We start from the raw sequence: 57,024 nt of genomic DNA on the forward strand, positions 1-57,024 counted from the left end.
GTGCGCTGTGGAACGCCATCGCCTTCCAGGACCCGCTCGACATCATCGGCCAGGACGGTCGCACCGCCTACGGCACGACCCTGTTCGCCCTTGGGGAGAACGCGACCTTCGGCGGCAAGCACACCACGGGGTGCCATCAGGACTTCGCGCTGCGCCATCACCGCTTCTACCTCGATGACGAACTCATTGCCGACAGCGGCCGGATCCTGCCCGCCGATCTGCGATGACCCGTTGCGGAGCACCGGTCCATCGGCCGGTGCTCCGCGCGTCCGACACGCTTGAGGAACAGACGAAGAGAGTGGCCATGAGTTTCGCGTCCTGTGTTTCGTATTCCTGCCGGAGCGGCCGCGAGGAGGAGTTGCTGCGCGCGCTGGCGCAACTCGCCCACCACACGCGACGCGAACCGGGATGCCTCGAATACCGCCTTCACCGCGACCCGGAGAACGCGTCGCGGTTCTTCCTCTACGAGCGCTACGTCGATGAATCGGCGTACCGCCTTCATCAAGCCAGTGAGCATTTCGAAACATGGGCCAAGGGCATCATCCCCGGTCTCCTCGACGAGCGGCGCATCGAACGATACGTGACGGTCGACGATCTCGAAGCCCTGGCCCAGGCGCAATGACGTGAGTCCGATGGGGAACACCGACATGGACTGGCACCGTGAGTGCGGGGTGTTTGAGCTTGGCGATCAGGAGCTTCTGTCGCAGGCAACGCTTCGAAACGCCCGGGTTTCCTGGGCGACGCATGGCCGGCTCTCGCCGGCGAAGGACAACGTCATCCTCTACCCGACCAGCTATTCCGCCCAGCACCAGGATCTGGAATGGCTGATCGGTCCGGACGGCATTTTGGACCCGGAGCGATGGTTCATCGTCATTGCGGACGCCTTCGGCAACGGGCTGTCGTCCAGCCCGTCGAACACGCCCGATTTTCCGGAGCTGGTGACGACGTGGGACAATGTGCAGGCGCAACGCCGCCTGCTGCGCGAGCTGTTTGGCGTCGAGCGTCTCGCCTGCGTCTACGGTTGGTCGATGGGTGCGCAGCAGGCCTATCATTGGGCCGCCGCTTTCCCGGACGCCGTCGAGCGCATCGTGGTGAATTGCGGCAGCGCCCGCACCGCGGTCCACAATCGCGTCTTTCTGGCGGGCATGATGGCCACGTTGGAAGCTGCCCCGGAACACCTGGGACAGGGCCGCTTCTCCGCCACGCCGTCGGGCGCGTTGCGCGCTTTCGCCCGCATCTACGCGGGTTGGGCGCTCAGCCAGGACTTTTACCGCGCCGGCCTTCATCTCAGCGCGCTCGGCGCTCCGGATCTGGAGACCTTTCTGCGGTCGCAATGGGACGAACGGTTCGCGCGGCGCAACGCCGCCGACCTCTACTGCCAGCTCAAGACGTGGGAGGCGAGCGACATCAGCGCCAATCCTCGCTACCGCGGAGACCTGACCGCGGCGCTGAACGCCATCCAGGCCCGCGTGCTCCTGATGCCCAGCGAAACCGACCTGTATTTCCGGGTTGCTGACAATGAAGCGGAACTGCCGCACCTGCGCGCCGGCGTGCTTCGGCCAATCCCGAGCATCTGGGGCCACCGGGCCGGCAACCCGGCCCAGAATGCAGCCGACGCCGCGTTCATCCGCGACGCGGTGCACCGTTTCCTCGCCGCGTGATCGGGCCATTGCCACAGGCGGGGAAAGACGTCGCCCAGGTTCCGACCATGCACGCAACTGGAGGAGAAGACTATGATGATGGACACCTTCGTCGATGCCGAACAGTTTCGGGCGGCCATGCGCCGCACCGCGTCGTCCGTCGGGGTTCTCGCCACCGATGGCGCCTTCGGGCGCGCTGGCTTAACCGTTTCCTCGCTGTCCTCGCTGTCCGCGGAGCCGCCGTCCGTGCTGTGCTGTGTCCACAGGCAAAGCCGGGCGTTGGAGGTCCTGCTGGGGAATGGTGTGTTCACGGCGAACTTCCTGGCGACGGGCCAGTCCAAAGTGGCCGACGTCTTCGCCGGGTTCGTGGCAGAACACCGCGAGAACCGCTTTGCCGTGGGTGAATGGAAAACGCTGTTCACAGGGGCGCCGGCGCTGTCCGGTACGATCTGCAGCTTCGATTGCCGCGTCGCCGCGACATTCGAATTCGGCACGCACCGCATCATCGCGGGCGAGGTGATGGCGCTGGAAACCGGATCGGACAGCCCGCTCGTCTATTCCGACCGGGCTTACAAGCAGCTGGTCGCAGGATGAAGGCCTTCGCGGGGAAAGCGTCCGGAAAGACCCTTTGTCCCGCTCAAAGCGAAACGGAACCAAGGCCCCCCATGACCCTGTCCACTCTGCCAGCTTGCGAACTCGTCGAACGGCTCACCAGGGGCGGCGTGACCGCCACAGAGGTCGCGCAGTCATTCCTGGCGCGGATCGCGGAATGCGATTCCTCGATCGGGGCGTGGCAGCACCTCGATCCGGCGGAGGTCCTGGAGACCGCGCGCCGGCTGGACGCCGCGGATGTTCGTGGTCCGCTGCATGGCTTGCCGATCGCCGTGAAGGACATCATGGACACCCATGACATGCCCACGGCCTACGGCTCCGACCTGTACCGCCATCATCAGCCATCCTGGGACGCGGCCGTCGTGGCGCAGTTGCGCAGCCTCGGGGCGCTGGTGCTGGGCAAGACGGTCACCACCGAATTCGCGTATTTCAAGCCTGGAAAGACCGCCAACCCTTGGGATGTCCGCCGCACCCCGGGCGGCTCGTCCAGCGGAAGTGCCGCCGCCGTTGCCGCGGGAATGGCTCCGATCGGGCTTGGCTCGCAGACCGCGGCGTCGCTGATCCGACCCGCCTCGTACTGCGGCGTGGTCGGGTTCAAGCCCTCTTTCGGCCGCTACAGCCTGGCAGGAATCAAACCGCTCGCACATTCCTTGGATACACTGGGCTGGATGGCCCGGACGGTCGACGACATCGATCTGATCGGCAAAGCGCTTTCCGGCCGTGCCCTGACCGGCTTGCCGGCAACCGGAATCCAGGGCCTGCGCATCGGCCTTGTACGAACCTACGAATGGCCGTTGGCGGAGCCCTCGACCCGGAATGCACTGGAAACCGCGACCGAATTGTTCCGGAGAGGCGGCGCTACCGTCAGCACGGTCGATTTGCCGGAGCCTTTCGCGGCGATGGCGGACACACATGCCGGTGTGATGGCGTTCGAGGCGGCAAGAGCGCTGGCGTTCGAACACGCTTCCGCCTCTGATCAATTGAGCCCGCAATTGCGCGCCCTGTTGGACAAAGGACTTGCGATCGACGAATCGTCTTATTTCCGGTTGCAGGATGCGGCCGTCGCATGCCGCAACCTCTTGCGTGACCTCTTCTCAAGCTATGACGTCCTTCTTGCACCCAGTGCGCCCGGTGAGGCTCCCACAGGCCTCCAGGCAACCGGAGACCCGGCCTTCAGCCGGATGTGGGCCGTCCTGCATGTGCCCTGCCTGACTCTCCCCGGATTGACCGGCGAGGAGGGAATGCCGGTGGGAATCCAATTGATCGGATCCTATCAATGTGATGACCGGCTGCTCTGCATTGCAAAGGGATGCATGGATGCGCTCAATGGGGCTCTGTCGCAAAGTTTGCCTGTGGAACGGCATCGGCGTTGACCCCCTATCGGCGTCCGCCTGCCGCCACACCGGCCGACCAAGGCCGCGCCCATTCAGCGGCTAACGGTGAATGACCCTCTGCCGATGGAGGGTCATTCGAGCGCGCCGGTTCACAACCCGGCCAACCCGGCCTGTCGGCCACGAAGGGCGTGTCACCACCGGACAACCAAGGAACCAGCGCCGCTCATCCCCTTACGGCGCCGGCAGTGAGTCCTGCCACAAAATGCTTCTGCATCAGGAAGAACAAGGCAACCGGCGGCAACGCCGCAAACAGGGCGCCGGCCGAGATCAGGTTCCAGGCGGTAAGCCATTCGCCCTTGAGGCCGGCAAGGCCGAGCGTCAACGGCTTGGCCGCGTCACTTTGCACCAGGACGAGCGCCCAGAAGTAATCGTTCCAGACGAAGGTGAAGATCAGGACTGCCAAGCCGGCCAGGGCCGGGCGCAGCAGCGGCACGATGATTTTGCGCAGGATCTGGAACTCGCTTGCCCCTTCAAGCCGCGCCGCCTCGAACAGTTCGTTCGGCAGCGCCGCGATGAAGTTGCGCAGGAACAGCGTCGCGAACCCAATCTGAAAGGCCGTATGGAACAGGATCAAGCCCCACACCGTGTCGTACAGGCCAAGCTGGAGGACGAGGTCGCGGACGGGAATCATCAGAATCTGATAGGGCACGAAGTTGCCGCCGATGAACATGGCGAACAACAGCGTCCTTCCCGGCAGCGGGTACTTGGCGAGCGCCACGGCGGCCATGGTGCTGAGCACCAGCACCGCAATCACCGTCACACCGGTGATCACGACGCTGTTCAGGAAGAACACGCCCATCGGCGACGTCGCGAAGACCTCTCGATAATTCTCAAACAGCGCGAAATGGGACGGCAGGCGCCAGTAGTTCCCGGCAAGGAGATCAGCCTGGGGCCGGATCGCCGTCATCATGATGGCGATCAGCGGCGTCATCCACAGCAGCATCGCCGCGTAGAGCGACACGCGATAGCCGATGCGCACCGCGCGCGGCCGCTCCTGAATGGGGGCGGGGTACATGTCAGCCTCCCCTGGCTTCACGGCGGAGCGTGTGCCACAGGAACCACGCGATGTAGACACTCATGATCGCGAACAGCACGGTGGCGATGGCGGCGCCATAGCCTGCCCGGTAGCTGAAGATGGTCGCGTCATACATTTGATAGGCCAGCACAGTGGAACTCCCATAGGGGCCGCCCTGGGTCATCACCGCGATCATGTCGAAATTGCGCAGCGACATGATCACCGTGATGATCGAGGCGACGAAGGAGACGGAGCGGAGCTGCGGCAGGACGATGTGGCGGAGGAGGCTCCAGCCGGCGGCGCCATCCATCCGGCCGGCGGCGATCAATTCCTGGTCGAGTTGGGACAGGCCGGCGAGGAACAGGACAAGGCAGAAGGCGATCTGCGACCAGAGCGCCGCCGCGATGATGCCGAACGTGACGAAATGCTCGTCGGACAAAATCGCCAGCGGCTCCAACCCCAACCAGTTGAACAGGATGGCGAGCAGCCCGAAGGTGGGATCGTAGAACCAGGTGAACACGACACCGATGATCACGTGCGCCAGCACCAGCGGGATGAAGAAGATCGACTTCACCAGCCGCATTTCCGGCAGGGCCTGGTTCAGGAACAACGCGAGCGCCAGCCCGAACACCGGGGCCAGCAGAAACAGGACCAGCCAGATCACGTTGTTCTTCAGCGACGTGTAGAACTGCGGGTCGCTGAACAGCTCGGCATAGTTGGAAAGGCCGACCCAGGTCGCCGGACCGGTGCCATCCCAGTCATAGAAGCTGATCCAGATGCTCTGAACAATAGGTGTGATGATGAGGAGGCCGAAAAGGCCGACCGGCAAAACCAGCAGCAGCAGCGGCGTCAGCCACGCCTGGTTGTTCTGCCACACGCGCAATCCGCCCAGCCTGCGCGCTGGCGGAGGGGCGGCGGACAGCCGCCCCTCCCAGCCCTCGGTGCGCGGCGCGTTCATTTGAAAATCCGCTGGCGAGCGGCCTCGAGCCGGTCAAGAACGGCGTCGGAACGCTTGGGATTGGCCAGGAACTCCTGGAAGCCCTTCATGCCGACCTGCGCCATTTCCGGGTCGGTGTCCCGGTCATAGAATTGCGCCGATCCCTGCGCGTTCTTCGCCAGAGCCATTTGCGATTGGGCGAAGGCGTCGCCGCTGACGTCCACGTCGGTCCGCGCCGGCAGCACCGCCCCGCCCAAGGCAAAGGCCTTGAGGTTGTCGGGCTGCGCGAGGAAGGCCAGGAAGCTGCGGGCGAGCGGCTTGTTCTTCGCCCCGCTCGGGATGGTCACCCCATTGACCGAGATCTCCTCGGCCTTGGGTACCGACGGGTCGATCACCGGGAACGGAAAGAAGCCGATGTTGCCGTGGACCTCGGCCGGAAGCGATGTGAGGACATACGGCCCGAGCAGATACATGGCGGCCTTGCCCTGGGCGAGGAACGGAATGGCCTCCTGCCAGCCGTAGGACGACGCGTTGTCGAGGAAATAGCCCTTGCCGATCGGCTCACCCCATTTCGCGAAAACCGCCTTCACGCGCGGATCCGTGTAGGAGGCCTTGCCGTCCATCAGCTGCATGTGGAAATCAAGGCCATTCATGCGCATGTCGAGATAATCGAACCACAGCGCGTTGGCCCAGAGGTCGCGGGTTCCGATGGTGAAGGGAGTGACGCCGGCCGCCTTGATCTTAGCCGCGGCGGCCATCAGCTCGTCCCAAGTCGCCGGCGGTGCGACCCCGACTTTTTCGAACACCTGCTTGTTGTAGAAGAACCCCCATGTCGTGAAGTTCGTCGGCATCATGTACTGCTTGTCGCCTTCGGAGACGGCCGGCAGCCAGGGTTTCATCACGTCCGTCAGATTGTTCTCGGCAAAGAAGCCGCTCATGTCGTCGAACAGGCCGCGCTTGGTGAAGGTCTTCATGCGCGCGCCGGTGAACCAGAAGGCGACGTCGGGCGGGTTGGTGACGAGGAAATTGCGGATCGAGGTCTTGTAGGACTCCACGTCGCTGTAGTTGATCGTGACCTTGACCCCTGGATTCTTGGCCTCGAAATCCGCGGCGATTGTTCATCGCCGCCTTCTGGCCGGCGCCGCTGCGGTCGGAATTGATGACGAGCGCCTGCTCATCGGCAGCGTGGACCCCGGTGGGCAGCGTGACAGCCGCAGCCATGCCCAACAAGGCGACGGCAGCTCCAAGGGCGCGTCGGCTGATGCGCCGGCGTGAATTGGACTTGGTGGTGGCCGAACGGTCGATCATGCGTTTCTCCCCGTACCTTCTTGTGGTTGAATGGATGGTGGCGCGGGTGCGCCACGGCGTTCAGGCCAGCCGTCGGCCCGTCGCCGCGTCGAACAGGTGGACGCGGGCGGCATCGGGAAGGATGCGAATGGTCTCCCCCGGCTTCGGCAGCACGCGGTCGCGGAACACGCAGACGATTTCCTGCGAACCGCTGCGAACCACGATCTGGGTTTCGGAACCCGTGGGCTCCACCACCACGACCTCGACGGGGACGCCGGCGTCGGTCAGGCTGAAATGCTCAGGCCGGATGCCATAGACCACCGCGCGTTCGCTCGCCGGAGCTGCATCGCCGAGCGGCAGCCGGAGCCCGTCCTGGGTGATGAAGGTGCCGCCCTCAATCCGCCCGTTCAGGAAGTTCATGGCCGGTGATCCGATGAAACCGGCGACGAACACGTTGTCCGGCCGATCGTAGAGATCGAGCGGCGCGCCGATCTGTTCGATGGCGCCATCACGCATCACCACGATCTTGCTGGCCATGGTCATGGCTTCAATCTGGTCGTGCGTCACGTAGATCGTCGTGGTCTTCAGGCGCTGATGCAGTTCCTTGATTTCGGCGCGCATGGCGACGCGCAACTTGGCATCGAGATTCGACAGGGGCTCGTCGAAGAGAAAGACCTGCGGATCGCGCACGATGGCGCGGCCCATGGCCACGCGCTGGCGCTGACCGCCGGAGAGTTGGCGCGGGTAGCGGTCGAGCAGGGCGCCGAGGCCGAGGATCCGGGCGGCGTGGTCGACGCGCTGGGTGATCGCCTCTTTCGGCGCCTTCCGCAGGTTGAGGGAGAACGCCATGTTCTCCGCCACCGTCATGTGCGGGTAGAGAGCGTAGCTTTGGAACACCATGGCGATGTCGCGTTCCTTTGGCGGAACGTTGTTCACCACGCGCGGCCCGATGCTGATTTCGCCGGCAGATACGGTTTCAAGGCCGGCGATCATGCGCAGGAGCGTGGATTTTCCGCAGCCGGACGGACCGACGAGAATGACGAACTCTCCGTCCTCGATGTCCACCGAGACGCCGCGGAGAATGTGCGTCGCGCCGAAGCTTTTGTGCACGTTGGCGATGTTCACGGAAGTCATGTGCGCCTTGCTCGTAACTGCGTGAGATGGGCGAGCCGGCTCCGAGAACCGGCCCAACCTCTCGCAGGCGCGCCCCTCGGTCGTATCGCTTGGGCGAGGCCTTTGTGGCAGCGCCGGATTGTTTTGAAAACTAACATTGACGGGCCGGGCCGTCAATGCGATAGTTACTTATCAATAAGTAAGTTTTCCGACGCTGAACGAACAGGATGGCCGAATGACCGAAGGATTGATGCCGGCACAGGGCATTGCGGCTGGACGCAAGCTTGCGGCGGGTGAGTATGGGTTCGACGATGTCGATGCACAGGACTCGTACGAGACCGCGGGCGTCACCGTGACCGAAGCGCACGTCGTTGGTTTCGCAGGGCTTTCGGGCGATCTCTTCGACGTGCACATGGATGACCAATTCGCCCGGGAGGCCGGCTTCCCCGGCCGCATCGCGCATGGCCTGCTGGGGCTTGCCCTGGCCGACGGCCTCAAGACCCGCTGCAAGGTCCATCTCAAGGGGATCGCGACGCTGAGCTGGAACTGGTCTTTCCGTGCGCCGCTGATGATCGGCGACCGGATCCATGTGCGGATTACGATCAAGGCGAAGCGCGCCACCAAGCGGTCCGACCGCGGCATCGTCACGCTCGGCATGGAAGTGATCAACCAGGACGGTGTCGTTGTCCAGGATGGCGAATCGCTTCTCTTGATGCGGGCGGGAACGCCCGAAGTCACGGCTTGACCCGCAGCGCAACTTCGTTCATGCGAAGAACTGGAAACGCCTGGACTGGATAGACGAATGCCGCGAAAGCAGACCTCAGACACGTTATCGGCCGGGCGCTCCAGCATGCCGGACAGCATCAAGGCCATCGCGACCGAGTTGCTGATCGCCCACGGCTATCACGGGATGAACTTCCGGAGCATAGCGGAGCAGCTCGACATCACGACGACCAACATTCATTATCATTTTGGCAACAAACAGCGGCTCGTCGACGAAGTCGTCCAGGATTACGTGACGGATGCCACCGCCCGCCACCGGGCGATTTGGCTCGATGAGAAAACAACCCTGGCAGACAAGCTGCGCCGGGTGGTCGATTACAACTATGAACGCTACAAGCGGTTCAATCGCGGAAAGCACACGGGTCAGCCCTGGAGCTTGATCGGGCGGCTTCGGTTGGAAAGCAATGTTTTGAGCGACGTGGCCCGCGCCAGCCTCGCCTCTTTCACCATCTCCGTCCACGATGCCATCAGGCTCGCGGTCGAAATGGCCTGGCAGAAGGGCGAGCTGCGCCCCGACACGCCACGGGAGGATCTGGCCTTCCTGATCATCAACATCGTGAACAGCTCCTCGGTGTTCACGCAGGACGCCGGCAGCTTCGAGCGGCTGGAGTTGTTTTTCGAGGCCTTCGTCCGCGTCATGCTCTCTGCGTATGCGGCCGACCCCAGGCCTGCCGACCCGATTGCGGTCGGCGCGAAGCCAGCCAAGCTCGACGCCCTCAACGGCGCGGCGGACGCGCCCGTGGCGATGGCCGGAAGCGGAGAGCCCGCTTCCGAACCGGTCCCGACGCGGACCAGCCGGACGCGGCGGGCCAAAAAGGCCTGAGTTGGCTGCGCCGCCGCACCGGCGGCGGTTGCACGCCATGTCGCTCCAGCGCACGGGCGACACCCGATGAAAATCATGCTCTGAAATTGTCCGGTACGCTGATGAAGCTGTTGCGCCACCCCGGAATTTGACTTATCAGTAAGTAAGTTTGTGCCATTGACGCACCGAAAATCATGAAAAGGAAGGACCATGCGGGTCATTACAGCTGACGCTGCGGCGGCGCTCGTGCGCGATGGCGACACCGTTCTCATTGCTGGCTCCGGCGCTGGTCATGGAGTGCCGGAGTCCTTGATCGAAGCCGTGGAGCGCCGCTTCCTGTCCTCCGGACTGCCGAAGTCGATCACTTCCATCCATCCGGTCGGCATCGGGAACCGCGGCGAGCGGGGGGCATCCCGCTTCGCGCACGCAGGTCTTCTGAAGCGGATTGTCTGCGGCACCATCGTGGACGCGCCGCCGGTCGCCGCGATGGCGAGCCGCAATGAAATTGAAGCCTACACCCTGCCGCAAGGCGCCCTGTCCCAGCTTCTGCGCGAGATCGCGGCCGGCCGGCCCGGCCTGCTCACCCATGTCGGACTTCACACCTTCGTTGACCCCCGCATTTCGGGCGGCCGGCAGAGCGCCCGCTCGACGGAGGATCTCGTGGAGCTGGTCGAGCTGAAGGGGCGGGAGTGGCTGTTCTACAAGCCCTTCGGGATCGACGTGGCCTTCCTGCGCGGAACCACGGCGGACGAGGATGGCAATATCTCCATGGAGCATGAGGCGATCTTCGGCGACGCGCTGTCGATGGCCCAGGCGACGAAACGCAGCGGCGGCCTGGTCATCGTCCAGGTGAAGCGCCTCGCCCGCCGCGGCACGCTGCCGGGCAAGACCGTGAAGGTTCCGGGAATGCTGGTCGACGCGGTGGTGGTCGCGCCGGACCAGGCTCAGACCTACCAGACCGCCCACGACCCGGCCTTCGCCGGCGAGCTGCGCATCCCGCTCGACGCCTTTCCCAAGCTGCCGCTGGACGAGCGCAAGATCGTCGCCCGGCGCTGCGCCATGGAGCTGGAGGCGGGCGCCGTCTGCAACGTCGGGTCCGGGATCTGCACCGGCATTGGCCTGGTCGGCGCCGAGGAGGGCGTCCTCGATCACATCGTCCTGACCAACGAACAGGGCCTGATCGGCGGCGCCCCGGCCAGCGGTCTCGACGCCGGCGCTTCCCGCAACTACGCCGCCATGATCGATCAGCCCTACCAGTTCGACTTCTACGACGGCGGCGGTCTGGACATCGCGTTTCTGTCGGCGGTCGAGGTGGACGCCCAGGGCAGCGTGAACATCAGCCGCTTCGCCAACCGGGTGGTCGGAATCGGCGGCTTCGTCAACATCAGCCAGAACGCCAGGAAGATGGTGTTCGGCGGCACCTTCACCGCCGGCGGCCTCAAAATCGAGGCCGGGAACGGAACGCTGGCCATCCGCGAAGAGGGGCGGCACCACAAGTTCGTCAAGACGCTCGAGCAGATCTCCTACAGTGGCCCCTACGCGCGGGCGCGCGGGCAGGTGACCCTGTTCGTGACGGAGCGCGCGGTGTTTCAGACGACCGAACGCGGGCTGGAGCTGATCGAAATTGCGCCGGGCATCGACCTGGAGCGGGACGTTCTGGGCCAGATGGATTTCCGGCCGGCCATTTCGGATTCCCTGCGCGTCATGGACAGCCGTCTGTTCCGGCCGGAGCCCATGGGGCTTGCGGAAGGCTTTGCCGGGAAGAGTCGGCCGGTCCATCCGCGTCTCGCGTCCTGACCGACGCCGGCGAGCGGGGAGGGGAAAGCATCATGGGCCATCAAGCCACCATCACGGGCACGACCCGCCTTTTCGTCATCATTGGCGACCCGATTGAGCAGGTGCGCTCGCCGCAGGTCTTCAACCCGTTGCTGACCGGCGCCGGCCGGGACGCCGTGCTGGTGCCGGTCCATGTGCGCCCCGGCGGTCTCGCCGCGGTCATCCAGGGGTTCCGTGCGATGGACAACCTCGACGGCATTGTCGTCACCGTGCCCCACAAGATGGCCGTTGCCCACCTGATCGACGACATCGGACCGACCGGCCGGCTGGTCGGCGGGGTCAACGCGGTGAGGCGCGAGCCTGACGGGCGGCTGGTCGGCGATATGTTCGACGGGCAGGGCTTCCTGATCGGGCTGCGCCGTGCCGGGCACGACCCAAAAGGACGGCGCGCGTTGCTGGTCGGCGCTGGCGGGGCCGGCAGTGCGGTCGGCTTCGCTCTGGCCGGGGCCGGGGTGGAGCGCCTCACCATCGTCGATGTCGATGCGGCCAAGGCGGATGGATTGGCATCGGCCGTCGCCGCGGCCCATCCGCAGGTTCGCGTCGACCGCGGGCCTGCGGTGCCGGATGGCCACGATCTGGTGATCAACGCCACGCCGCTGGGCATGCGGCCCGACGATCCGCTGCCCCTGGATCCCGCGCGACTCACACCGGGAATCCTCGTGGCCGACATCATCATGAAGCCGGCGGTCACGCCGCTTCTGCACGCAGCGGCCGCGCAAGGCTGCATCGTTCACCCCGGTAAGGCCATGCTGGACAGCCAAGTGGAAGCCATCGCCGGCTTTTTCGGCATCCCCATGCCTTAGCCGCCGCCCGCTCCCAGCGTCATCGTCCGACACCGAGCCGCGTCGGGCGCACGAAAGTCGGCGGGTGTATTCGCGTCGACGCCTTGTGCCCCGCATTCAGTGTCGTTCAGCCCACACGAATTCTGGAGACATCCATGTCCCTGACGATCCGCCTGCCGCGCCCTGACCGCACACTGGAAGCCTACGAGGTCGCGCCCGCCCGCGGGTTTCCGGGCAGGATCACGGGGCCACTGAACCGTGTCGCCTTCGCCGCCGCGCATGTGGTCGCCGATCCACTGGCCGACAACGACCCCTGGCTGACTCCGGCCATCGATTGGGACCGCACCATCGCCTTCCGCGACCATCTCTGGGATCTCGGTTTCGGTGTTGCCGAGGCGATGGACACCGCGCAGCGCGGCATGGGCATGGACTGGCCGGCCTCGTTGGATCTCATCCGCCGCTCGCTGGATGCCGCCAAGCCGCGCGGCGGCTTGGTGTTCAGCGGAGCTGGCACCGACCACCTCGCCCTGGAGGACGTCCGCTCGGTCGATGATGTCATCCGAGCCTACGAGGAGCAGGTGTCGGCCGTGGAGGCGCTTGGCGGTCGCATCATCCTGATGGCGTCGCGTGCCCTGGCCCGCGTGGCCCGCTCCCCGGAGGACTACGTCCAGGTTTATTCCCGCATCCTGTCCCAGGTGCGCGAGCCGGTGATCATCCACTGGCTGGGCGATATGTTCGACCCGGCGCTGACCGGCTATTGGGGCACGCGCGACCTTGATGCGGCGATGGACACGGCGGTCTCCATCATCAACGATCACGCCGCCAAGGTGGACGGCGTGAAGATCTCTCTGCTCGACAAGGACAAGGAGATCGCCATCCGCGGCCGGCTGGACCCGGCCGTGCGTATGTACACGGGCGACGATTTCAACTATGCGGAGTTGATTGCCGGGGACGAGACGGGCTACTCGCACGCGCTGCTCGGCATTTTCGACGCCATCGCCCCGGCCGCGTCCGCTGCGTTGGCGGCCTTGGCGCAGGGCGACTCCGCGTCATTCCACGCCATCCTGAAGCCCACGGTGCCGCTGTCCCGCCACATCTTCCGGGCGCCGACCCGCTTCTACAAGACCGGCGTCGTGTTCATGGCCTATCTGAACGGCCACCAGGATCATTTTACGATGATCGCAGGGCAGGAGAGCGCCCGGTCCACCTTGCATCTGACGGAGATCTTCAAGCTCGCCGACAAGGCCGGTCTGCTGCGCGATCCGGAACGGGCGATGCGTCGCATGGCCGAGGTTCTGGCGGTGCGCGGGATCGAGGCGACATGATGCGGGATTTTGCGTCCGATTGCCGCTGGCCGTTTGAGACGGTCTCTGGATCTCCACGGTCAGCAGGCGACGACGTTCACCGCGAGGCCTCCGAGGCCGGTTTCCTTGTACTTCGAGCGCATATCCTCACCGGTCTGGCGCATGGTTTCGATCACCGCGTCCAACGGGACGAGGTGCGTGCCGTCGCCGCGCAGGGCGAGGCGGGCCGCGTTGATGGCCTTGACCGCCCCCATGGTGTTGCGTTCGATGCAGGGAACCTGCACGAGGCCGCGCACCGGGTCGCAGGTGAGGCCGAGATTGTGCTCCATGCCGATCTCCGCGGCGTTCTCCACCTGCTCCGGCGTGCCGCCGAGGACCGCCGCCAGGGCGCCGGCGGCCATGGAACAGGCGACGCCGACCTCGCCCTGGCAGCCCATCTCCGCGGCGGAGATGGAGGCTCGCGTTTTGTAAAGCGCGCCGATGCCCGCCGCGGTGAGTAGGAAGTCGCGGGCCTTTTCCGGCGAAGCCCCCTGGCAGAAGGTCTCGTAATACTTCAGCACGGCCGGGATGACGCCCGCCGCTCCGTTGGTCGGGGCGGTGACGATGCGGCCGCCCGCGGCGTTTTCCTCATTGACGGCCAGCGCGTAAAGACTGACCCAGTCCAGCCCGTGCAGCGGGTCGGCCGCCCGGTCAGGCGGTGCCGCGTTCAGGTCCCGGTGTAGGGCAGGGGCCCGGCGGCGCAGGTTGAGGCCCCCGGGCAGCATCCCTTCACGCCGGCATCCGCGCTCGATACTGTCCATCATCGCGCTGCGGACCGTATCGAGGAAGGCAAAGGTGTCCCGATCGTCGCGCAACGCCCGTTCGTTCGCCAGGATGACGCCGGCGATGGACAGGCCGGCACCCCTCGCCATGGCCAGCAGTTCCGCGGCAGAGGTGAAGGGGTAGGGGGCATTGGCGTTGTGTCCGGACGGCGGGCGTCCCGCGTCTTCACGGCAAACGATGGCCCCACCGCCGACCGAATGGAACTCGCGGGCCAAGACCGGCCGGTCCCGCTCGCAGGCGGTGAAGCGCATGCCGTTGGGGTGCCCTTCGAGCACACGGTCTTTGCGGAAGAGCAGATGCCGGTCCGGATCGAACGGAATGATCCGGCGGTGATCCAGCGTGATGCTGCGCGTGGTGCGGACCGCCTCGACGATGCCGTCGACCGCGTCCGGATCGACCGTTTCGGGCAGCCATCCCGACAGACCGAGCAGCACCGCCACGTCCGTCTGATGACCGTGTCCGGTGAGCGCCAGCGACCCGAACAGTTCGACCGTCACCGCGGTCACGCCGTCCGCGTCGCCCTGCTCCAACACATCCCTGGCGAAGCGATGAGCGGCGCGCATCGGGCCGACGGTGTGGGAACTTGACGGGCCGATGCCGATGGCGAAGCAATCGGTAACGCCGATCGGGACGGCTGGACGGAGCCGGGTGCCCGGACCGAACAAGGGGACCACGGGTGACTCAGGCATGCGCACCTCCTGCTGCGATCACGGGATCGCGGTTGTCGGTGCCCCCTCTGTCTTTTCGCCTGAGAACGTTATCCCGTCGGCGGGCGCACGGCGCCTCTCTCCAGAGTCTGGAACGTCGTCACGGTTCTTCTGCCTGAGAGTTTCCGGGGCGGTTGCTCCTTCGGCGTCGGCGAACCGATCTCTCCCGTGGCGACGGCATCTGTGCTCAACCTTACCCGCCGATACCGCCTCTTTCAGCAGGAATCGACAGGCGCACGAACTTTCTTCAGGGCGGACGGCCGAACGGTCAGCCCGGGGTGTTCGCGGTCCGGTCTCTACCCTCCCAATCTGATCGGTCGATGCGCGGCATGTCGAACTCGTCGCTGAGGCGGGCGTACCAGCCCCGGCCGTGCGTGCGGGCCACCAGCTTCAGCTTCGGGGGATCGACGTAGCACTTGCCGGCGTCGATGACCGCGTCGTCCCGGATGTGCATGGCCAGCACCTTGCCCACGACCAAGGCGCGGCCGTTGCCGAGGTCCAGCATGGTGAACCGCTCGCACTCCAGCGCCACCGGGCTTTCGGCGATGCGCGGCGGCTTCACCTTGGTGGAGGGCAGCGCGGTCAGGCCGGCCTCCGCCAACTCGTCGACCTCCGGGCCGAACTCGATGGCCGTGACGTTCATCCGCTCGGCCGTTTCCTCCGACACGAGGTTGACGACGAAGGCGCCGGTGTCGCGGATGTTGCGCGCCGTGTCCTTCGGAACGCCCTGCCGCCCCATCACGCCCAGGCAGACGATGGGCGGATCGTCGGAAAAGATGTTGAAGAAGGAAAAGGGCGCCGCGTTCAGGTGGCCCTGCAAGTCCTCCGTCACGACCCAGGCGATCGGGCGCGGGATGACGCAGGAGGCCAGCAGCTTGTACCCGTCGCGCGGGGCGAGTTCCGCGAAGTCGAACAGCATCCACCCACTCCGAAGCTAAACGTCCAGCACCAGCAGAGGCGATTTGGAGCGGGAGCAGCAAATCGTGACGTGGCTGTTGGCGGCCTTCTCCTCCGCCGTCTGGTAGGCGTCGCGGTGATCCGGCTCGCCCTCCAGCACGCGCGTCAGACAGGCGCCGCACACCCCCTGCTCGCAGGAGGTCAGGATGTCCACCCCCGCCTTGTCCAGCGCCTGGGCGATGGTCTCGTCCTTGCCCACCGTGACGGTCACGCCGCTCTGCTCGGCCCGCACCTGGAAGCTGTCGCCGCCGACCTCGACCGCCGCGCCGAAATGCTCCAGATGGATGTTGGCGGACGGCCAGCCCCGGGCTTCCGCGGCGTTGCGCACGTAATCCATGAATCCCGACGGGCCGCAGATGTAGAGATGCGTGTCCGCGTCGGCCGACCCCAGGACTGCGTCCGGGGAAAAGCGCTGCTCCGGCGCCCCGTCGTCGAAATGGTACACGACGCGGTCCGCGAAGGGCGCTTCGGCGAGCAGGCTGCGGAATGCGGTCCGGCTTTCCGACCGGCTGCAGTAATGCAGCTCGAAGTCCGCCCCGGCCGCGGTCAGGCGGTAAGCCATGGCGAGCAGCGGCGTGACGCCGATGCCGCCGGCCACCAGGATCGATTTCCGCGCGCCTTCCGCCAGCGGGAAGTTGTTGCGCGGCACACCGATCCGCACCGACTGCCCTTCCAGGAAGGTCGCGTGCACCGCGGCGGAGCCGCCGCGCGACTGCGGGTCGAGCAGGACCCCCAGCCGGTAGCACTGCGTCTCCGCCGGGTCGTTGCACAGCGAATACTGCCGGATCAGGTCCGGCCCGACATGGACGTCGATGTGCGCCCCGGCCTCGAACGGGGGCAGAGGCTCCCCCGTCGCGGACACCAGCTCCAGCATCACGATTCCGTCGGCTTCGATCACCCGACGGCGGATCAGGACGTCGAGAACGGACATCAGAGATCCTTGCCCTGGAAGACGCGCTCCAGGTAGTAGCCGAGCACGTGGTGGATCGCCTCTTCCTTCGTGGACATCCGGCCGGGCTCGAAGGCGCGGGAACTCATGGCGCGCTGGAGCGACTGGACCATGGTGCGGTCCTCCTCCAGCACGGTGGTCAGATAGTCGGCGTAGACCTTCACCTTGTCGGCGAAGCCCGGATCGTCGAACTTCTCCTTCGGGAACAGGAAGTAGGCGACCGACTTCGTCTTATTCGGCGCGATCGGCCAGTGCGCGAAGGGCCGCACATAGTCGCAGCGGGCGAGCAGCGTCAGGTTCGGCGGCAGGAAGCCGATGCGGCCGAAGCTCTCGTCCTCGTCCACCAGCCACGGCATCTTGCCCACCAGCGACTGGCCGGTCGGCGACATGGTCTTGGTCTGGTAATGGATCGCCAGACGGCCGCGCGGGTGGCGGTGGTAGCGGTAGCTTTCCTCGTTGTGGAACTTGCCGATCGTGTCGGCGTGCAGCGTGCCGACGTGATAGATGTCGAGCAGGTTCTCGTAGACGAACTTCCAGTTGCAGTCGAACTCGATCTCGTACTTGAGCGCCAGGCGGCAGTCTTCCTGGCGCAGGAAGCCGAACTCCTCCTGGAAGGCCGCGATGAAGGTTTCCAGCGGCTCGACGTCGGGGTTGAAGCTGATGAAGATCCAGCCGGCCCAGCTGTCGATCTTGATCGTCTTCAGGCGGCAGTTGGCCTGGTTGAAGCCGTTCGTCTCGCGCATGAAGGGCGCGCCGATCAGCTTGCCCTGAAGATCGTAGGTCCAGGCGTGGTAGGGGCACTTGAAGCGCTTGGTGTTGCCGCTGCCTTCCGCCACCTCGACGCCGCGGTGGGCGCACTGGTTGTAGAAGGCGTTCAGCTCGCCCTTCTGGTCGCGGGTGATGACGATCGGCTCGCCCATGATGGTGTGGGTGATGAAGTCGCCGGGCTTCTCCACCTCCTCGACCCGGCCGACGAACAGCCAGTCCTTCATGAACAGGCGTTCCTTCTCCATCTGGAACACCTCCTGCGAGGCGTAGACGTAGCCGGGGGTGTGGCGCGCCTCGTTCAGCGGGCGGAGCGTCTCTTCGACGGCCTCGGCCGTGCGGGCGAAATCCTGGGTGGTCATGGTGTTGGTCATGGGGGACGGGATCCTCGGATCGGTCATTCGGCGCCGCGGGGCGCCGTGCGTTGTGCGTGTTCGGCGTCGGCGCTCAGCAGGCGGCCTTGCCGATGTAGGCGGTGGGGGCTGGCGCAGGCCGGCAAGGCGCGCCGGGAGCGGGAAGGACGCGGCGCAGGAAATCCTGGGTGCGCTGGTGCCGCGGGTTGCTGAAGATCGCCTCCGGCGTCCCTTCCTCCAGCATGTCGCCCTGGTGGAAGAAGAGGACGCGGTCGGCGACCTCGCGCGCGAAGCCCATCTCGTGGGTCACGACGATCATCGTCATGCCCTCTTCCGCCAGCTGCTTCATGGTCGCCAGCACGTCGCCGACCAGTTCCGGGTCGAGCGCCGAGGTCGGCTCGTCGAACAGCATCAGCTTCGGCTTCATGGCGAGCGCCCGCGCGATGGCGACGCGCTGCTGCTGGCCGCCGGACAGGCGCGACGGGTAGCTGTCCGCCTTCTCCGCCAGCCCGACCTTCTCCAGCAGGGCCATGGCCAGCTCCCGCGCTTCGGCCGGCGGCGTCTTCTTCACCGTGACCGGGCCGATGGTGATGTTGTCCAGCACGGTCAGGTGGGCGAACAGGTTGAAGCTCTGGAAGACCATGCCGATCTGGGCGCGCTTCTCGTTCAGGACGCGGTCGGGAAACACGGTGAAGGAACCGTCGTCCTTGTGCTGCCCCATCGGCTGCCCGTCGACGAAGATGCGCCCCCGCTCCGGCACTTCCATCATGTTGATGCAGCGGAGCAGCGTGCTCTTGCCCGAACCGCTGGCGCCGATGATCACCAGCACCTCGCCCGCGCGGACGTCCAGGCTGACGTCGCGCAGCACGACGTGCGAGCCGAAGCTCTTGCGCAGCTTTTCGATACGCACCATCGGGAGGGATTCCTTGTTGCTCATCGGTCGCTCACGGCCAGGCGGCGTTCGAGGACCTGCGCTGCGGACGACATCATCCAGCAGACCAGGAAATAGACGACGCCGATGAAGGTGAAGATCTCGATGGGCCGGAAGGTCGTCGTCGACAGCACCTGCGCCTGATAGGTCAGGTCCGACACGCCCAGCACCGACACGAGGGAGGAGTATTTCAGCAGCGACACCGCCTCGTTGACGAAGGGCGGGATCATCTTCCGGGTGGCCTGCGGCAGGATGATCTTGCGCATGGTCTCGCCGTAGGACATGCCGATGCTGCGCGCCGCCTCGACTTGGCCCGGCGGGACGCCCTGGATGCCGGCGCGGAAGATCTCCGCGACATAGGCGGCGCCGTTGGTGGACAGCGCCACGATGCAGGCGCTGGTGGCGTCCAGGTTGATGCCGACCAGGACCGGCAGGCAGTAATAGACCCAGATCAGCTGCACCAGGGCCGGCGTGTTGCGGAAGATTTCCACATAGGCCATGGCCAGGCGGCGCAGGAGACCCTTCTTCGACAGGCGCATCAGCCCGACCGCCAGCCCGATGACGATGGCGCAGGACAGCGAGGCCGCCGTCACGCCCAGGGTCAGCGTGATGCCCGAGATCAGGAAATCCCAGTTTTGCCAGACCACGCGCCAATTGAATGCATAATCCATCTCATCCCTCGCTCCGCAGCCGCCCGGCCCGTCTTTCCTTGTCGGCGGAAAGTTCGGGGCAGGTCCTCAGTTGGACGTGATGACGTCGAGCAGCAGTGCGTTGAACCGCTCCGTCCGCTCGAAATAGGGGAGGTGCGCCGCCCCGTCGATGAAGCTGAAGCGCGACCCGGGAAGGCGCGCGTGCGCCTCCACCCCGATGTCGGTCGCGACGGAGATGTCCTTTTCCCCCCAGAGAAGCTGGATGGGAAAACGGCCCTCCATCGCCGCGAGCCGGCCGACGGTCGCGTCCTCGTCGATGGTCGTGCGGTAATAGTCGGCCAGCGCGGCGAAGGCTTCCCGCGCGCCCGGCGACGTGTTGATCCGATGGTCCTCCTCCACCCACTCGTCGGTAACGAGGGAGGTGTCCACCACGCTGAGCGTCAGGCGGCGGCGGATCTCCTCGCGGCTCATCTGCGGCAGCCAGTCGATGGTGCGCTGGCGCCGCGCCTCGCCCATGGGCAGGAGCCCGATGGAGCCGACGCAGGTCAGGCTGCGGGTCATCTCCGGATGGTCCGCCGCGAAGGCGGAGGCGACGAGGCCGCCGAAGGAAGTCCCGACGATGTGGGCCGGCTCGCCGCCGAGGCTGTCCAGGAAGGCGCGGAGCCAGCGGCTGTAGCCGGGTCCGCTGTAGTCGAAGCCGGCCCCCTTCTGCGCGTGGCCATGGCCGGGCAGGTCGACCGCAAAGACGCGGAAGCCGGCGGCCGCCAATCCGTCCAGGTTGCGCGCCCAGCGGTCGGCGCGCGCCGACAGGCCGTGCAGGAGGATGACCGCCGGGCCGGACAGGCCGCTTTGCAGGACGCGCGAGCGCACGCCGGCGATCTCGACAGGATAGGAGAACACGTGTGCACACTCCCCGTGCGACCGCCGCCGTGTGGTGTGGCGGGCGGTTGGCTGGCAGTCAGTTTGATCCCGTGGTCAGGCGTAAAGCGGTTCGAGGATCGCGGCGGCCTCGGCGGCCTCCGCGGGGACCAGCAGCTTGCCGTCCTCCACGACGGGCACGCCGTCGATCCACATGGACTGGTTGGTCACCACGCCGTCCGGATGGTTCTCGCCGCCGCCCGGCACCCACCAGGGCAGGCCCAGCCCGATGGCGTTGCAGCCGACGACGCGGATGTCCTCGATGAAGGAGGAGCCCGTCGCCATCGCGGCGGGATGGAAGCCGTAGCTGAAATGGATCAGGTAGCCGTAGTCGCCGCCGCCGGCCCGGCGCAGCGAGCGGTCCATCACCCGCGTGTCGGCGCCGCCGCCGGTCACGCTGCGAATCTTGCCGTCCACCTCCAGCCGCACCGGCTCCTTCGGAACGCAGTAATGCTCGTGGAAGACCGCCTCCAGGACCACGACGCCCGTCACGCTCTCCGGGACCGGGTACATGATCGCGGAGCCGGGAACGGTCTGCGATCCGGGATTGCGGGCGTAGCGGTCCTTGCGGGTCGCCGGCTTGCCGATGGTGTAGGTGAGGTCCGTGCCCAGGCGGCTGGTGATCCGGCAGGTCTTGCCCTCCGCCGCGCGGAAATAGGCGTCCACGGCGGACTGCACCTCGAACAGCCGGTCGAAGTCCACGCCCCCGTAAAGCCGCGCCAGCCCCGCGGCGCCGACGTCGCCCAGCAGGATGTAGCGCGCCCGCCCGGCCTTCATCGCCTGATCGTGCGCGTGGGAGCCCGCCATGTAGGGAAAGGTCAGGTCCAGCCACACGTCGCCGGCCTTCACCGCCTCGACGACGGGCCCCGGGATGTGCGGATCGGCGAGCGAGCCCTGGAAGGGCAACCGCGGCATCGAGACGACGACCGGCTTCGCGCCGAGCCGCCCGGCCGCCGCGGCCAGAGCGTCGACCACAACGGGATCGGTGGCGTTGTCGGTGGTCATCAGGACGCATTCGCCGTCCCGAACGCAGAAATGGTCTTTGAGCAACACGTCCGCGGCGCGCGTCAGGCGTGTGTCGCAGGTGAGATTCGCCATCGTCATGCTTCCCTGCATTTTCTTGTCTCTGTCCGCGGCCGACTTTTGTCTTCTTTCCCGCAGCGTGTTGCGGCCATGATACGAGGGGGTGACGGAGTGTCAAGTCACTTGAATGGAAATACTGAAACTTTCCCAGAGAGAAATCGGCGAGCGAACCGGTTCATTCGGGCGGATTTGGCCCGCGTTTCTGGACCGGGCGCGCCGTTCAGGCAGTCGCGGCGGCTTCATCGGCGGCGCAGGTCTGGCGGATGATCAGGGAGTAAAGGTCCACTGCCTGCTCGATCCGGCTCACCAGGCAATACTCGTCGGTCTGGTGCGCCATGGACGGCTCGCCGGGCCCCAGGATGACCGTCGGCGGGCTGCCGAGCACCTCGACCAGCGCGCTGGCGTCGGAGAAATAGGCGGCGCCCCGCGGTTCGGGCCGGAATCCCAGCAGCGGCTCCGCCAGGGCGTAGACCCCCTGGATCCAGGGGTGCGCGGGGTCGGTCCAGATGTGCGGCATGCTGGCGGCCGTGCACAGGTCGTGCAGGTGCGGCTGCAGGTAATGGGTGATCTGGTCGCGGATGGCGCCGTGATCCATGCCGGGGACGGTGCGGATGTCGATGCCCACCTCCGCCCAGTCGGGCACGGAGTTGATGTTCGCGCCGCCCCGCATGTTGCCCACGTTGATCGTCGGGCTGCCCAGAACCTCGTGGGGCTTCTGGTTGAACCCGAAGTCGGCCAGTTTGGTGACCATTTCGGCCCCCTGCACGACCGCGTTGACCCCCAGATGCGGCATCGAGCCGTGCGCCGTGACCCCCTTGGTGGAGGCCTTCAGCCACAGCGCCCCCTTGTGCCCGACCAGCGGGTAGTTCGACGTCGGCTCCCCGACCACCACGCCCGCGACGGTGCCGAGATCGACGCCGAGCGTGACGAGATGCCGGGATCCCTCACAGCCGGTCTCCTCGCCGGCGGCCAGGATCAGCATCAGTCCGGCGCCGGGCTCCAGCCCGTCCAGGCTGCGCATCGCCGCGACCACGAAGGCCGCGACTCCGGCCTTCATGTCCGACGCGCCGCGCCCGTACAGCTTGTCGTCCCGGATGTCGCCGGCAAAGGGATCCGCCGACCAGGCCGCGTGGCCGAGGGGAACGGTGTCCAGATGCCCGAGGAAGCACAGCGTCCGCTCCGGGCGGCAGTCCCCGGCCCTGGCGATCAGGGTGGGACGGCCCGGCGAGAATTCGTGATAGGCGACGGCAAACCCGGCCGATTCGAGCAAGTCGCCCAGAAAGCGCGCGCAATGCGCTTCGTTTCCGGGAGGATTGACCGTGTCGTACGAAATCAGCCGGCGCGTCAGCGCCACGGCGTCCATGGCCTCAACCAATCGGTCCTCCTGTCCGGGAAATGGGCGCGGCCTCAACGGCGCCTCGGCGGCGCCTCGGCGACGGCCTGAATGACGGCCTGCGCCGGTCTTGACCCGGCGCCGCGTTGCACGCCCACTTAAAAGGGGCTTAACATCGCACCCGTTGTCAAGTACCTTGAATGACAGGAATGTGAGTGGCGCGTTCGGAAAGCGGACGCGGGAATGTGGGAAGTTCCATGGTCGATGTTGCAGGTTTGGCGGCTTTGCCGCCGCATTTCGGGGACGATCCGGACCAGGCCGGGTCCGGACACATCCGCATCGGGGCGAAGCTGAAGCAGGCGCGCAAGGCGCAACGCCTCCGCATGCGGGAGCTGGCCGACCGGGTCGGCTGCTCCGAAAGCCTCATTTCGAAGATCGAAAACGACCGGATCACGCCGTCCCTTCAGATGCTCCACAAGATCGTCACGGAGCTTGGAACGTCCATCGGCGCGATGTTCGCCGAGAACAAGCCCGGCAACGACGTGGTGTCGCGCGAAGGGGAACGGCCGATCGTCAGCGTCGACGCCATCGGCCGGCAGGACGGGCAGGGCATCCGGCTCGAATGCCTCGTCCAGAACGGTGAACTGCTCTACGGGTCGATCCACATCGTCGATCCCGGCGGCAGCAGCGGCGGTTGCATTTCCCACGTCGGCGAAGAGGTCGGCTACGTCCTCGAAGGCGAAGTCGACATGACCATCGGCGACCAGACCTACCGGTTGAAGAAGGGCGACTCCTTCTTTTTCCCGTCGGACAAGCCGCACGGCTACAGCAATCCGGGCAAAGTCGTTGCCCGCGTTCTTTGGGTCAACACGCCGTCGACCTTCTGAATTCGGCACGGCAACGACCATGCCCTGGGCCGTTTCGGCGAGGCGGCCCAACCCTCCTCTCGTGCCTCAAAGAAAACAGGGAGTCCGGTACATGGCTGGTGTGAGACAGATTCTGTCGACATGGATGAAGGCGGGCGCCATCGTCGCCGCGCTGCTGGTTCCGGCGCATATGGCCGCGGCGCAGGACAAGGCGCCCTCCGCGCTTGGCGAAATCCAGACGCGCGGCACCGTGCGCGTCGGCTGGGCGCCGTGGTACCCCTACGCCTTCAAGGACCCGCAGACCAACAAAATCTCCGGCCTGACCGTGGATCTGATCCAGGACATGGCGCAGTGGCTGAAGGTCGACGTGCAGTGGGTCGAGGACAGCTGGGGCACGATGATCGCTGGGCTCCAGGCCAACAAGTTCGACATGCTGATGCCGATGGCGGTCACCCTGCCGCGCGCCCAGGCCGCGACCTTCAGTGACTCCTTCATGAAGGTCAATCTGGGCGTGATGGTCCGCAAGGAAGATGCCGAGAAGTACAAGACCTGGGCCGATCTCGACCAGCCGGACACGACGATCGCGGTCGCGCTCGGCTCCAACACCGCGCTCTATGCCAAGCGCGTCTTCCAGAAGGCCAAGGTGATGGAAGCGAAGGGCGAGCCCGAGGCGGTCACCAGCACGCTGACCCGCAAGAGCCAGGCCTGGGCCAGCACCTACGACGCGTTCAAGACGTCGGCCCCCGGGCGCGAGCAGCTGCATCTGGTCGCCGGCCCTCCCTTCGCCTTCAGCCCGGTGGCCCTGGTCGTCCGCCAGGGTGACTTCATCTTCCGGGACTGGGTCGACCATTTCCTGATGGAGGAAAAGACCTCGGGCGCGCTGCTGCGCATTGTCCAGAAGTACGGCCTCGACGAAGGCGCCGTCATGAACTGAGGCATCCCCGTCGCTCAGTCGCCCCCGCGAGGCCGATCCTCGCGGGGGCGACTGGGGCGGTCCCCGTTTCCCGGACCGTCGGATACGCTCGGTTCGCCCAGGATGAAGGACGGACCCGCCTGCGCTGGCGGCTCCGGCACGGCCAGACCGAGCGAGCGCTGGCGCTGGTCGGCGACACCCTGGCTGGCCTCGACGCCAGCCTGAAAGCCCCCGACAGCCCACCGAATGTTGACGGTGCGCACCGCCGTGATGAACGGCACGCTCGCCTCCGAGCCCGCGAGGGCCAGCGCAGCCACCACACCGCCGCCGGACCCTGTGCGCTGTGATGGAAAACGATCCGCCGAGAAATAAAATAATAAAAATTGCTCGCCGTGGGTGGCGAGCTGAACATAATGCCGCCCGGGAATGCGCTTTAATCCTTGTCGTAGGGAACATCCTACGAATACAAGGAGGTAAATATGCGAGTTGTTCCGAACGCGACCGAAGGTGCCGATGTCCTTCAGGGCACGTCTGTTGACGACACCTTCAATGGACTGGGCGGTGGCGACCAGATCTTCGGCGGTGCCGGCGCCGACACCATCAGCGGCAACGCCGGAAACGACGCGATCTACGCCGATGCCTATCCCGGCCAAACGGATCCCGGCTTGGGGACCGATTTCGACGGCACGTGGAACCGCCTGTTCGGCGACGGTGGGGACGATGCGCTGGTCAGCGGGGCCGGGTACGACGACCTGTGGGGCGGTGTCGGCAACGACACGCTGACCGGCGGGGCCGGCGTGGACTGGTTCGTGTTCGAGCCGGGCAGCGGCGTGGACACCGTCACCGACTTCACGCCGGGTGAGGACACCATCATCGTGATGGCGAACATGAACGGCACCGGCGAGCCCGTGCTCAGCCAGAACGCCGACGGCACGGTGGTGGACTTCGGCGGCGGCAACGCGGTGCTGCTGCAGGGCGTGGCGCTGTCCGAACTGCCGGCCGACGCCGTCGTCACCGCCCCCTACAGCGACGAGGCGTCCTTCTACACCACCGCGGTGGAGGCGCTTCTGGGCTGATCGCCCCGGCTTCTCAGGGTTTGTGGTGGGAAACTCGGGCCCCGCGCGTTCCGCGCGGGGCCCTTTTTATTGGTGGTCCGCCGGTTTTTCCAAGTAAAGCGCCTCGTCGAGTGCGAAACAATCTTTCAATATTCATGGGTTTCTGGTTGAGCATTCAACAGATGTCGCGTCCGCATTGGGGTGAAATGAACACATCCAGGGTTTTCGCCCGGATTTTCTTTCCATCCTAAACAAGGCAGGAGTTGCCCCAATGTCCCAAGTCGAAGTGTCCGGCCAGGCTCAATATCCCTGGCAGAGCATCGTCTTCATCACCTCGACCTACGCCAACGGCGAGGTGCACACCGGATCCGGCGTGATGGTCGGCCCCAACGACGTCCTGACCGCGTCGCACGTCGTTTATGACTCGACCACGGGCGAGAGCCCCGTCCAGGTCACCGTCACCCCGGCCTTCGACCCGTCCCCCTTCGAGGCGCCCTTCGGGAGCGTGGACGCGGTCTCCTGGCACTACAGCAACGGTTTCGATCCGAATGGCGACGGTCTGATCGTGTCCGGCAACGGCGGCAGCGGGCTGGAGGGTGTCGAACTCGACGCGGCCCTCCTCGATCTCGGCGTGCCGCTCGGCTACCAGACGGGGTGGATGGAGATCGATCCCACCTTCGTGTCCGGCGATGTCAACCTGACCGGGTTTCCCGACTTCTACGGCAACACCATGATGAACGACAGCGGCTGGGTGCAGGACAACCCGTTCGACGCCTTCATCGACATCAGCGGCATGGAGGTTCACCCCGGCAACTCCGGCGGGCCGCTCTGGTACGAGGAGAACGGCGTCGGCTACGTCGTCGGCCTGGTCTCGACAGGCGTGGCCGCCCACGACGTCGCGGCGAGCTATGGCTCTTTGCTCGCGTGGATGGACGGGAACGACCGTTTGATCGCGGCGGTCTGATACCGAAGGCGTTTGATGGGTTCCATCAAACGCCTTCGGTTCAAACCCGACAGCACAGTGCGCGGCACTGTGCGAAAGGGTCATCCGGGCTCCGCCCGGTGCCGTCTTCGCCGGATCGGCACCGGGTGGGGCAGGAGGCGCGGTTCCATTCCGGGTCACCCGCAACCGGGCGTTCCGGCCACGTGGAAGCGCAACGGCAGCTCCGACGCCGCGCCCGTCCCCCGGTGCGGGGCGCCCGGTTCACCGTTGCGGAAACCACCGTAGGGGGAGGGCAGGGGGCCGGCGGGATCGAGCGGCAATCCGCCCCCGTTGCCGACGATCAGGCTGCTGCTCGCGCGTCCGCCCCGGCCGGCGCAGCTGTCGCGCAGCAGGTCCCGGGTGTTCAGGAAACTCTCGGGCAGTTTGACCAGGCTGCTGGCGATGGTGTTGTCGGGAGCCGGCGTGGAGATTGTGCCGGACACGCTTTCGGCCGAGGACGCCTCGATCAGAGTGTCGGGGGTGGTCAGCAGCTGGTCGGCCCGAACGGTGATGTTGCCGCCGCCGCCCTTTTGCGCGTTCGCCTGGATGCGGCTGTTCTGCAGCACCACGAAAGGCGGGTCGATGACGATGTTGCCGCCGCTGCCCGTTCCGCCGGCCACCGACGTGGTGACCTCGCTGTTGCGCATATCGAGGAGCCGGCCGACCTGCACGGCGATGTCGCCGCCGTCCCCGGCCGCCGTCCGGGTTCGCACCGCCGCCCCGTCGAACGCCAGCGTGTCCGTTGCCGTGATCCGGATCGGTCCGCCGACGCCGGTGCCGAAATTCTCCGTGGCAACCAACCCATCGCGGTCCAGCCGAATGGTGCGGGCCTGCATGGTCACAGCGCCGCCGTCGCCGGTCGCACCGGGGGCTGCGCTGCTGAAAATCCCGGTGAAGAAGGGCGAGCCGTTGCCGCTGATCGCAAGGGTATCGGCCTGAACGAACACCGATCCGGCATCGCCCACACTGAAGGTGTTGGTGCCGATCTGGCCGGCGCTGGCGAGGGTCAGCGCCCCCGCCGCCGTGACCTTCACCGTTCCGGCCTGTCCTTCGGAACTCCCCACCGCGTTGCTGGAAATGCCCGTGAAGTCCGTGCCGGCGTTTCCCAGCACCATGAGGTTGCCGGCTCCGACCGTCACAGCCCCGGCGTTTCCCCGGCCATAGGTATCGCTGCTGATGAAACCGCCCGGGTTGAGGAGCAAGGTGCCGGCCGCCGTGACGCCGACCGTGCCGGCGCCGCCGCTGCCGTAGGTGTCGCTGCTGATCTGGCTGCGGTTCGTCAGGGACAGGGCATCGGTGGTCGCCACGTCGATGGTCCCGGCCCGTCCGCTTCCGTAGGTGTTGGTGAAGATGCCGGTGAAGGACTGGTCCGGATCGCCGGCGATCGTCAAGGTTCCGGCGCGCACCGTGACGGCGCCGCCGAGGCCGCTCCGGTAGGTTTCGCTGCTGATCCAGGTGCCGCCGCCGATCCGCAGGTCCCCGGCGGTTTGCACCCTCACCGTCCCGGCGTCGCCGGTCCCATAGGAATCGGACAGGATCGCGGTGGGGAGGTTGGTGCCGATGCCTTCCTCCAGCGCCAGGGAGCCGGCCGTGACGGCCACCGACCCGGCGTCGCCCGATCCGGCGGAGAAGCTGCTGATCTGGCCGCCCCGGCTGAGCCGCAGCGGACCGGTGGTGCCGACCGTGACCGTTCCGGCGTGCCCGTCCGACCCGCGCAGGGCGTTGCTGGAAATGCCGGTGAAGCCCTCGCTGCCGGTGCCCGCGACCGACACGGAGCCGGCGGCGACGGTCACCGATCCGGCCCGCCCCTGGTCGTAGGTGTCGCTGCTGATCTGGGCGCGGTTGTCCAGCGACAGGGCTCCGCGCGTCGCCACGTCGATCGTTCCGGCCGGTCCGCTGCCGTAGGTGTTGGTGAAGATGCCGGTGAAGGGCTCTTGCGGGCTGCCCTCGATGCCGAGGGAGCCGGCGTGCACGGCGATGGATCCGCCGTTTCCGCTCCGGTACGTCTCGCTGCTGATCCAGGCCCCCGTGCCGATCCGCAAGGCGCCATCGGTCTGCACGCGGATGGTCCCGGCGTTCCCGATGTCGTAGGCGTCCGACAGGATGCCGGTCGGCCGGGCGGCGTCGCCGCGTTCCATCGAGAGCGACCCGGCTGAGACGCTCACCGCGCCCGCATTGCCCTTGTCATCGGAGATGCTGCGGATCTGGCCGCCCCCGACCAGGGTGAGGGGACCGGCCGCGGTGACGGACACCGTGCCGGCGTTGCCGCGGCCGCCTTGCTCCACGTCGCTCGAGACGCCGGTGAAGGCGTTGGCGCCGACGCCGTCCACGGTCAGGGAGCCTGCCGCAACCGTGACCGCCCCCGCGTTGCCGCCGCCGAAGGTGTCGCTGCTGATGAAGCCTCCGCTGTTCACCGTCAGGGGGCCGGTCGCGGTGACCGACACGGTGCCCGCGTTGCCCTCGGCGTCGCTCCGCGCGTTGCTGGAAATGCCGGTGAGGTTCTTGCCGTTGTTGCCGGTGACGGACAGCGAGCCGGCGGTCACCGACACCGCGCCGGCGTTGCCTTCGGTGTGCGTGTCCGTGGTGATCAGCCCCCCGCGGCTGAGGTCGAGGTGCCCGTCCACGGCGACGTTCACCCTCCCGGCGGAACCCAGCGCGAATGGCTCCGCGCTGCTGCCGATGCCCGTGCGCAGCGAGGTCCCCTCGGCCCCGGCGATGGTCAGCGACCCGGCCCGGACGATCACGTCGCCGGCGTTCCCGATGCCGAAGGTGTTGCTGCCGATCTCGCCGGAGCGGAGCAGCGCGAGCGGGCCGGTGGTGACGACCGTGACCGTACCGGCGTGGCCGGACGAGCCGAATTCCGCGTTGCTCGTGATGCCGGTAAAGCCCTGGCCGTTCGTGCCGGTGACCGACAGGCTGTCGGCCTGCACCGACACGGACCCGGCGGTCCCTTGCGAGAAGGTGATGCTGCTGAGTTGCGCGAGCGGGCCGGAAAGGTCGATGCTGCGGGCCCGGACGTCCACGAGCCCGGCGTTGCCGGTGGCGCCGAAGGACGTCTCGCTGAAGACTCCCGTCAGGGCGTCGCGCGTTGCCGCGGCCACGGTCAGGCTGTCGGCGCGGACGGTCACCGGACCGGCGTCGCTGCGGCCCAGCAGCAAGCTGCCGATCTGCCCCTCGTCGGTCAGGCGCAGGGCGCCCGCGGCGGTCACGGTGACCGCCCCGGTGCCGCCGTCGGCCCCGAAAAGGGTTTCGCTGACGATGCGGGAGCGCGCGAACCGCGCGCCGTCGCCGGTCAGGCTGATGTCGCCCGCCGTGACGTTCACGTCCGCGGCCTTGGCCGGTCCGGCGGTGACGCTTCGGATGGCGCCGCCGCCACGCACGTCGAGCCGGTCCGCGGTGACCGTCACCGGGCCGGGCTGACCGGTGGCGCCGGCCGGCAGGGAGCTTTCGATCGTCGTGGAGTAGGTCGTCCCCGTCCCGGCCACGGACAGGGTGCCGGCGTTGACCGTGACGGCCCCGGCGCCGCCCGGCCCGTGGCTGGTGCTGACCACGCGCGTCCCGTCGCGCAATCGCAGATCCCCGGCGCGCAGGCGGATCGGCGCGCCCTTGCCCGAACCCAGCGTGCCGCTCGCCAGCGTGCTGCCGGCGATGTCCGCCGACCCGGCGGCAACGTCGATGCCGCCCGCGCCGTCGACCGGGCCGGTGTTGGTGGTGGCGATGGTCGCGTTCTCGACCACCAGCGCGCCCCCGCGGATGCGGACGCTGCCCCCGCCCTCGCCGGCAGCGCCGATGCGCGCGTGGTCGTGCAACCGCACCGTTCCCTGCTTCGCCGCCGCAACGGTGCCGTCGTCGAGGCGCATCTGGCCGGCGCCGGCGACGGAGGCCACCGTCACCGCTCCGCCCGGCGCGCCCACCACGCCTTCCGCCCCGCCGCTCACCGCGACGTCGCCGCCGACCAGGGACAGGGCGCGGCCCGGCTTCACGGTCAGCCGGCTCTGGTCCACCCGCAGCGCGCCCGCGGGCCGGTCGAGGAATCCGAAGGCCTCCGGCGGCGCGGTGGTGAAGGTGCTGCCGCTGCGGTCCAGGGCGGAGAAGCGCGCCCCGTCGGCGAAGCGCACCTCGTGCGCCGTGCCGACGTGCAGGCTGGCCGGCACGTCCACGACGGCGTTGGGGCCGAAGGTCACGCCGGCCGGGTTGATGAGGTGGACGTCGGCTTGCCCCACGGTGGAGCGCAGCGTGCCGTTGATGGTCGAGGACCCGCCGCCAGTGACGCGCCCGACCACATGGCGGACGCTGTCCGGCCCGGTGAAGGTCACCGTCTGGCCGCGGTTGACGTTGAAGGTCTCGAAGCTGTGGAACAGGTTGCCGCCGGCCTGGGTGCCGAGGCCGGCGCCGACCTCGATCCGGCCGCCCGACAGGCTGACCCGCGGCCCCGTCGTTCCGTCGGTGGCGATCTGCGCCAGGGCCGCGGTCTGCGGCAGCAGGACGACCAGGGAGGTGAGCAGGAGCGTCCGCGGCATGCCAAGGCCCTCCGCGTTTCGAAGGGTGGTCAGCATAATCCGGGACCCGAGCCGCCGACACGGCGCAGAGGCGGGTGGGCCCAGCCCTTTGCGGCTGCGGAAAAGAAGAGGCCCCGCGCGGAACGCGCGGGGCCGGAGTTTCCCACCATAAACCCTGAGAAGCTGGGGCGATCAGCCCAGAAGCGCCTCCACCGCGGTGGTGTAGAAGGACGCCTCGTCGCTGTAGGGGGCGGTGACGACGGCGTCGGCCGGCAGTTCGGACAGCGCCACGCCCTGCAGCAGCACGGCGTTGCCGCCGCCGAAGTCCACCACCGTGCCGTCGGCGTTCTGGCTGAGCACGGGCTCGCCGGTGCCGTTCATGTTCGCCATCACGATGATGGTGTCCGCACCCGGCGTGAAGTCGGTGATCGTGTCCACGCCGCTGCCCGGCTCGAACACGAACCAGTCCGCGCCGGCCCCGCCGGTCAGCGTGTCGTTGCCGGCGCCGCCCCACAGGTCGTCGAACCCGGCCCCGCTGACCAGCGCATCGTCCCCGGCGTCGCCGAACAGGCGGTTCCACGTGCCCTCGACGTCCGCCCCGGCGTTGCCGCCGTAGCCGTCGGCGTAGATCGCGTCGTTGCCGGCGTTGCCGCTGATGGTGTCGGCGCCGGCACCGCCGAAGATCTGGTCGCCGCCGCCCAGTCCATTGAAGGTGTCGTCAACAGACGTGCCCTGAAGAACATCGGCACCTTCGGTCGCGTTCGGAACAACAATCATCGTAATCTCCTTGGTGTGGATTGGGCATTGCCCGATGAGCTGGATTAAAACGCACCCGGCGTCCGGCATCTGTTCAGCCCGTCACCGCAGCTCACGGAAAATTGTTATTTTATTGCTTTTGTGTTCCGGCGGAATTTTTTGGCGCCTCTTTGCAGGAATTGCGCGGAATCCCCCGACCCGGTGGGGAACTTCACTTCGGCTCGCGCGGACGCGTGGCGGAATGGCGGCGTGCCACGGAGGTGGCCCGACGCTCAATCCAAGGAGAACCGCCGTCATGTCGCCCCTCGCTCCCGCCCGCCGCTGTCTGATCGCCGCCGCGGGGTTCAGCGCCGCCATCAACGTGCTGGCGCTGACCCTGCCGCTCTACTCGATGCAGGTCTACGACCGTGTCCTGTCCAGCGGCAGCCTGGAGACCCTGCTGTACCTGACCCTGATCGCGCTGGCCGCCCTGGCTTTCCTCAGCTGGCTTGAAGTCCTGCGTGCGCGTTTGCTGTTGCGGGTCGCGACGTGGGTGGAACGCCGCTTCGCGCCGGATTGCGTGCGGCACGCGCTGTCCATGCCGGGGGGGCGGGCGGGCGCGGACCTCCAGCCGCTGCGGGAACTGGCGGTGTTGCGGCAGACGATCGGCAGCCCCGTGGTCACCGCCCTGATCGACGTGCCGTGGGTACCCGTCTATCTGGTCGCGCTCTTCCTGCTGCATCCGCTGCTCGGGCTTGTGGCCGGCGGCGGTGCGGCGGTGCTGTTCGGCATCGCGCTGGCCGGGGAGATGCTGACGCGGCGCACCGTCGCCGCATCGGCGGCGGAGGGTGCCGCCGCCCAGCACTTCGTCGAGGCCGCCGTCCGCGCGCGGGAGGAGGTCGCCTGCATGGGCATGGCGCCCGCCGTTCTGGACCGGTGGGAGGCCGGAAACGGCGCCGCGCTCGACCATGGGGAGCGTGCCTCCGCCCAATTCGCCACCGCCTATTCCCTGACCCGCTGGGTCCGCCTTGTGGTGCAGGTCATGATCATGGCGACCGGCACCTATCTGGTGGTGGACCATTCGATCAGCGGCGGCGCGCTGTTCGCCAGCGCGACCCTCCTCGGCCGCGCCCTCGCCCCGGTGGAGCAGGTGATCGGCGCGTGGCGGACGCTGGTGAGCGCGCACACGGCGTGGCGCCGGGTTGCGGCCCACCTCGCCCGGCCGACCGCGCCGCGCGCCGTCAGCGGCCTTCCCGCGCCGCAGGGCCATCTGTCGGTGAGCGGCCTCGCCGCCAGCCCCGTGCCGGCCGCCCGGCCGCTGCTGAAGAACGTTTCCTTTTCCCTGGAGCCGGGCACCGTGCTGGTGGTGGTCGGCGCGTCCGGGGCGGGCAAGACGACGCTGGCCCGGTCACTGGTCGGCGTCCTGCCGGTCCAGTCCGGCGCCGTGCGCCTCGACGGCGTGGACGTGGCCGGCTGGGACCGGAGCGAGGTCGGGCGCCATGTCGGCTACCTGCCGCAGGACAACCAGCTGATCGAAACCTCCGTTCGCGGCTTCATCGCCCGCATGGAGGATGCGCCGCTCGACCGGGTGGTGGAGGCCGCCGGGATGGCCGGCATCCACGACATGATCCTGCGGTTGCCCCATGGGTATGAGACGCGCCTCGGCACCGGCGGCTTCCTGCCGTCCGCCGGGCAACGCCAGCGCCTGGCGCTTGCCCGCGCCGTCTTCGGGGAACCCCGCTTCATCGTGCTGGACGAGGCCGACGCCCACCTGGACGGTCCGGGGGAGATGGCGTTGCAGAAGGCCATCGCCGCGCTCAAGGCGCGCGGCGCCACGGTGATCGCCACCAGCCACCGGCCGAACCTGCTGCGCGTCGCCGACCGCGTGCTGGTCCTGCGGGACGGCACCGTCGCCCGGTTCGGCCCGCGCGACGAGGTGCTCGCCGCCCTCGGCCAAACCCGACCGGCCGTCTCGACCGCCGCCTGACCCGTCCTCTCCCCACCCATCCTCCGCCCGAAAGGAACCCTGCCATGAGCAGCCTCGTCGACACCGCCCGCCAATCCGCCCGCCAATCCGCCCATGCCCCCGCCCACGCCCCGGATGCCGGCCGCATCATCCTCGCCGGTGCCCTGTCCCTAATGGTCTTCACCGGCGTCGTCGGCGTCTGGTCCACCACCGCTCCGCTCGACAGCGCGGCCGTGGCGCCGGGCAGCGTCGTGGTGGAAAGCCGGCGCAAGACCATCCAGCATCTGGAGGGCGGCATTATCAGCAGCATCCTGGTCGCCGAGGGCAGCCGCGTGGAACCGGGCATGCCGCTGGTCGTCCTCGACCAGACCCAGGCGCGCAGCACGCTGGACACGCTGCGTTCGCAACAGGACGAACTGCTCGCCCGCGAAGCCCGTCTCCTGGCAGAGCGCAGCGGTGACGGCGCCGTGGCGTTTCCCCCGGCGCTCACCGACCGCGCCGACGACCCGCGCATCGCCGAACTGCTCGACGGGCAGCGCCGCCTCTTCGCCGCCCGGTGGGAGAGCCTGCGGGGGCAGGTCGACATCCTGAAGCAGCGCACCGCCCAGCTGGACGCGGAGGCCGACGGGCTGCGCGCCCAGGTCGCCAGCACGGAAAGCCAGCTGGCCCTGATCGCCGAGGAGATGCAGGACGCCCGCAGCCTCGTCGCCAAGGGGCTGGAGCGCAAGTCGCGGCTGCTCTCGCTGGAGCGTGAAGCCGCCAACCTCGGCGGCCGGCGTGGCGAATATCTCGCGTCCATCGCCCGGTCGGAACAGCGGCGCGGCGAGACCGTCCTGCAAATCCTCGATCTGGGCAACAAGCGCGTGGAGGAGCTGGCGAAGGAGCTGCGCGAGGTACAAGGGAAGCTGCGCGAGCTGGACGAGCGGCGGCACGCCGCCGAAGACGTGCTGGGCCGGACGGTGGTGCGGGCGCCGGTCGCGGGCACGGTGATGAACCTGCAGGTTCACACGGCCGGCGGCGTCATCGGCACCGGGAAGCCGATCCTCGACATCGTGCCGGACGAGGACAGCCTGCTGATCGAGGCCAAGCTGCGGGCCACCGACATCGACTCCGTCCACACCGGATTGTCGGCGCGGATCCGGCTCACGGCCTTCAAGCAGCGCACCACCCCGGTCCTGTCGGGCCGCGTGACCTATGTGTCGGGCGACGCCACGACGGATCAGCGCACCGGCGCCACCACCTACAGCGCCCATGTCGTCGTGGACCGCGGCGAGCTGGAACGGGCCGGCGGGTTGAGCCTGCAGCCCGGCATGCCGGCGGAGGTGATGATCGTGACCGGCCGGCGCACCGCCGCCGACTATTTCCTGTCCCCGCTGACCGACAGCTTCGCCCGCGCCTTCCGCGAGGACTGATGCCGGCGAGCGAACGCAAGGCGGCCGGCCCCTTCATACCGGCGGCGCATGAACACTTCCAGTGAGCGCCGCCGGTAAAAACCCGGCAGATCAATGCGATAGCATTGATCGAGAGGGTGATACGGACGACGCCTTCAGGCGCCGTCCGTATCACAGGCTGGCCGGTGCGGGACGCTTCAAAATTCGAATAACCCGGATGCTCCGTTGGCAAGCGGGCGCCAAGGGTAGGTTAATGGGAGGGCCGCAACCGGTGGTCCGGATCTCCCTGGAGCAGAATAGGAGGGATTCGTGCGTCGCTTCGACCCGGCCTACAAACGCCAGCTTCTTTTGCGCCATGACCTGTTCCGCAGCATCAGCGGGAAGGATGTCGACGCGATCCTCGCCTTCGCCGGGGAGCGCCGCTACAGGAACGGCCAGACCATCTTCCAGAAGGGTGATCCGGGCAGCGGCATGATGGCGGTGCTGCTCGGCAACGTCCGCATCGGCGCCGTCGCCGAGAGCGGCAAGGAAATCGTCTTCAAGGTCGTGGAGACCGGCGAGATCTTCGGGGAAATCGCGCTGCTCGACGGGCGCCCGCGCACCGCCGACGCCGTGGCCATCGGGGATTGCGTGCTGCTGGTCATCGAACGGCGCGACTTCGTGCCGTTCCTGGAAAGGAGCCCGCAGGTCGCCATCAAGATGCTGGAGGTCATGTGCGACCGCCTGCGCCAGACCAGCCTTCTGGTGGAGGATCTGGCCTTGCTGGACCTGCCGCAGCGGGTGGCCCGCCTGCTGGTGCGCCTCGGCGCCAGCTACGGCCGGCGGACCGCGGACGGGCTGCGCATCGACCTGAAACTGTCGCAGAAGGATCTCGGCAACCTGATCGCCACCAGCCGGGAAAGCATCAACAAGCAGCTCCGCGTCTGGCAGGACGAGGAATTGATCGCGGTCGAACACGGTTACATCACCCTGCTGCGGCCGGAGCAGATCGCCGACTATGGCCAGCCGCCGCGGTGAGCCCGTGCCCGCGGTGCCGCTCGCCGTGCCGACCCGCAAAATCGGGCTCATCGCCGCCACGATCGTCTCCATGATCGTCTCCACGATCATCTCCACTGGGGCGGTTCTGATCGCCGCGGCGTCGCCGGTCCAGGCCCAGACCGTGCCGCCCCGCGTCGGGCCGCCGCAGATCGGGCCGTCGCAGATCGTTCCCCCGCTGCCGGAGCGCGGAGAGCGCGAACGCCCCGGCCTGCCGGGTTTCCAGCCGGCGGAACCGGATCCGCTGCCGCCGCCCGTCCTGGTCCCGCCCGAACGGGCACCGCTGGCGCAGGGGCCGCGGGTTTTCGTGAAGGGCTACCGTTTCGAGGGCAACACCGCCATTCCCGCCGCGGAGTTGGAGGCTGCCGCCGCCCCCTTCACCGGGCGCGAGGTCAGCGCGGACGAGTTGCAGGAGCTTCGCTACCGGTTGACGGAGATGTACGTCGATCGGGGCTTCGTCACCTCCGGCGCCGTGCTGCCGGACCAGGACGTCACCGACGGCATCGTCACCTTCCGGATCGTGGAGGGCGCTCTCGCCGGGATCGATGTGACGGGGACCGGCGGACTCGACCCGCGCTACGTCGAACGGCGGCTGGCGCGCGGCATCGGCACGCCTTTGGACGTGAACGCGCTGCGGGAGCGTGTCCTCCTGCTGCTCCAGGACCCGCTGATCGAGCGTCTCAACGCGGAGCTGGAGCCGGGCGAGCGGCTGGGGGAAAGCCGGCTCGGCGTCGCGGTGACGCGGGCACCGCCTTACGCCCTGTGGCTCAACCTGGACAACGCGGCCTCCCCGACCACGGGGGAGCTGCGCGGCAACGCCTACGGCGTCGTCCGCAACCTGACCGGCTGGGGCGACGCGCTGGAGCTGAACCTGGAGCGGACGCAGGGTTCCCACGATTACTGGGCGGCGTTCGAAGCGCCGGTGACCGCCGCCGGCACGACGCTGCGGATCCGCGCCGAGGATTCCCGCGCCCGCATCGTCGAAGCGCCGTTGAGCGAGCTGGACATCCAGAGTCGCGTGCGCACCTACGAGGCCGGGATTTCCCACCCCGTGCTGTTGACCGCGCGCGACCGCGTCGACCTTGGCCTGACCCTGTCGCGGAGCCGCACGGAAACCTTCCTGCTGGGGCGGCCCTTCACCTTTTCCGAAGGCGTGGAGGATGGGCGGGCGACCCTGACGGTGCTGCGCCTGTCGCAGAACTGGCTGCGCCGCCGCCCGGAGGAGGTGATCGCGCTGCGCTCCGTCTTCAGCCTCGGCATCGACGCGCTGGGGGCGACGGTCCACGGCGAGCCGGGCGTGCCGGACGGGCAGTTCCTCGCTTGGCTCGGGCAGTTCCAATGGGCGCGGCGCCTCGACGAGCGGGGCGACCAGATCGTGCTGCGCGTCGACGCGCAATTGTCGAACGACACGCTGCTGCCGTCGGAGCGCATCGCCATCGGCGGCCTCGACACGGTGCGCGGCTATCGCGAAAACACGCTGGTCCGGGACCAGGGGCTGATCCTGTCGCTGGAAGGGCGCGTTCCACTGTTCCAGGCCCCGCTGCCCTTGCTCTCACGCGACGCCGAGGACGGCCGCGTGTCGCTCGTCCCCTTCGTGGACTTTGGCCGCGGCTGGAACCACGGCGAGCCGACCCCGGCCCCGCGCGCCATCGCCAGCGTCGGGCTGGGCCTGCGCTGGGACGTGTCCGCCGACATCAGCCTGCAATTCACCTACGCCCACCCCTTGCGCGACGTGCCGGATGTGGACGGCGACTCCCTCCAGGACCACGGCGTCCATTTCCGCATCACCGGGCGGGTCTTCTAGAATCCGTGCGACCGACTGTTGCGCGAAAATGCTCCTTAGGATATTATGCCTAGCTGAGAGTGGCCAAGCACCTGTGCAACACCACGCGTTTTCATGTTTCATGGTGTTGCACGGTGTTTCATCCGCCCCTGCCGCCCTGCCGGTCGAAGGCGGCCGGCTCGCGCAGGCCCACCTGGTCGAGCAGGGTGGCGCGCATGGTCCGCAGACCGGTGTCGCCGGGCTGGCGCGCGATGGCGCGGGACAGCACGGCAAGCGCGTCGTACCAGTAGCCCTGCGCGGCCAGCTGGTTGGCCGCCGTGGCCGGGGACGCGCGATCCGGGGCCTTGCCCGTCCCCGGCTGGTAAAGGATCAGGCCCGAGGCCAGGACGTCGCCGGAGCGCTGCGCCGGATCGACCTGCAGGGCCACCGACCAGCGGTAGAGCCGTCCCGGCTCCAGCTTCACCTTGTGCTGGGCAAGCTCGACCGCGTTGATCCCCGGAGGAGGGGCGCGCAGGGTCAGGTCCAGCAGCGGCGGGCGGCCCAGCATTTCCGCCGTATCGACGACGACCTGGACCGGCCCCTTCGCGGGCGCGCCCAGGTACCACAGCAGGGTCGGCTGCGGCGAGGCGGTCAGGCCCGGATGGTCGGGGGCCAGCACCTCCAGGCTGGGCATCCCGGTGCCGGGACCCCGCGTGCTGCCGCCGATCCGCCCGGCCGGCGCGCCGCGCGCCGGAGGGACGTAAACGATGCCGGCCGTGGGGACCGCGGCCTCCTGCGTGCCGCTGCGTTGCGGCGTCGCCGTTTGGGCAAAGCCCGGCGGGCCGGCGAAGAGCATGGCGGTTGCGGCGAGCGTCGCCGCCAAGATCGGATGACGCGTCATCCCGTGGCTCCTTTCTCGCGCGGGCCGGCGAGTGGGCCGGCCTTGTCGGATGTTGGCTTTTCGGATGTTGGCTTTTCGGATATTAGGGGGGCGGAACCCGCCGGCGCTGTGATCCGCTCCACGCCGCCCGGCTCCTGGCCGCCCAGCCCTCTGTCTTCCGCCATGGATCCGCCGGGCACGGCTTCGCCGAGGATGACGTGAACGCCAACCTTGCGGTCCTTGCCCTTCAGCGGGACCTCGCCGACCGCCGCCCCACGGAAGGCGCCGCGCAGCCGTTCCCAGGTCGGATCGCCGACCAGGATCCGGCACGGCCGGCCGGGCACGTCCGTCCCCACCGTCTTGGCAAGGGCTTCCAGGCGGGCCGCCGTGTTCACGGCGTCTCCGGTCAGGGAATATTCCATGTGGCCCGGCGCGCCGATGCTGCCGGCCACCATGGGGCCGGTGTAGATGCCGACCCGGATGCCGGCCGGCGGCAGGCCCTGCTTGGCCCAACCCGCGTTCAGGCGGGCGAGCACGTCGGCCATGGCGAGCGCCGCGCAGACGGCGTTGACCGCGTCGCGGTCGATCTCCTCCTCCGTCCCGCGCGGCACCGGGACGCCGAAGACGGACAGGATCGCGTCGCCGACGAAGCGCAGGGGCAGGCCGCCGTGGTTCTGGATGACCGGCACCATGGCGCCCATGTAGTCGTGCAGCCAAGCGTCCAGCTCCTCCGGCTCCATCTTCTCGGAAATGGGGGTGAAGTTGGCGACGTCGGAGAAGAGAACGGTGGCCGTCAGCCGCTGCGGCCGGGGGCGCCCGCCGTCCATGAACAGGTGGCGCTGCTCCCACAGGTCCTGCGCGACCGGCCCCGGCACGTGGCTGGCGAACAGCCGCATCAGCGCCTCCCGGTCGGCCCGTTCCTGCCGGGACAGGAAGGCGGTGACGAGGCCGAGCGCCAAGGCCCAGGACGCCAGCGGCGCTGCCAACGGCACCCACAGGGCGTGCGTCAGGGCCGCGAACCACAACCCGGACAGGGCAGCGGTTCCACCCACCAGAAGCAGCGCAAAGGCCGTCGGTCCATGCATCGCCAGCGCCAAAAGGGAGGCCGCCAGCCCGACGACGACCGTTACGGCGACCTCGGCGCCGTCCGGCAGGACCAGCATCGGCTTCGTTTCGCCCAGCGCCATGCGCAGAAGCTGGCTCGTGGCCTGCGCGTGCACCACGGCCCCGAAGGCGAAACCGGCGTCCACCGGCGTCCGGAAGTAGTCCTTCACGCTGTCGGCGGTGACCGCGACGAACACCAGCCGGCCGGCCAGCGCCTCGGCCGGGATGCGGCCGTCCAGCGCGTCCCGCACGGAAAAATCCCGGATGGGGCCGGGCCCCAGCGCATAGTCCAGCAGGAACTGGTACCCGCGGGCGTCCACTCCGCCGTAGCCGCCGTCGGTCGCCTCCAGCGGGCGGAGGGTGACGGCACCCAGCCGCAGGTGTGCGGGGTCCGCCGGGTCGGGTCGGGGGACAATTCCCTGATGCCTGAGCAGGCGCAGCGCCATGACCATGGACAGCGCGGTGGCGTGCTGCCCGGAGCCGTCGTCGACGAACAGCAGGCTGCGGCGGACGACCCCGTCGGGGTCCACGAGGATGTCGGAAAAGCCGATCCGGTCCGGCGTCGCCAGCGCCGACGGAGCGGGAATGGCGCCGCCGGCTTCCGATGCCTGGCGGTTGACCCAGACGATGTCCGGGTTCGCCCGCAGCGCTTGCTCCAACTCTCCCTTTCCGTCGCCGATGGGCCAGTTGCGGTAGATGTCCACGCCAATGGCCGCCGGCTTCGCCGCGGACAAGGCGTTCAGCAGGTTGGCGAGCTGCGCGTCGGACAGCGGCCAGCCCAGCGCCGCCAAGTCGGCCTCCCGGGCGCCGACCAGCACGATGCGCTCGTCCACCGCCGGCCGGGCGCGCGACCTCAGGCCGGCGTCGTAGGCCAGCAGGTCGAGCGGCTGCAGCCAGCCCATAAGGTGCAGCAGGGCCACCGCCAGGACCGCGGCCTGCCCGATCAGCAGGGAAGGGAGGATGCGGTCCCTCATAGCCAGTTCCCGATCAGCAGAAAGGCGGCCCAGTAGCCCGGGTGCTGGTAGCGCAGGTCCTTCAGCATGGCGAGTTGGGCTTGGCGCAGCGCCTCGGCTTTGCCCAGCCCTCCCGCGGCGAGCCGGCGATAGAAATCGGCGATCAACTGGGAGGACGCCTGGTCGTTGATGAACCACAGGGACGCGAGCGCGCTGCGTGCCCCCGCCTTGATCGCCACTCCGGCAAGCCCCAGCGCCGCGCGGTCGTCGCCGGCCGCGGTCTGGCAGGCGCTGAGGGTCAGCAACTCGACCGGCTCTTCCCGGTACTGGCTCAACTTCACGAAGCGCTCCAACTGGTCCATGCTGAGCCGCCCGTCGTAGGCCAGGATGTAGCTGTCGCGCGCCTCCGGCTCGAATTTGCCATGCGAGGCGATGTGGACGATGGAGTAGGGCGCAGCGTTGAGTTCCCGGCCGACCCGCTCGATCATGAAGGAGCGGTTTTCGAGGATCGTTCCTCCCAGCGTGCCGTGTATGGTGGCGATCTCGGACTCTACGAAGGGCAGTGGCGGGAATCCCTGCACGCTTTCCGTCAAGCCGGCCAGCAGAAGTTCGGCCTGTTGAACGGTCAGCGGTTTCGGCTCCATGAGGCTGAGGCCAGGGGTCACCGCCAGCGCGTAGCGCTCCACGAGGAAGCCGTTCCCGTCGTGGACAGCCGCGAGAGGAACGCTGCGCAGAGGACCGTCCGGGACGAGGACCAGCGTGTTCACCCCGCGCCTGTCCAGCAGCGGCGCCAGCGGCCGAACCAGCCAATCGTACAAGGTCCGGGCGTCGCTCAGGAAAAGGGAGCTGGTCCGCTGCTCCAACCGCCGGCGGAAATTGGTCGCCACCGCGCCGATTTCGGCAGCGCCGACCGGGACGGTGGCTTGGTGAAGCCCGTCGGAGAGGCTGAGCAGCAGTTCCAACCGGTCGGGAAGCAGTATGGGGTAGAGAACGGCGGTGCCGGGGGCCAGAGGGTCGATGGCCTTGACCTTGGCCTTCAACGCCGCGACGCAGTCGTCCTGGAAATAGTCCTCCAGTTCCGCCGCCTTCAGCTGCTCCAGGGCGTCGCGGGCGGCGACGAGGTGTTTTTGCGCCTGTGGCGTGCCCCTCAGGACGGAGGCCTGACGAAGCCGAAGGTCGGCGAATTCCAGGTAGACCGGCCCGATGGCCTCGCGGAATGCGGAACCATAGCCGCCGTAGGCGCGCAGCAGGTCGGAGCGAACGCGGCGGATGGCGGCGATCGCGGCATCATAGGACGCCAAGGCATCGCCAGTTCGGCCCTGGCTCCGGTGGAGCCGTCCCGCTTGCCAATGCCAGCGGAAGAGCAGGTCCGCGGCCATGATTTCCTGGGCCAGGAAAACCGCCTCGCGCGTCAGGGCGAGCGCATCGTCCGGGCGCCCTAGGCGTTCGTACAGCGTCCCCAGATAGCCGCGCGCGGCCGACAGCGTGCGCCGGTCACCGATGGATCGCGCCAACGTCGCGGCTTTCTCAAGGGAGTCGCGGCAACGGCGGACCAGGTCGCTGCGGTTCTGCCGCGCCGAAGCCTGCACGTTCATCAGGGCGACGCCGTGGGCGACGAGCAGGAAAGCCTTCCGATGGTCATCGGGAAGCGCCGCGAGATCCGCCTCCGCCTCCCTGAGCAAGGTTTCCGCCTCCGCCGGTGCGTCCGTGGCGGCAAGCCGGCGGGCGGCGTTGATGCCGGCCGTCGCGGCAAGGGCCGGATCGCCCGCACGCCGCGCCAGCGTGGCGCTCTGCCGCAAGGCATCCACGGCATCCGGCATGTCGCGCAACCGACCCAGCGTGTTGAGCGCCGCTGCCCGGGTGCGCTCCTGACCCGGCTTTGCCCGGGCGATGAGTTGGTCGAGCGTGTGGGCCCATTGCGCGCGGGCCCGGCTGTCCAAGGTGCCCGCGGTGGCGACGTCCGCCACGGCGGCGTCGATGGCCGCGAGGAGGGAAGCGTCGCCCGCCTGTTCCGCCAGACGCCGCGCTTCGGACAATTCAGCCAGGGATTGCGTGATCTTGCCGGCGGCCCGGTGCGCCTCGGCCCGTCGCGCAAGCGCGTCGGCCGCTGCCGCCATGTCCTCGGCATGGGGCGTCTCTGTTGCCAGCGGGACAAGGACCGCCAGCGCGCATCCCAGCAGAGAGGCCCGGTTCATGGGCATCCCTCCCCAATAGCCGATCGGCGGGACAGGGGCCGCCTGAAACCCAGTGTACGCTTCAACGACGCGGTCTCGACACCGCGCAGAGGCGGGTGGAATTCAGCCTTTTGGTCAATGCCTGACCCCGGGCCCGACCCCGGGTCTGGGGATGGGCAAGAAAGAGGCCCCGCGCGGAACGCGCGGGGCCGGAGTTTCCCACCACAAACCCTGAGAGACCAGGGTGATCAGCCCAGGAGCGCCTCCACCGCGGTGGTGTAGAAGGACGCCTCGTCGCTGTAGGGGGCGGTGACGACGGCATCGGCGGGCAGTTCGGACAGCGCCACGCCCTGCAGCAGCACCGCGTTGCCGCCGCCGAAGTCCACCACCGTGCCGTCGGCGTTCTGGCTGAGCACGGGCTCGCCGGTGCCGTTCATATCGGCCGACACAATGAGGGTGTCCTCACCCGGCGTGAAGTCGGTGATGGTGTCCACGCCGCTGCCGGCCTCGAACACGAACCAGTCCACGCCGGCCCCGCCGGTCAACGTGTCGTTGCCGACACCACCCCACAGGTCGTCGAACCCCGCCCCGCTGACCAGCGCGTCGTCCCCGGCGTCACCGAACAGGCGGTTCCACGTGCCTTCGGTGTCGGCTTCCACCCCGGTGCCAGGGTTGTTGATGTAGGTATCGGCGTAGAGCGTGTCATTGCCGGCGTTGCCGTGAATGGTGTCGGCGCCACCCGCGCCGAAGATTTCATCGTTTCCGCCAAGTCCTCCGAATGTATCGTCGACAGACGTGCCCCGCAACATGTCGGCCCCTTCCGTCGCATTCGCAATGATGGTCACTGTAACCTCCTTTGATGATGTGGCCGGGCATTGGCCGGTAAGGAGGATTAAAGCCGAAGCAACGCTCCGGTTATGTTCGCGTGATCACCGGGAAGACGTGTTTTTTGTTATTTTATTTCTTTTTTCGTCTTGAGAGGGTTTTCGGCGCCGCTGTCGCAAGGGTGCGGTTCAGTCGCCGACGTCCCGGGTTCAGTACCCTCGTGTCGGCGGAAGCGGCAATTCGCGACAGCGCCGGACGGCGAAACCCTAACGCGGATTTTAAGCCCGGGCCGGCAGCCCATGATGGTCGCGGGTGGAAACCCGGGCCACCGTTTCCACGAACTTGTATCCACGCCCCGACACATTGACGATGAAGCCTGTCGCGTCGCCATGCGCGCCGAGCACCCGGCGGATGCTGGCGATCTGCACCCGCAGATTAGCCTCGTCCACGAAAGTGGACGGCCAGGCGAGGGTCAGCAGATCATCCTTGGAAACCAGATCGCCGGCGCGCCGCACCAGTTCGTGCAGGATTGCGAAGGCCCGGCTGCCGATGGTGACCGGCACGCCGTCGTGCAGGAGCAGGTGCCGCCGCGGCACAAGGACAAAAGCCCCGAACGCGAAGCCATCCCGATCCAGCGCTTGCGACCGGCCCACGTTCATGGGCGTCTCAGCCGAAAGCAGACCCGCGACCTGGGTGGACAGTCCAAATTGAACGGAAATATTGGCGCTGTTCCAAAGCATCGGGCTCTTCCTTCTGCAATCACGTGGGCGGCATCGCCAACGGCTGGCCTTATCATGCGTCAGGTAGGCGAAGGAAAACCATCACACGGCTGTCGGGCCGGTCCCTGACTTGATGCTGGCGTCCCCTGTTCCAAGGTACAGGGCGGCAGTGGCGCAAGCGTCGGCGTGACGAAGCGCCATCCCCGGCGCCTAAGCTCCGCCGTCCACGCTGAACGGCGCAAGACCGAGTGCACTGTTCGAGCCTGCACAACTCTTGACCTCTTCAAGGAGGACCCGGCAGATGCAGGCAATGTCCGTCGTTTTCCCCTTTCTCCCCGCCGGCCGATCCTGAAGGACGGCCGCGAGCGATGGCCATTCCTCCCCCTTTCCCCATCCGACCTTCGACACGCGGCGAGCGGACTGCTCGTGACGCACTGGTGCGGCCAACGTGGTCCCGTCAACGGCGAACGTTGCGCAGCGCCAACGCCAGCGGCACGATGGCCGCGGAAATCACCATCAACGCGAAGAACACGTCGATGTAGGCCCACAATCCGGCCTGCATCTGAATTTGCTGGCCGATGTAGGCGATGGCCTGCCCAGGCGCCGCCGCCCCACTTCCGGCCGCCCCGAAATAGTCCGCCACGGACTGCAGCGTGGTCTGGTAGTTCGGGTTGGACGGCACCACGTGCTCGACCAGCCGGCTCTGGTGGAACTGTGCACGGTAGGCCAGGACGTTGGCGGCGATGGACACGCCGATGGAGCCGCCGACGTTGCGCGCCACATTGATCATCGCCGAGGCCTGATCGGTCTTGTCCGGCGGAATGCCGTCGTAGGACACCGTGGTGATGGGGATGAAGATCAGCGGCAGGCCAAACCCGATGAAGATGCGCGACCAGGCGAAGAACCAGAAGGTCGCGTCGGCGTAGAGGTTGGTCAGGTCCCACATCGCCAGCGCCGCGACCGCGCCGCCGGCCGCGATCAGGTACTTGGGCTGCACCACGCCGGTCAGGCGGCCGACGACGAACATCATCGTCATGGTGACCAGCCCGCCCGGCGACAGCGCCAGCCCGGCCCAGGTCGCCGTGTAGCCGTAATATTGCTGGAGCAGCTCGGGCAGGAACTGCGTCGTCGCGATCAGGATGGCGCCGGTCGCCATCATCACCAGGAAGCAGGAGCCGAACTGCCGCGTGGCGATCATGCGGAGGTCCATCACCGGGTTCTTCCGCGTCAGCTCCCACGGGATCATCAGGCAGAAGCAGGCCACGCAGATGATCGTGAAGACGATGATGAAGGTGGAGCCGAACCAGTCCTCCGTCTGGCCGCGGTCGAGCACCATCTCCAGCGAGCCCAGGAAACCGGCGACCAGCAGGAAGCCGACGACGTCCAGCCGGATGCCCTGGCGCTTCAGCTTCTCCCGTTCCTCGATGGCCGATTTCGGCTCCTGCACGAAGAGGGTGACCAGCGTGCAGGCCAGCAAGCCGACCGGGCCGTTGATCAGGAAGCACCAGTGCCATGAGTAGTTGTCCGACAGCCAGCCGCCCAGCGTCGGCCCGACCACCGGGGCCACCACGACGGCCACGCCGAAGATGGCGAAGGCCTGCCCGCGCTTGGCCGGCGGGAAGGAGTCGGCAAGGATCGACTGCGAGATGGGCACCATGCCGCCCCCCGCGAAGCCCTGCAGGATGCGGAAGACCAGCAGCGATTCCAGGTTCCAGGCGAAGCCGCACAGGACCGAACTGACGGTGAACAGCCCCAGGCAGCCGAGATAGAAGCGCTTGCGCCCGTAGCGCTTGGCGATGAAGCTGCTGACCGTCAGCACGATGGCGTTGGCGACCAGATAGGTCGTCACCACCCAGGAGGCCTCGTCCGTGTTGATCGCCAGGCTGCCGGAGATGTAGCGCAGCGCCACGTTGGCGATGGTGGTGTCCAGCACCTCCATGAAGGTGGCGATGGACACGACGACCGCGATCAGCCACGGGTTGTGCGTTCCCGCCGCGCTCTGCGACCGGTCGAAGCCGTCGGCGGTGATGGCCCCGGCGCTCATCGCACGGTCACCGTGGGCACCACGGACATGCCGGGGCCGATGGCGACGTCGGTCGGCCAATTCCCGACCCCGATCTTCACCGGAATGCGCTGGACCACCTTGATGTAGTTGCCGGTCGCGTTCTCCGCCGGCAGCAGCGAGAAGGCGGTGCCGGAACCGGGCTGGACGCTCTCGACATGCCCGGTGATCGTGTGATCCGGGTAGGCGTCGATCCGGATGTCCACCGGCTGGCCGGGGCGCATGTCGGTGATCTGCGTTTCCTTGAAGTTCGCGGTCACCCAGATGTCGTCGGGCACGAACATGGACAGGCTCTGTCCCGGCTGGACATACTCGCCCTTGGCGCCGCTCAACCGCACCACGCGCCCGGGCTGGGCAGCGGTGACGCTGGTGTAGGACAGGTTCAGCTCCGCCTGGTCCACCTGGGCCTTGGCCTGAGCCAGTTCCGCCACCGCGCTCGCCCGCTGCGCCTCCAGGCTGCCGACCTGCAACTGCGCCGCCGTCAGCGCCGCCTTGGCGTGGGCGAGATTGGCCTGCTGCTGCTTCAAATTGGACGCGGATTGCTGGTACTGCTGCACGGAGCCGTTGCCGCGGGATTTCAGATCCTCGTAACGGGCAGCGTCCTCCTCGGCAAAGCGCAGCGCGGCTTGGGTCTGGTCGATCTGCGCCTGCGCCTCGTCCACCTGTGCGTGCTGCGCGGCAATCTGCGCCTCGACGTTCTGGATGGACGCCTGGGCGGAATTGAACTGCGCCTGCGCTTGGTCGAGTGCCGTGCGGTAGTCGCGTTGATCGATCGTGAAGAGAGTGGCGCCGGCCTCCACATGCTGGTTGTCCGTGACCGCAACGTCGGTGACGTAGCCCGGCACCTTCGGCGCGATGGAGAACTGGCGCGCGTCCACGAAGGCATCGTCGGTCGATTCATAGGGCCGGATGTCGGCGCGCCAGTAGGCATAGCCGCCCGCCACCGTCGCCGCGATCAGGACAAGCCCCATGCCGGCCGCCAGCGGGTGCCGCCGGAGGACGCCGGGCTTCGCACGGCTGTCCGAAGTTTCACGATCCACCAACGCGTTCGGCCGTGACGACGTGTCCGGTTCGACGGGGTCAATGGCGGGCGCTGTGCGAGCATCCTCGCGTACATACATGTCGGGCATGGGGATCTCCGGCTGGGGGAAGGGCTGGCCGTGCAGGCTGGCGATGGTTCGACGCCGTGCGTCGGCGCTGTTCGCCGACCCGTTATGACGAAATGGCCAGAGATCCGTGAGTTAACCGATGTGAATTTTCGTAATGGAATCGCGTCTTTTGTCGGTTGGAAAGTCAATGGCCGGTGCTGGAGGACCTGTTCTTGAAGAGAGTGTCGATAGACCTAGGTATGATGTTCAGGGAAAGCCGCAACGGCGCACACCTGCACGCCAACGGCTGCCGCGTTCCATTGTGTCGAGCCAACGGCAATGGCTTTGCTGCACGGAGGAGCCGTCGGCTTGATTGGCGGGGGGGCGAACCTCAGGGACTGGTGTCGCGGGTGTCGTCGGCAGCGAGCCAGTGCCGGATGCCGTCCAGGGAATGGAAGTCGGTGACGCTGCGTGCACGGACGCCGGGCTCCGCGTCGGCGATCATGCGCGCCAGCGCATCCCCCGGCCCCAGCTCAAGCACGCGCTGCGGACGGGCAGCCACGCAGGCCGCCATGCAGGCGGCCCAATCGACGGTCTCCCGGATTTGCGTGGCGAGCTTGCGCAAGCCGGCCTCGACACGGACGACCGCCGCGCCGTCGATGCCGCTGATCAGCCGCACACCCACGGGCACCCGCGTTTCCACCGCCTGCCGCCGGAGAAGGTCCGCGAACCGGTCGCTGGCGTGGCGCAGCAGGGGCGTGTGCGACGCCACCCCGACGGGCAGCCTGACCGTGCGGGTTGCCCCGCGCTGCTGGGCGTCGGCCAGGGCCGGCTCCAGGTTGGTCACCGCGCCACCGACGAGGACATGCTGGGGGCCGTTGACGATGGCGATGTGGAGATCATGAGCCCGGCAGATTGCCTCGACCTCGGTGCGCGGCAGGCCGAGAATCGCGCCGAGGCCCGATGCGACGGGCGACGCCGCGTCCATCAGCGCGGCGCGCGCGGCTGTGAGTTCCAGGATGGTGTCCACGTCCATCATCCCGGCGATTCCCCAGGCGGCCAGTTCGCCGGCGCTGTAGCCCGCCACGATGATGGGCCGGATGGACGCGGGACCAAGCGCCGACCAGAAGGCCAGCGCCTGCGTGCAGCAGAGGATCTGGGCCACGTGGTTGGCGTGAAGATCGGCGCCGCTCGCCTGAAGAACGAAATCCCTCGGATCCCGGCCGCCAAGCACGCGCCGGGCCGCCGCGAAGACGGGTGCCGCTTCCGGTGCGTCGCCGACGAGGTCGAACATTCCCGCCGCCTGGGCGCCCTGTCCGGAGCAGAGGATGGCAATGCCCATCACGGGCCTCCCTCGACGAGGTCGAGGAAGACCGTCGCCGCAAGCAGGTCCGCGCAGCCGCCGGGGCTGAGGCGTCGCCGGACGAAGTCACGATGAACGGCCGCAGCCTGGACCACCCAGTCGCTTTGCCCGATGCCTCCATCCGCCAGAAAGCGCCGGGCCGCCTCGCGCGCGTCCTGCAATCCGGCAGCACCGCCGCGGTGGAGAAGGTTGGTGTCCTCAACGACGGCCAGCAGCGAGAAAAAGGCTTGGACGCGCGCGGCCTCCTCCCCGCCGGCGAGGGCGCGGCCGAGCCGCAACGCCGGCAACCCGACACGCCGGGCGTGGGGGAAGCCGGCGGCGGCTTCCATCCGCGCGCCGCCCGCTCCGAACCGGCGCAGGGCGCCGCTCCCGTGGCTGTGGAGGGGAATGGGGCCGCTCACGATCGCCTCCCCCCAGCGCTGCCGGACGATGTCGGTCAACGTCCCGGCGTGCAGACGCGGCCGGACGCCTTGCACCGGCCGCCATTCCGCCCAGGCCGCTCCGGCGGCCGCGCAGAGCAGCCCGACGCCGAAGATGGCACCCCGGTGGGTGTTCACCCCACCGGTGGCGTCGAGCATGGCCGCTTCCGCCTCCCGGCCGATCCGCCGAAGCCGGTCCATGTCCGCACCTTCGCCGCCGGCCTGCGCAAGGCGGCCGAAGTAGGGCCGGAGCGCCGCCGCGCTGCGCTGGAAGGTGGCGTGGTCCATGTCGTCGTGACTGCCCGTGTCGATGTGGCTGACCAGACCTGGCTTCGGCCATGTCTCCAGTTCGGCGGTGAGGGCGGCGCTGGCCAGGCCGCCCAGCCATTCCGCGATCACGACGGGTGTCTGGGGCGCCGGCCGTTCGGCCTTCCGCACCACGTTGCCAGTCCATGCCGCGGGTCTCAGGTGAAAAGGGTGCGCGCGCATCGAATGTCCGCTCCGTCCATGGATTTGACGAGCACGGCTCCGTCGGGGACGCGGAGTTCCCGGTGCAGTTCCCGCCAGTTCACGCCGCCTCCGTCCGCCAGGATGATTTCGCCATCGAGGCGGGCCGGGCCGGCGGCGTCCAATCGTTCAAGTGTGTCCAGCAGGACGCCGAGCGTTCCTGCGGGTGGCGTGGGCCAGACCAGGTCGATGTCCGATCCGGGGCGGAGGTAGGGCAGCCCGGTCACCTGTTGCCAGAGCAGGGCGCCGAAGAGCGCCGGCCGCAACGCCTGCCGTTCGCCGAAGGCAACCAGCTCTTCCAGTTGCGTCCGCCAGTGCGCCGGGGTCGTGCCCACCGCCCTGCTCAGGGGGACGGCGGCGACCGGTTCTGCCACCCAGTCGGCGGGGACGGACAAGGCGAGCCGCAGCTTCCCGCAGGACGGCGGAAGTGGGATCCCCACATCAATGCCGGCATCGATGCCGGCATCGCCGTCATCGGGACCGCGCCGCCGCACGACCACCGGCCAGCCCCGCTCCGCCCAGCCCGCGACGAGCCGGCGCGGCTCGCCGGTCAGGGTCTGGACAGCCGGTGACCGGGCCAGGATCACGTGCCACCGGTCCGGTTGCACCCGCAGCAAGTCATGACGCCGCCACATGGGCGCCCCCAGTGGCCTGGGCCGCCACACGCCGCACCAGATCGGCCGTCAGGCGCCGTCCGCCGCGCGCCGCACCGAGGGCGTCCCGGACGTCATGACCGGGAACATTCGCCAGGGTCGCTTCGAATTGGGCGTCGAGCGGCTGGCGCGGGTCCCAGACCTCCGCGACGGCGCCGACCTCGGCCATGGCGGCGAGACCGGGCGCGAAGACCGGAGTGGTCCGGGACAGCGCCCGCAGCGTGTCTTCCGGAAGCTTGGTGACGCGCGCCATCGACGGCAGGTCCATGACGGCGGGCTCCGCCCCGGGCAACGCCACGAGGATGTCCGTCGCCAGCGCCGTGGCCAGAAACGCGCCGGCGGCGGCCTTGCCGTAATTCAGCCCGACCGTTGGGTAACCGTGCCAACTGGCGAGCCGCAGGCATTTTGCGAGATGCGCCAGATACTCGTTGAGGCCGAGCATCTCGTCGCGGCGGGCCATGCGCTGGCCGCAGGTGTCCACCATCACCAGGATCGGCGCACCGTCGCCCGCCGCGATCACCCGCAGTACCCGCTCGGCCAGCGGCAGGACGCCCGCGATCCCCAGCGGCTCCCCATCGGCGATGCCGATCACCTGGACGGTGCCGCCGTTCCGGCGGCGGCCGGTTCCCAGGATCAGCCTGTCGGGGCCGGCCGCGACGTCGTGCCCGGCCGGAAACAGGTTCGCCAAGATGTCATCGAGCGTCATGGTCCATTCCTTTCACACCCGCGGCGATCGCGACGAAGGCCGCGTCGTCCATATCCCTCACGGCTTCGGGGTCGGCGATGCCGAGGATGCCCCACATCTCCACGGCGGATTCGCAGGCGCCAAACAGCGCATGGCGTTCCGCGAGCCGTTCCTGCTCGGCCTGCAGAGTCAGGAGGTCGAACGGCGGCGGGCTGTCGAGCAGGGCAAGGGCGGCCGCGCGAAAGCCGGTCATCGTGTCCTCGGCGTAGGCGTCGGCGCCGCCGATCAGGCGGCGGCTTCTGCCGCCCGTCACGCTCCACACCAGGGCCTTGTCCTGGGAGTCGAATTCCTCGACACCCTGGTTGGTCTCGATCACTTCCGGGCCCGTCACGCCGAGCCTCCCCTGTTCGGAGATCGCGATCCGGGAACAGGTCGCGGCGGTGAGGCCGGCACCGCCGAAGGCGCCGGCGCGGCCGCCCACAAGGGCGACGACCGCGACCCCGGCGCTCCGCGCCTCGACGATCGCGCGCATCACCTCCGCGACGGCGAGTTCGCCGGCGTTCGCCTCCTGAAGCCGCACTCCGCCGCTGTCCAGCAGCAGCAGGATGCTGCGCGGAAGGTCCGGATCGGCGATGGCCGCGCGGATCAGGCCGAGGAGCTTCCCCCCGCTGACTTCGGCGAAGGTCCCGCCCATGAACTGGCCTTCCTGCGCGGCGACCAGGACGTCCCGGCCATCCAGGCGGCCGCGGCCGACGATCATCCCGTCGTCGAAGGCGGCGGGAAGGTCGAATTGCGCCAGATGCGGGCTGCGGACGCGTTCGGACGGCGGAAGGAACTCCACGAAGCTGCCGGGATCGAGAATGCCGGTCAGCCGTTCGCGCGCGGACGCCAAGAACCAGCTCGCGGAGGCGACGGTCGCCTCGTTCCGGATCATCATGCCGGTCATCGGGTCGCCTCCATCAGGCGGGCGCCCTGCATCAGGCGGAGCGCCACCGTGTCCGGCCGGGCCCCGCTGTCGTTGATCGAAATGCGGAGCCCGCCGGGGGAGGCGCGTTCCACGAAGTCGGCGAGGACGGCCGTCCAGACCTCGTCGTAGCCGCGGACGGGCGTGGCGATCTCCACCGCGCATTCCGTGTCGGGCAGCGTCCGTTCGAGCAGGACTTCGAGGTTGCCGGACGCGACGACCCCGACGAGCGCGCGGCGCGCGTTTCCGGGCATCGGTGCGCGGGTCGTGTACCGCAGCGTGAGGGTTATCATCGCAGCCTCCTACCAGTTCCGGAATTTGCGCGGCGGGTCGTAGAGATTGCCCGACCAGCGCATCAGGTCCTTGATCGAGCGCGCCGCGAGCAGGCTCTTGTTCGCGTCGAGCGGATCGATCCCCAGATCCTCGGGCCGCCGGATCACCTTGCGCGCCCGCAGATCCTCGACCACCCGCCGGTCGCGGGCGCGGCCGACCGGCGTGTAGCCGGCAACGCCGCGGATCGCCTGCTCGCGTTCGTAGGCGGTGCGGCAGAGCAGGAGGTTGGCGATGCCCTCCTCCGTGACGATGTGGGTCACGTCGTCGCCGTAGATCATGACCGGCGGAAGGTCGAGGTGGAGCGTCTCGGCGAGCTGCACGCTGTCGAGCTGCTCGACGAAGGTCGGGTCGAGCTTGTCGCCGAAGGTCTCCACGATCTGGACGACCAGCTTTCGGCCGCGCGGCAGAGCCGGGGTCCCGTCCGCGGCTTCCCGTCCCGCCTTCATCCAGGCGTCGCTGGCGTGGCGCCGGCCATGCGGATCGGACCCCATGTTGGGGGCGCCGCCAAACCCCGCGATCCGGTCGCGCGTGACCGTCGAGCTGTTGCCCTGCGGATCGATCTGGAGGGTGGAGCCGATGAAGAGGTCCGTCGCGTAGAGGCCGGCCGCCTGGCAGTACAGGCGGTTCGACGCCATCGACCCGTCCCGGCCGGTGAAGAAGATGTCCGGGCGGGCGCGCATGTAGGCGTCCATGCCCACTTCCGATCCGAAGCTGTGGACCTGCTGCACCCAGCCCGTCTCGATCGCCGGGATGAGGGTAGGGTGCGGGTTCAGCGCGAAATGGGTCGCAATCCGTCCCTTCAGGCCGAACCGCTCGGCGTAGGTGGGCAACAGCAGCTCGATGGCCGCCGTGTTGAAGCCGATTCCGTGGTTCAGCCGGCGGACGCCGTATTCCTCGTAAATTCCCCGGATCGCCAGCATGGCCGTCAGGATCTGGGTTTCGGTGACCTGCGCCGGATCGCGCGTGAACAGGGGCTCGACGTAGAATGTCTCCGGTGCTTCGACCACGAAGTCGACGCGGTCGCCGGGCACGTCGACGCGCGGCACCTTGTCGACGAGTTCGTTGACCTGGGCGATGACGATGCCCTGCTTGAACGCCGTGGCCTCGATCACCACGGGGGAGTCTTCCGTGTTGGGCCCCATGTAGAGGTTGCCGTCGCGGTCGGCGCAGCGCGCGACCGTCAGCGCGACGTGCGGCGTCAGATCGACGAAATAGCGCGAGAACAGTTCGAGATAGGTGTGGATCGCGCCCAGCTCGATCGTCCCGCCGGCAAGGGCGCGGGCGAGGGCGGCACCCTGCGGTCCCGAATAGGAGAAGTCCAGCTTGCGGGCGATGCCGGCCTCGAACAGGTCGAGATGTTCGGCAAGGACGATGCCGGACTGCACGATGTGCAGATCGCGGAGAACGGTCGGGTCCGCCTGGGCGAGGCATCGCGCGAGGAAATCGGCCTGCTTCTGGTTGTCGCCTTCCAGGCAGACGCGGTCTCCCGGGCGGAGAACCGCTTCGAGCAGGCTGGTCGCGTCCTGGTGCGCGACCAGCTTGCCCCGTGCGAAACGGGCGGCAGAGGCCAGGCGCTGTTCACGGGATTGTCGTCCGGTGTCCCACGCGCGCGGCGACGGGACGTTCGGTTGAAGGTGCATGGATCGGATCTCCGGGCAGCGGGGAGGCATCGCCGCCGGTCCTTGGGGCGGCGACGCTCCCCATGGCCTCACTTCGTCGCCTCGCCGGCGTGCAGCGCGGCCTGTTCGATGACGGCGGCGACCTCCCTGGGGCGGGACTCGTAGACGGAGTGGCTCGCCCCCTTCAGGACGGTCGTGTGGCTGCCCGCGCGCTTGTAGTAGAAGCGCTCCAGATCGGGATTGATGATCTCGTCGGACCCGGCGACGATGCCCCAGCTCGGCTTGGTCCTCCACGCCGCGACGGTCAGCGGGGTCGAGAAGACGGAGGCGGCCGTCGGCATCTGCGACCGCGCTTCGAACCTCGCCTGCGCGGCCGGCAGGTCGGCCGCGAAATGCGATGGGAAGACAGCGGGTTGCAGATAGGTGTAGCCATCCGCCGTCTTGACGATGTCGCCCGGCTGCTTCTGCGTGACGCTGGGCATCGTCTTGCCCAGGGCCGCCTCGTCCTCGCCGACGTCCGGCGCGTGGGCGGCCACATAGACGAGCGCCGCCACCTTCGGATCGGCTCCCGCCTCGGTGACGACCGAACCGCCATAGCTGTGCGCCACCAGCACGCAGGGGCCGTTCTGTTCGGCGAGCACGCGCTTGGTGGCGGCGACGTCGTCCGCGAAACCGGTCAGGGGTTCCTGGACCATCGTCACGTGGAAGCCCTTCTTCGTCAGAATGTCGTAGACGGGGCGCCAGCCCGAGGCATCGACCCATGCGCCGTGCACAAGGACGATGTTCTTGATGGGCTCGTGCTTGACGGGCTGAGCCAGCGCGGCGGCCGGAATGGCCAGCGCGAGCAGAGGTGCGAGCAGTGCCGCGGAACGAATGCGGGAAGACGACATGGCGTTGCCTCACTTCAAACGGGTGGATGCCGATCGGTTTTTGCCGGGTGGCGGCACGCCCTGAATTGCATGCGACGAAACAAAGGACGAGTAAAAATCCGAAAATCCTTGAAAAAGTTCGATCAGAACAGAATGACGAAAACACGCCTTCAATATCATGGCATTATATTAAAAAAGACATTCGCCTCTTGCAGTGAGCATCGAACGGATTTGCATCACGATAATTTACAGGAATTTTCACATCGAGAACCGATCGCTCTGTACCTTGCCGGCACTCCGTCGAGAATGCATCGGGGGCTGCCATGGGGCAAATGACGCGTCCGAGCGACGGTTTGCTGCCCAAACCTCCGGAGCGCGTCCGCCGCCGGGGCACCAACGCCTTCGCGGCCGCCGAATCCTGTCCGTCATCCCCTGAGAAAGGGCTGTTCAGCCATGTCCAATGCAATTCCGCTGGCGTTGGCGCCGGTTTTCTTCGTCATGGCGCTGGGTTACGGCGCCGGGTGGTTCGGCATCGTCAACAAGGATCAGGTCAATGGACTCAACGCTCTCGTCATGGATTTCGCCTTGCCGGCTTCGCTGTTCGTAGCGACCGCTTCGACACGGCGAAGCGAGATGCTGGAGCAAGCGCCGCTCTTTGCGATCTTCGGCGCCGTCATGCTGATTCTGTATTTTCTGTGGTATGTGCTCGTGCGTTCGTCGTCTGACACCAACCCGACGGATGCGTCGCTTCAAGCCGTGACCATCGCCTTCCCAAATCTCGCAGGCGTCGGCCTGCCGATGGTGTCCGCAGTGCTGGGACCGACCGGCGCGGTGCCGGTGGCCGTCGCGCTGGCCGCCGGTTCCATCCTTGTCACCCCGCTCACGCTGATCGTTGTCGAAATGAATGGTCAGACGGGCAGCAATCCCGATGAGACGCCGAAGATTCGCATCGCCAGGGCACTGCGGCGTGCGCTGACCAAACCGGTCGTCCTGGGGCCTGCGCTCGGCATCCTGTTCTCGCTGTCGGGCCTGACCTTCGGTCCCGTCACGAAAGCGTGCCTGCAGTTGATCGGCCATGCCGCAGCCGGCGTGTCGCTGTTCCTGACCGGCTTGATCCTCGCGGGTCAATCGTTCCGGTTGGACTGGAAGGTCGTGGGCGCGACCGGAATGGCCGATGTCCTGCGACCGCTGCTGACCGCGGCCATCGTCTCCGTCCTCCCGATCCCGGCCGAGGTCGCCAAGATGGCCATCCTGCTCGCCGCCGTGCCGTCAGGGTTCTTCGGTATCCTGTTTGCCGTGAATTATCGTCTGGACTCCGCAACGGAAGGTTCGATGGTCATCGCGAGCACCGGATTCAGCGTCGTGACAATGGCCATCGCCATTGCCGTGCTTTTCGGTCATTGACCGGCATCGGTGCGGCGCCCGGGTTTCTGTTGCAGCGTTTGCGACGTTTCTCGTGCCGCCCGCAAAAACGCAGAAATAAAGCAGCATGGCCAGAATATCCTTGCGCCATGTCACCAAAGCTTCGCAGCGTCGCTTATATGAACAATACTATGTCGGAAGGTTGGCCCTCGTCACCTCCCGCTTCGCTTCCCCCTTCGCACCATGTCGATCGAGCCCCAGGAGACAT

At 67.8% G+C, this 57,024-nt stretch carries 50 protein-coding genes and 1 riboswitch (1 of these 51 cut by a window edge); of the genes, 20 read left to right on the forward strand and 30 right to left on the reverse strand.

Going from position 1 to position 57,024, the window contains the following annotated elements:
* From J2851_RS15005 to J2851_RS15025, 5 genes are all read left to right on the forward strand, one after another.
* Positions 1–227: the final stretch of a 2,5-dihydroxypyridine 5,6-dioxygenase NicX family protein gene (locus tag J2851_RS15005; RefSeq protein WP_209767157.1), read on the forward strand. It extends 838 nt beyond the left edge of the window; 227 of the gene's 1,065 nt are visible here — the last part of the coding sequence; the start codon falls outside the window, past its left edge; the stop codon is at positions 225–227.
* A gap of 77 nt (positions 228–304) precedes the next feature.
* Entirely contained in the window at positions 305–622 is a 318-nt protein-coding gene (locus J2851_RS15010) for a putative quinol monooxygenase (protein WP_209767158.1), read from the forward strand.
* Positions 623–647: 25 nt separating this feature from the next.
* Positions 648–1,661 carry an alpha/beta fold hydrolase gene (locus tag J2851_RS15015; RefSeq protein WP_209767160.1) on the forward strand — a complete coding sequence of 338 codons (1,014 nt, stop codon included), beginning with the start codon at positions 648–650 and terminating at the stop codon, positions 1,659–1,661.
* Between the two features lie 72 nt (positions 1,662–1,733).
* Complete coding sequence (locus tag J2851_RS15020; RefSeq protein ID WP_209767162.1) at positions 1,734–2,234, forward strand: flavin reductase family protein; 501 nt, start codon at positions 1,734–1,736, stop codon at positions 2,232–2,234.
* Positions 2,235–2,305: 71 nt separating this feature from the next.
* Positions 2,306–3,625, forward strand: a complete 1,320-nt coding sequence (locus J2851_RS15025; protein ID WP_209767163.1) for an amidase — start codon at positions 2,306–2,308, stop codon at positions 3,623–3,625.
* A gap of 184 nt (positions 3,626–3,809) precedes the next feature.
* Here J2851_RS15025 and J2851_RS15030 read toward each other — a convergent pair whose 3' ends face one another.
* From J2851_RS15030 to J2851_RS15040, 3 genes are read right to left on the reverse strand one after another with little or no spacing between them, the layout of a single operon-like run.
* A complete protein-coding gene (locus J2851_RS15030; protein WP_209767165.1) occupies positions 3,810–4,661 on the reverse strand; it encodes a carbohydrate ABC transporter permease in 852 nt (283 codons plus the stop codon).
* 1 nt (position 4,662) lies between these two features.
* Positions 4,663–5,619, reverse strand: coding sequence for a carbohydrate ABC transporter permease (locus J2851_RS15035; protein WP_209767167.1), 957 nt, complete (start codon positions 5,617–5,619; stop codon positions 4,663–4,665).
* Entirely contained in the window at positions 5,616–6,653 is a 1,038-nt protein-coding gene (locus J2851_RS15040) for an ABC transporter substrate-binding protein (protein WP_343206575.1), read from the reverse strand. The genes J2851_RS15035 and J2851_RS15040 overlap by 4 nt, the downstream gene beginning before the upstream one ends.
* 10 nt (positions 6,654–6,663) lie before the next feature.
* Between J2851_RS15040 and J2851_RS15045 the strand changes: the two genes are divergently transcribed.
* A complete protein-coding gene (locus J2851_RS15045) occupies positions 6,664–6,873 on the forward strand; it encodes a hypothetical protein (protein ID WP_209767169.1) in 210 nt (69 codons plus the stop codon).
* A gap of 93 nt (positions 6,874–6,966) precedes the next feature.
* Here the strand turns inward: J2851_RS15045 and J2851_RS15050 are convergent, their stop codons facing one another.
* Positions 6,967–8,019, reverse strand: a complete 1,053-nt coding sequence (locus tag J2851_RS15050) for an ABC transporter ATP-binding protein (protein WP_209767170.1) — start codon at positions 8,017–8,019, stop codon at positions 6,967–6,969.
* Positions 8,020–8,233: 214 nt separating this feature from the next.
* Between J2851_RS15050 and J2851_RS15055 the strand changes: the two genes are divergently transcribed.
* The 5 genes from J2851_RS15055 to J2851_RS15075 all read left to right on the forward strand — a co-directional run bounded on the left by J2851_RS15055 (position 8,234) and on the right by J2851_RS15075 (position 13,526).
* The gene (locus tag J2851_RS15055; protein WP_246500668.1) at positions 8,234–8,743 is read left to right on the forward strand and encodes a MaoC/PaaZ C-terminal domain-containing protein; all 510 of its coding nucleotides are present in this window, start codon (positions 8,234–8,236) and stop codon (positions 8,741–8,743) included.
* A 105-nt stretch (positions 8,744–8,848) separates the two neighbouring features.
* A complete protein-coding gene (locus J2851_RS15060; RefSeq protein WP_209767172.1) occupies positions 8,849–9,604 on the forward strand; it encodes a TetR/AcrR family transcriptional regulator in 756 nt (251 codons plus the stop codon).
* A gap of 189 nt (positions 9,605–9,793) precedes the next feature.
* Positions 9,794–11,380 carry an acyl CoA:acetate/3-ketoacid CoA transferase gene (locus J2851_RS15065; RefSeq protein ID WP_209767174.1) on the forward strand — a complete coding sequence of 529 codons (1,587 nt, stop codon included), beginning with the start codon at positions 9,794–9,796 and terminating at the stop codon, positions 11,378–11,380.
* 32 nt (positions 11,381–11,412) lie between these two features.
* Positions 11,413–12,222 carry a shikimate dehydrogenase family protein gene (locus J2851_RS15070; RefSeq protein WP_209767175.1) on the forward strand — a complete coding sequence of 270 codons (810 nt, stop codon included), beginning with the start codon at positions 11,413–11,415 and terminating at the stop codon, positions 12,220–12,222.
* Between the two features lie 134 nt (positions 12,223–12,356).
* The gene (locus J2851_RS15075; RefSeq protein ID WP_209767177.1) at positions 12,357–13,526 is read left to right on the forward strand and encodes a dihydrodipicolinate synthase family protein; all 1,170 of its coding nucleotides are present in this window, start codon (positions 12,357–12,359) and stop codon (positions 13,524–13,526) included.
* A 59-nt stretch (positions 13,527–13,585) separates the two neighbouring features.
* Here J2851_RS15075 and J2851_RS15080 read toward each other — a convergent pair whose 3' ends face one another.
* From J2851_RS15080 to J2851_RS15120, 9 genes are all read right to left on the reverse strand, one after another.
* Positions 13,586–15,016: an L-serine ammonia-lyase gene (locus tag J2851_RS15080; protein WP_209767179.1), complete on the reverse strand. Its 1,431-nt coding sequence runs from the start codon at positions 15,014–15,016 to the stop codon at positions 13,586–13,588.
* A 111-nt stretch (positions 15,017–15,127) separates the two neighbouring features.
* A riboswitch (glycine riboswitch) is annotated at positions 15,128–15,213 on the reverse strand.
* Between the two features lie 89 nt (positions 15,214–15,302).
* Positions 15,303–15,953: a flavin reductase family protein gene (locus J2851_RS15085; protein WP_209767181.1), complete on the reverse strand. Its 651-nt coding sequence runs from the start codon at positions 15,951–15,953 to the stop codon at positions 15,303–15,305.
* 15 nt (positions 15,954–15,968) lie between these two features.
* Positions 15,969–16,922 carry a PDR/VanB family oxidoreductase gene (locus J2851_RS15090; RefSeq protein ID WP_209767183.1) on the reverse strand — a complete coding sequence of 318 codons (954 nt, stop codon included), beginning with the start codon at positions 16,920–16,922 and terminating at the stop codon, positions 15,969–15,971.
* Complete coding sequence (locus J2851_RS15095; RefSeq protein ID WP_209767185.1) at positions 16,922–18,079, reverse strand: aromatic ring-hydroxylating oxygenase subunit alpha; 1,158 nt, start codon at positions 18,077–18,079, stop codon at positions 16,922–16,924. The genes J2851_RS15090 and J2851_RS15095 overlap by 1 nt, the downstream gene beginning before the upstream one ends.
* 73 nt (positions 18,080–18,152) lie before the next feature.
* Complete coding sequence (locus tag J2851_RS15100) at positions 18,153–18,971, reverse strand: amino acid ABC transporter ATP-binding protein (protein WP_209767187.1); 819 nt, start codon at positions 18,969–18,971, stop codon at positions 18,153–18,155.
* A gap of 20 nt (positions 18,972–18,991) precedes the next feature.
* A complete protein-coding gene (locus J2851_RS15105; protein WP_209767189.1) occupies positions 18,992–19,660 on the reverse strand; it encodes an amino acid ABC transporter permease in 669 nt (222 codons plus the stop codon).
* Positions 19,661–19,726: 66 nt separating this feature from the next.
* Positions 19,727–20,539: an alpha/beta fold hydrolase gene (locus J2851_RS15110; protein WP_209767191.1), complete on the reverse strand. Its 813-nt coding sequence runs from the start codon at positions 20,537–20,539 to the stop codon at positions 19,727–19,729.
* 75 nt (positions 20,540–20,614) lie between these two features.
* Positions 20,615–21,655 carry a 2,5-dihydroxypyridine 5,6-dioxygenase NicX family protein gene (locus J2851_RS15115; protein ID WP_209767193.1) on the reverse strand — a complete coding sequence of 347 codons (1,041 nt, stop codon included), beginning with the start codon at positions 21,653–21,655 and terminating at the stop codon, positions 20,615–20,617.
* A gap of 205 nt (positions 21,656–21,860) precedes the next feature.
* Positions 21,861–23,015 carry a M20 family metallopeptidase gene (locus J2851_RS15120; protein ID WP_209767195.1) on the reverse strand — a complete coding sequence of 385 codons (1,155 nt, stop codon included), beginning with the start codon at positions 23,013–23,015 and terminating at the stop codon, positions 21,861–21,863.
* 215 nt (positions 23,016–23,230) lie between these two features.
* Here J2851_RS15120 and J2851_RS15125 point away from each other — a divergent pair, with 215 nt between their 5' ends.
* From J2851_RS15125 to J2851_RS15140, 4 genes are all read left to right on the forward strand, one after another.
* Positions 23,231–23,860: a cupin domain-containing protein gene (locus tag J2851_RS15125; RefSeq protein ID WP_209767197.1), complete on the forward strand. Its 630-nt coding sequence runs from the start codon at positions 23,231–23,233 to the stop codon at positions 23,858–23,860.
* A gap of 91 nt (positions 23,861–23,951) precedes the next feature.
* On the forward strand, positions 23,952–24,773 hold the full coding sequence (locus J2851_RS15130) for a substrate-binding periplasmic protein (RefSeq protein ID WP_209767199.1): 822 nt from the start codon (positions 23,952–23,954) through the stop codon (positions 24,771–24,773).
* A 458-nt stretch (positions 24,774–25,231) separates the two neighbouring features.
* A complete protein-coding gene (locus J2851_RS15135) occupies positions 25,232–25,828 on the forward strand; it encodes a calcium-binding protein (RefSeq protein ID WP_209767201.1) in 597 nt (198 codons plus the stop codon).
* 250 nt (positions 25,829–26,078) lie between these two features.
* Entirely contained in the window at positions 26,079–26,771 is a 693-nt protein-coding gene (locus J2851_RS15140; protein ID WP_209767203.1) for a trypsin-like serine peptidase, read from the forward strand.
* A gap of 155 nt (positions 26,772–26,926) precedes the next feature.
* On the opposite strand, the gene J2851_RS15145 is transcribed toward J2851_RS15140, so the two are convergent.
* A complete protein-coding gene (locus J2851_RS15145) occupies positions 26,927–31,309 on the reverse strand; it encodes a beta strand repeat-containing protein (RefSeq protein ID WP_209767205.1) in 4,383 nt (1,460 codons plus the stop codon).
* Between the two features lie 171 nt (positions 31,310–31,480).
* Positions 31,481–32,065 carry a calcium-binding protein gene (locus J2851_RS15150; protein ID WP_209767207.1) on the reverse strand — a complete coding sequence of 195 codons (585 nt, stop codon included), beginning with the start codon at positions 32,063–32,065 and terminating at the stop codon, positions 31,481–31,483.
* Between the two features lie 274 nt (positions 32,066–32,339).
* Between J2851_RS15150 and J2851_RS15155 the strand changes: the two genes are divergently transcribed.
* The 4 genes from J2851_RS15155 (at position 32,340) to J2851_RS15170 (ending at position 38,219) form a co-directional block, all read left to right on the forward strand.
* Positions 32,340–34,010, forward strand: coding sequence for a type I secretion system permease/ATPase (locus J2851_RS15155; RefSeq protein WP_246500669.1), 1,671 nt, complete (start codon positions 32,340–32,342; stop codon positions 34,008–34,010).
* A 44-nt stretch (positions 34,011–34,054) separates the two neighbouring features.
* Positions 34,055–35,401 (forward strand): HlyD family type I secretion periplasmic adaptor subunit, encoded by a 1,347-nt coding sequence (locus J2851_RS15160; RefSeq protein WP_209767210.1) that lies wholly within the window; start codon positions 34,055–34,057, stop codon positions 35,399–35,401.
* A 288-nt stretch (positions 35,402–35,689) separates the two neighbouring features.
* Positions 35,690–36,397: a Crp/Fnr family transcriptional regulator gene (locus J2851_RS15165; RefSeq protein WP_209767211.1), complete on the forward strand. Its 708-nt coding sequence runs from the start codon at positions 35,690–35,692 to the stop codon at positions 36,395–36,397.
* Positions 36,378–38,219 carry a ShlB/FhaC/HecB family hemolysin secretion/activation protein gene (locus J2851_RS15170; RefSeq protein ID WP_246500670.1) on the forward strand — a complete coding sequence of 614 codons (1,842 nt, stop codon included), beginning with the start codon at positions 36,378–36,380 and terminating at the stop codon, positions 38,217–38,219. The genes J2851_RS15165 and J2851_RS15170 overlap by 20 nt, the downstream gene beginning before the upstream one ends.
* A gap of 118 nt (positions 38,220–38,337) precedes the next feature.
* Here J2851_RS15170 and J2851_RS15175 read toward each other — a convergent pair whose 3' ends face one another.
* The 15 genes from J2851_RS15175 to J2851_RS15245 form a co-directional block, all read right to left on the reverse strand.
* Positions 38,338–39,078, reverse strand: a complete 741-nt coding sequence (locus tag J2851_RS15175; RefSeq protein WP_209767213.1) for a DUF928 domain-containing protein — start codon at positions 39,076–39,078, stop codon at positions 38,338–38,340.
* On the reverse strand, positions 39,075–41,135 hold the full coding sequence (locus tag J2851_RS15180) for a CHASE2 domain-containing protein (RefSeq protein WP_209767214.1): 2,061 nt from the start codon (positions 41,133–41,135) through the stop codon (positions 39,075–39,077). The genes J2851_RS15175 and J2851_RS15180 overlap by 4 nt, the downstream gene beginning before the upstream one ends.
* Complete coding sequence (locus J2851_RS15185; RefSeq protein ID WP_209767216.1) at positions 41,132–43,309, reverse strand: CHAT domain-containing protein; 2,178 nt, start codon at positions 43,307–43,309, stop codon at positions 41,132–41,134. The genes J2851_RS15180 and J2851_RS15185 overlap by 4 nt, the downstream gene beginning before the upstream one ends.
* A 227-nt stretch (positions 43,310–43,536) precedes the next feature.
* Complete coding sequence (locus J2851_RS36560; RefSeq protein ID WP_209767218.1) at positions 43,537–44,133, reverse strand: calcium-binding protein; 597 nt, start codon at positions 44,131–44,133, stop codon at positions 43,537–43,539.
* 258 nt (positions 44,134–44,391) lie between these two features.
* Complete coding sequence (locus J2851_RS15195; RefSeq protein ID WP_209767219.1) at positions 44,392–44,853, reverse strand: winged helix-turn-helix domain-containing protein; 462 nt, start codon at positions 44,851–44,853, stop codon at positions 44,392–44,394.
* 436 nt (positions 44,854–45,289) lie between these two features.
* Positions 45,290–46,876, reverse strand: a complete 1,587-nt coding sequence (locus J2851_RS15200) for a DHA2 family efflux MFS transporter permease subunit (RefSeq protein ID WP_209767221.1) — start codon at positions 46,874–46,876, stop codon at positions 45,290–45,292.
* Positions 46,873–47,934 (reverse strand): HlyD family secretion protein, encoded by a 1,062-nt coding sequence (locus J2851_RS15205; protein WP_209767222.1) that lies wholly within the window; start codon positions 47,932–47,934, stop codon positions 46,873–46,875. The genes J2851_RS15200 and J2851_RS15205 overlap by 4 nt, the downstream gene beginning before the upstream one ends.
* Positions 47,935–48,373: 439 nt before the next feature.
* Positions 48,374–49,324 (reverse strand): acyltransferase domain-containing protein, encoded by a 951-nt coding sequence (locus tag J2851_RS15210; RefSeq protein ID WP_209767224.1) that lies wholly within the window; start codon positions 49,322–49,324, stop codon positions 48,374–48,376.
* The gene (gene mdcB, locus J2851_RS15215) at positions 49,324–50,205 is read right to left on the reverse strand and encodes a triphosphoribosyl-dephospho-CoA synthase MdcB (protein ID WP_343206576.1); all 882 of its coding nucleotides are present in this window, start codon (positions 50,203–50,205) and stop codon (positions 49,324–49,326) included. Before mdcB ends, J2851_RS15210 begins: the two co-directional genes overlap by 1 nt.
* 23 nt (positions 50,206–50,228) lie before the next feature.
* Positions 50,229–50,858 carry a malonate decarboxylase holo-[acyl-carrier-protein] synthase gene (mdcG, locus tag J2851_RS15220; RefSeq protein WP_343206577.1) on the reverse strand — a complete coding sequence of 210 codons (630 nt, stop codon included), beginning with the start codon at positions 50,856–50,858 and terminating at the stop codon, positions 50,229–50,231.
* Positions 50,859–50,889: 31 nt separating this feature from the next.
* Positions 50,890–51,630 (reverse strand): biotin-independent malonate decarboxylase subunit gamma, encoded by a 741-nt coding sequence (locus tag J2851_RS15225; protein WP_209767229.1) that lies wholly within the window; start codon positions 51,628–51,630, stop codon positions 50,890–50,892.
* A complete protein-coding gene (locus J2851_RS15230; RefSeq protein ID WP_246500671.1) occupies positions 51,617–52,555 on the reverse strand; it encodes a biotin-independent malonate decarboxylase subunit beta in 939 nt (312 codons plus the stop codon). Before J2851_RS15230 ends, J2851_RS15225 begins: the two co-directional genes overlap by 14 nt.
* A complete protein-coding gene (gene mdcC, locus J2851_RS15235) occupies positions 52,552–52,866 on the reverse strand; it encodes a malonate decarboxylase acyl carrier protein (protein ID WP_209767230.1) in 315 nt (104 codons plus the stop codon). The genes J2851_RS15230 and mdcC overlap by 4 nt, the downstream gene beginning before the upstream one ends.
* Positions 52,867–52,875: 9 nt before the next feature.
* Complete coding sequence (gene mdcA / locus J2851_RS15240) at positions 52,876–54,546, reverse strand: malonate decarboxylase subunit alpha (protein ID WP_209767232.1); 1,671 nt, start codon at positions 54,544–54,546, stop codon at positions 52,876–52,878.
* A gap of 68 nt (positions 54,547–54,614) precedes the next feature.
* Positions 54,615–55,415, reverse strand: a complete 801-nt coding sequence (locus tag J2851_RS15245) for an alpha/beta hydrolase (RefSeq protein ID WP_209767234.1) — start codon at positions 55,413–55,415, stop codon at positions 54,615–54,617.
* Positions 55,416–55,847: 432 nt separating this feature from the next.
* Between J2851_RS15245 and J2851_RS15250 the strand changes: the two genes are divergently transcribed.
* The gene (locus J2851_RS15250) at positions 55,848–56,798 is read left to right on the forward strand and encodes an AEC family transporter (RefSeq protein ID WP_209767235.1); all 951 of its coding nucleotides are present in this window, start codon (positions 55,848–55,850) and stop codon (positions 56,796–56,798) included.
* Positions 56,799–57,024: the final 226 nt, after the last annotated feature.

It is taken from the genome of Azospirillum rugosum (assembly GCF_017876155.1).
Lineage (GTDB): Bacteria > Pseudomonadota > Alphaproteobacteria > Azospirillales > Azospirillaceae > Azospirillum > Azospirillum rugosum.

Bases quoted from the DNA above. Each gene is read 5' to 3' on its own strand.
- J2851_RS15015 (WP_209767160.1), top strand. From the start codon at position 648: ATGGACTGGCACCGTGAGTGCGGGGTGTTTGAGCTTGGCGATCAGGAG.
- J2851_RS15225 (WP_209767229.1), bottom strand. From the start codon at position 51,630: ATGACGCTCGATGACATCTTGGCGAACCTGTTTCCGGCCGGGCACGAC.
- J2851_RS15150 (WP_209767207.1), bottom strand. From the start codon at position 32,065: ATGATTGTTGTTCCGAACGCGACCGAAGGTGCCGATGTTCTTCAGGGC.
- mdcC (WP_209767230.1), bottom strand. From the start codon at position 52,866: ATGATAACCCTCACGCTGCGGTACACGACCCGCGCACCGATGCCCGGA.
- J2851_RS15170 (WP_246500670.1), top strand. From the start codon at position 36,378: ATGGCCAGCCGCCGCGGTGAGCCCGTGCCCGCGGTGCCGCTCGCCGTG.
- J2851_RS15135 (WP_209767201.1), top strand. From the start codon at position 25,232: ATGCGAGTTGTTCCGAACGCGACCGAAGGTGCCGATGTCCTTCAGGGC.
- J2851_RS15145 (WP_209767205.1), bottom strand. From the start codon at position 31,309: ATGCCGCGGACGCTCCTGCTCACCTCCCTGGTCGTCCTGCTGCCGCAG.
- J2851_RS15245 (WP_209767234.1), bottom strand. From the start codon at position 55,415: ATGTCGTCTTCCCGCATTCGTTCCGCGGCACTGCTCGCACCTCTGCTC.
- J2851_RS15030 (WP_209767165.1), bottom strand. From the start codon at position 4,661: ATGTACCCCGCCCCCATTCAGGAGCGGCCGCGCGCGGTGCGCATCGGC.
- J2851_RS15180 (WP_209767214.1), bottom strand. From the start codon at position 41,135: ATGAGGGACCGCATCCTCCCTTCCCTGCTGATCGGGCAGGCCGCGGTC.
- J2851_RS15100 (WP_209767187.1), bottom strand. From the start codon at position 18,971: ATGGTGCGTATCGAAAAGCTGCGCAAGAGCTTCGGCTCGCACGTCGTG.
- J2851_RS15155 (WP_246500669.1), top strand. From the start codon at position 32,340: ATGTCGCCCCTCGCTCCCGCCCGCCGCTGTCTGATCGCCGCCGCGGGG.
- J2851_RS15230 (WP_246500671.1), bottom strand. From the start codon at position 52,555: ATGACCGGCATGATGATCCGGAACGAGGCGACCGTCGCCTCCGCGAGC.
- J2851_RS15010 (WP_209767158.1), top strand. From the start codon at position 305: ATGAGTTTCGCGTCCTGTGTTTCGTATTCCTGCCGGAGCGGCCGCGAG.
- J2851_RS15035 (WP_209767167.1), bottom strand. From the start codon at position 5,619: ATGAACGCGCCGCGCACCGAGGGCTGGGAGGGGCGGCTGTCCGCCGCC.
- J2851_RS15095 (WP_209767185.1), bottom strand. From the start codon at position 18,079: ATGACCAACACCATGACCACCCAGGATTTCGCCCGCACGGCCGAGGCC.
- J2851_RS15250 (WP_209767235.1), top strand. From the start codon at position 55,848: ATGTCCAATGCAATTCCGCTGGCGTTGGCGCCGGTTTTCTTCGTCATG.
- J2851_RS15185 (WP_209767216.1), bottom strand. From the start codon at position 43,309: ATGAACCGGGCCTCTCTGCTGGGATGCGCGCTGGCGGTCCTTGTCCCG.
- J2851_RS15085 (WP_209767181.1), bottom strand. From the start codon at position 15,953: ATGCTGTTCGACTTCGCGGAACTCGCCCCGCGCGACGGGTACAAGCTG.
- J2851_RS15105 (WP_209767189.1), bottom strand. From the start codon at position 19,660: ATGGATTATGCATTCAATTGGCGCGTGGTCTGGCAAAACTGGGATTTC.
- J2851_RS15140 (WP_209767203.1), top strand. From the start codon at position 26,079: ATGTCCCAAGTCGAAGTGTCCGGCCAGGCTCAATATCCCTGGCAGAGC.
- J2851_RS15070 (WP_209767175.1), top strand. From the start codon at position 11,413: ATGGGCCATCAAGCCACCATCACGGGCACGACCCGCCTTTTCGTCATC.
- J2851_RS15115 (WP_209767193.1), bottom strand. From the start codon at position 21,655: ATGGCGAATCTCACCTGCGACACACGCCTGACGCGCGCCGCGGACGTG.
- mdcA (WP_209767232.1), bottom strand. From the start codon at position 54,546: ATGCACCTTCAACCGAACGTCCCGTCGCCGCGCGCGTGGGACACCGGA.
- J2851_RS15175 (WP_209767213.1), bottom strand. From the start codon at position 39,078: ATGACGCGTCATCCGATCTTGGCGGCGACGCTCGCCGCAACCGCCATG.
- J2851_RS15090 (WP_209767183.1), bottom strand. From the start codon at position 16,922: ATGTCCGTTCTCGACGTCCTGATCCGCCGTCGGGTGATCGAAGCCGAC.
- J2851_RS15065 (WP_209767174.1), top strand. From the start codon at position 9,794: ATGCGGGTCATTACAGCTGACGCTGCGGCGGCGCTCGTGCGCGATGGC.
- J2851_RS15080 (WP_209767179.1), bottom strand. From the start codon at position 15,016: ATGCCTGAGTCACCCGTGGTCCCCTTGTTCGGTCCGGGCACCCGGCTC.
- J2851_RS15160 (WP_209767210.1), top strand. From the start codon at position 34,055: ATGAGCAGCCTCGTCGACACCGCCCGCCAATCCGCCCGCCAATCCGCC.
- J2851_RS15075 (WP_209767177.1), top strand. From the start codon at position 12,357: ATGTCCCTGACGATCCGCCTGCCGCGCCCTGACCGCACACTGGAAGCC.
- J2851_RS15020 (WP_209767162.1), top strand. From the start codon at position 1,734: ATGATGATGGACACCTTCGTCGATGCCGAACAGTTTCGGGCGGCCATG.
- J2851_RS15050 (WP_209767170.1), bottom strand. From the start codon at position 8,019: ATGACTTCCGTGAACATCGCCAACGTGCACAAAAGCTTCGGCGCGACG.
- J2851_RS15200 (WP_209767221.1), bottom strand. From the start codon at position 46,876: ATGAGCGCCGGGGCCATCACCGCCGACGGCTTCGACCGGTCGCAGAGC.
- J2851_RS15060 (WP_209767172.1), top strand. From the start codon at position 8,849: ATGCCGGACAGCATCAAGGCCATCGCGACCGAGTTGCTGATCGCCCAC.
- J2851_RS15130 (WP_209767199.1), top strand. From the start codon at position 23,952: ATGGCTGGTGTGAGACAGATTCTGTCGACATGGATGAAGGCGGGCGCC.
- J2851_RS15055 (WP_246500668.1), top strand. From the start codon at position 8,234: ATGACCGAAGGATTGATGCCGGCACAGGGCATTGCGGCTGGACGCAAG.
- J2851_RS15025 (WP_209767163.1), top strand. From the start codon at position 2,306: ATGACCCTGTCCACTCTGCCAGCTTGCGAACTCGTCGAACGGCTCACC.
- J2851_RS15210 (WP_209767224.1), bottom strand. From the start codon at position 49,324: ATGGGCATTGCCATCCTCTGCTCCGGACAGGGCGCCCAGGCGGCGGGA.
- J2851_RS15195 (WP_209767219.1), bottom strand. From the start codon at position 44,853: ATGCTTTGGAACAGCGCCAATATTTCCGTTCAATTTGGACTGTCCACC.
- J2851_RS15125 (WP_209767197.1), top strand. From the start codon at position 23,231: ATGGTCGATGTTGCAGGTTTGGCGGCTTTGCCGCCGCATTTCGGGGAC.